The organism is Maribacter chungangensis (assembly GCF_042676845.1).
Lineage (GTDB): Bacteria > Bacteroidota > Bacteroidia > Flavobacteriales > Flavobacteriaceae > Maribacter > Maribacter chungangensis.
In genome coordinates, this window is record NZ_JBHTHY010000014.1 from 115,344 (window position 1) to 173,014 (window position 57,671).

Annotated in this window: 48 protein-coding genes (2 of these 48 cut by a window edge); 23 read left to right on the plus strand and 25 right to left on the minus strand. The window is 40.8% G+C overall.

Features of this window, described 5'->3' with window-relative positions; translation table 11 throughout:
- The 5 genes from ACFQZJ_RS14875 to ACFQZJ_RS14895 all read right to left on the minus strand — a co-directional run.
- On the minus strand, positions 1–971 hold the 5' portion of the coding sequence (locus tag ACFQZJ_RS14875) for an efflux RND transporter periplasmic adaptor subunit (RefSeq protein WP_379935650.1). The gene continues 160 nt to the left of window position 1, outside the view; the window shows 971 of its 1,131 coding nt (coding positions 1–971); the start codon lies at positions 969–971; its stop codon lies off the left edge, out of view.
- A 10-nt stretch (positions 972–981) separates the two neighbouring features.
- Complete coding sequence (locus ACFQZJ_RS14880; protein ID WP_379935651.1) at positions 982–1,446, minus strand: MarR family winged helix-turn-helix transcriptional regulator; 465 nt, start codon at positions 1,444–1,446, stop codon at positions 982–984.
- 148 nt (positions 1,447–1,594) lie between these two features.
- Positions 1,595–2,476 (minus strand): hypothetical protein, encoded by an 882-nt coding sequence (locus tag ACFQZJ_RS14885; RefSeq protein WP_379935652.1) that lies wholly within the window; start codon positions 2,474–2,476, stop codon positions 1,595–1,597.
- A gap of 197 nt (positions 2,477–2,673) precedes the next feature.
- Positions 2,674–3,549, minus strand: coding sequence for a leucine-rich repeat domain-containing protein (locus ACFQZJ_RS14890; RefSeq protein ID WP_379935653.1), 876 nt, complete (start codon positions 3,547–3,549; stop codon positions 2,674–2,676).
- Positions 3,550–3,718: 169 nt separating this feature from the next.
- A complete protein-coding gene (locus tag ACFQZJ_RS14895; protein ID WP_379935654.1) occupies positions 3,719–5,629 on the minus strand; it encodes an ABC-F family ATP-binding cassette domain-containing protein in 1,911 nt (636 codons plus the stop codon).
- Positions 5,630–5,804: 175 nt separating this feature from the next.
- Here ACFQZJ_RS14895 and ACFQZJ_RS14900 point away from each other — a divergent pair, with 175 nt between their 5' ends.
- Positions 5,805–6,194 (plus strand): DUF983 domain-containing protein, encoded by a 390-nt coding sequence (locus ACFQZJ_RS14900; RefSeq protein ID WP_379935655.1) that lies wholly within the window; start codon positions 5,805–5,807, stop codon positions 6,192–6,194.
- 3 nt (positions 6,195–6,197) lie between these two features.
- On the opposite strand, the gene ACFQZJ_RS14905 is transcribed toward ACFQZJ_RS14900, so the two are convergent.
- From ACFQZJ_RS14905 to ACFQZJ_RS14945, 9 genes are all read right to left on the minus strand, one after another.
- On the minus strand, positions 6,198–7,247 hold the full coding sequence (locus ACFQZJ_RS14905; RefSeq protein ID WP_379935656.1) for an NAD(P)/FAD-dependent oxidoreductase: 1,050 nt from the start codon (positions 7,245–7,247) through the stop codon (positions 6,198–6,200).
- Positions 7,248–7,445: 198 nt separating this feature from the next.
- Positions 7,446–8,333, minus strand: coding sequence for a type IX secretion system ring subunit PorN/GldN (porN, locus tag ACFQZJ_RS14910; RefSeq protein WP_379935657.1), 888 nt, complete (start codon positions 8,331–8,333; stop codon positions 7,446–7,448).
- A 61-nt stretch (positions 8,334–8,394) separates the two neighbouring features.
- Positions 8,395–9,954: a type IX secretion system motor protein PorM/GldM gene (porM, locus tag ACFQZJ_RS14915; protein WP_379935659.1), complete on the minus strand. Its 1,560-nt coding sequence runs from the start codon at positions 9,952–9,954 to the stop codon at positions 8,395–8,397.
- 57 nt (positions 9,955–10,011) lie between these two features.
- On the minus strand, positions 10,012–10,665 hold the full coding sequence (porL, locus tag ACFQZJ_RS14920) for a type IX secretion system motor protein PorL/GldL (protein WP_379935661.1): 654 nt from the start codon (positions 10,663–10,665) through the stop codon (positions 10,012–10,014).
- 82 nt (positions 10,666–10,747) lie between these two features.
- The gene (porK, locus tag ACFQZJ_RS14925) at positions 10,748–12,115 is read right to left on the minus strand and encodes a T9SS ring complex lipoprotein PorK/GldK (protein ID WP_379935662.1); all 1,368 of its coding nucleotides are present in this window, start codon (positions 12,113–12,115) and stop codon (positions 10,748–10,750) included.
- A gap of 124 nt (positions 12,116–12,239) precedes the next feature.
- Positions 12,240–13,397 (minus strand): formimidoylglutamase, encoded by a 1,158-nt coding sequence (locus tag ACFQZJ_RS14930; protein ID WP_379935663.1) that lies wholly within the window; start codon positions 13,395–13,397, stop codon positions 12,240–12,242.
- 195 nt (positions 13,398–13,592) lie between these two features.
- Complete coding sequence (topA, locus tag ACFQZJ_RS14935; protein ID WP_379935665.1) at positions 13,593–16,097, minus strand: type I DNA topoisomerase; 2,505 nt, start codon at positions 16,095–16,097, stop codon at positions 13,593–13,595.
- Between the two features lie 119 nt (positions 16,098–16,216).
- Positions 16,217–17,488, minus strand: coding sequence for an LVIVD repeat-containing protein (locus ACFQZJ_RS14940; RefSeq protein ID WP_379935667.1), 1,272 nt, complete (start codon positions 17,486–17,488; stop codon positions 16,217–16,219).
- A 140-nt stretch (positions 17,489–17,628) separates the two neighbouring features.
- Positions 17,629–18,357 carry a hypothetical protein gene (locus ACFQZJ_RS14945; RefSeq protein ID WP_379935668.1) on the minus strand — a complete coding sequence of 243 codons (729 nt, stop codon included), beginning with the start codon at positions 18,355–18,357 and terminating at the stop codon, positions 17,629–17,631.
- Positions 18,358–18,502: 145 nt separating this feature from the next.
- On the opposite strand from ACFQZJ_RS14945, the gene miaB reads away from it, so the two are divergent.
- The 9 genes from miaB to ACFQZJ_RS14990 all read left to right on the plus strand — a co-directional run bounded on the left by miaB (position 18,503) and on the right by ACFQZJ_RS14990 (position 29,653).
- Positions 18,503–19,948, plus strand: a complete 1,446-nt coding sequence (miaB, locus tag ACFQZJ_RS14950) for a tRNA (N6-isopentenyl adenosine(37)-C2)-methylthiotransferase MiaB (protein ID WP_379935670.1) — start codon at positions 18,503–18,505, stop codon at positions 19,946–19,948.
- Positions 19,949–19,985: 37 nt separating this feature from the next.
- On the plus strand, positions 19,986–21,254 hold the full coding sequence (locus ACFQZJ_RS14955; protein ID WP_379935672.1) for a sigma-54 interaction domain-containing protein: 1,269 nt from the start codon (positions 19,986–19,988) through the stop codon (positions 21,252–21,254).
- A 314-nt stretch (positions 21,255–21,568) separates the two neighbouring features.
- On the plus strand, positions 21,569–22,090 hold the full coding sequence (locus ACFQZJ_RS14960) for an LptE family protein (protein WP_379935674.1): 522 nt from the start codon (positions 21,569–21,571) through the stop codon (positions 22,088–22,090).
- A gap of 26 nt (positions 22,091–22,116) precedes the next feature.
- Positions 22,117–22,998 carry a hypothetical protein gene (locus ACFQZJ_RS14965; RefSeq protein WP_379935676.1) on the plus strand — a complete coding sequence of 294 codons (882 nt, stop codon included), beginning with the start codon at positions 22,117–22,119 and terminating at the stop codon, positions 22,996–22,998.
- Entirely contained in the window at positions 22,995–23,354 is a 360-nt protein-coding gene (gene secG / locus ACFQZJ_RS14970; RefSeq protein ID WP_379935678.1) for a preprotein translocase subunit SecG, read from the plus strand. Before ACFQZJ_RS14965 ends, secG begins: the two co-directional genes overlap by 4 nt.
- A gap of 140 nt (positions 23,355–23,494) precedes the next feature.
- A complete protein-coding gene (locus ACFQZJ_RS14975; protein ID WP_099572506.1) occupies positions 23,495–23,773 on the plus strand; it encodes a co-chaperone GroES in 279 nt (92 codons plus the stop codon).
- 107 nt (positions 23,774–23,880) lie between these two features.
- Positions 23,881–25,515, plus strand: coding sequence for a chaperonin GroEL (groL, locus tag ACFQZJ_RS14980; RefSeq protein ID WP_379935679.1), 1,635 nt, complete (start codon positions 23,881–23,883; stop codon positions 25,513–25,515).
- 270 nt (positions 25,516–25,785) lie between these two features.
- Positions 25,786–28,011 (plus strand): DUF4838 domain-containing protein, encoded by a 2,226-nt coding sequence (locus ACFQZJ_RS14985; protein ID WP_379935681.1) that lies wholly within the window; start codon positions 25,786–25,788, stop codon positions 28,009–28,011.
- A 295-nt stretch (positions 28,012–28,306) separates the two neighbouring features.
- Positions 28,307–29,653: a sensor histidine kinase gene (locus tag ACFQZJ_RS14990; RefSeq protein WP_379935683.1), complete on the plus strand. Its 1,347-nt coding sequence runs from the start codon at positions 28,307–28,309 to the stop codon at positions 29,651–29,653.
- 500 nt (positions 29,654–30,153) lie between these two features.
- Here the strand turns inward: ACFQZJ_RS14990 and ACFQZJ_RS14995 are convergent, their stop codons facing one another.
- The 7 genes from ACFQZJ_RS14995 to ACFQZJ_RS15025 all read right to left on the minus strand — a co-directional run bounded on the left by ACFQZJ_RS14995 (position 30,154) and on the right by ACFQZJ_RS15025 (position 36,930).
- Positions 30,154–30,513 carry a heavy-metal-associated domain-containing protein gene (locus ACFQZJ_RS14995; RefSeq protein ID WP_379935685.1) on the minus strand — a complete coding sequence of 120 codons (360 nt, stop codon included), beginning with the start codon at positions 30,511–30,513 and terminating at the stop codon, positions 30,154–30,156.
- 333 nt (positions 30,514–30,846) lie between these two features.
- Positions 30,847–33,084: a TonB-dependent receptor gene (locus tag ACFQZJ_RS15000; RefSeq protein WP_379935687.1), complete on the minus strand. Its 2,238-nt coding sequence runs from the start codon at positions 33,082–33,084 to the stop codon at positions 30,847–30,849.
- An 8-nt stretch (positions 33,085–33,092) separates the two neighbouring features.
- A complete protein-coding gene (locus tag ACFQZJ_RS15005; protein ID WP_379935689.1) occupies positions 33,093–33,812 on the minus strand; it encodes a heavy-metal-associated domain-containing protein in 720 nt (239 codons plus the stop codon).
- Positions 33,813–34,029: 217 nt separating this feature from the next.
- A complete protein-coding gene (locus tag ACFQZJ_RS15010) occupies positions 34,030–34,869 on the minus strand; it encodes an NHL repeat-containing protein (RefSeq protein ID WP_379935690.1) in 840 nt (279 codons plus the stop codon).
- Between the two features lie 75 nt (positions 34,870–34,944).
- Entirely contained in the window at positions 34,945–35,571 is a 627-nt protein-coding gene (locus ACFQZJ_RS15015; RefSeq protein ID WP_379935691.1) for a heavy-metal-associated domain-containing protein, read from the minus strand.
- Positions 35,572–35,638: 67 nt separating this feature from the next.
- Positions 35,639–36,409: a hypothetical protein gene (locus tag ACFQZJ_RS15020; RefSeq protein ID WP_379935692.1), complete on the minus strand. Its 771-nt coding sequence runs from the start codon at positions 36,407–36,409 to the stop codon at positions 35,639–35,641.
- Between the two features lie 110 nt (positions 36,410–36,519).
- Entirely contained in the window at positions 36,520–36,930 is a 411-nt protein-coding gene (locus ACFQZJ_RS15025; RefSeq protein WP_379935693.1) for an HYC_CC_PP family protein, read from the minus strand.
- A 123-nt stretch (positions 36,931–37,053) separates the two neighbouring features.
- Between ACFQZJ_RS15025 and ACFQZJ_RS15030 the strand changes: the two genes are divergently transcribed.
- The 6 genes from ACFQZJ_RS15030 to rodA all read left to right on the plus strand — a co-directional run bounded on the left by ACFQZJ_RS15030 (position 37,054) and on the right by rodA (position 44,827).
- On the plus strand, positions 37,054–37,509 hold the full coding sequence (locus tag ACFQZJ_RS15030) for a GAF domain-containing protein (RefSeq protein ID WP_379935694.1): 456 nt from the start codon (positions 37,054–37,056) through the stop codon (positions 37,507–37,509).
- A 169-nt stretch (positions 37,510–37,678) separates the two neighbouring features.
- Entirely contained in the window at positions 37,679–39,211 is a 1,533-nt protein-coding gene (purH, locus tag ACFQZJ_RS15035) for a bifunctional phosphoribosylaminoimidazolecarboxamide formyltransferase/IMP cyclohydrolase (protein ID WP_379935695.1), read from the plus strand.
- A gap of 56 nt (positions 39,212–39,267) precedes the next feature.
- On the plus strand, positions 39,268–40,296 hold the full coding sequence (locus ACFQZJ_RS15040; RefSeq protein WP_379935696.1) for a rod shape-determining protein: 1,029 nt from the start codon (positions 39,268–39,270) through the stop codon (positions 40,294–40,296).
- 69 nt (positions 40,297–40,365) lie between these two features.
- The gene (gene mreC / locus ACFQZJ_RS15045; RefSeq protein ID WP_379935697.1) at positions 40,366–41,181 is read left to right on the plus strand and encodes a rod shape-determining protein MreC; all 816 of its coding nucleotides are present in this window, start codon (positions 40,366–40,368) and stop codon (positions 41,179–41,181) included.
- A gap of 498 nt (positions 41,182–41,679) precedes the next feature.
- Positions 41,680–43,554 carry a penicillin-binding protein 2 gene (mrdA, locus tag ACFQZJ_RS15050; RefSeq protein ID WP_379935698.1) on the plus strand — a complete coding sequence of 625 codons (1,875 nt, stop codon included), beginning with the start codon at positions 41,680–41,682 and terminating at the stop codon, positions 43,552–43,554.
- Positions 43,544–44,827 carry a rod shape-determining protein RodA gene (gene rodA, locus ACFQZJ_RS15055; protein ID WP_379935699.1) on the plus strand — a complete coding sequence of 428 codons (1,284 nt, stop codon included), beginning with the start codon at positions 43,544–43,546 and terminating at the stop codon, positions 44,825–44,827. Before mrdA ends, rodA begins: the two co-directional genes overlap by 11 nt.
- On the opposite strand, the gene ACFQZJ_RS15060 is transcribed toward rodA, so the two are convergent.
- On the minus strand, positions 44,824–45,636 hold the full coding sequence (locus ACFQZJ_RS15060; RefSeq protein WP_379935700.1) for a DNA/RNA non-specific endonuclease: 813 nt from the start codon (positions 45,634–45,636) through the stop codon (positions 44,824–44,826). The two genes, rodA and ACFQZJ_RS15060, sit on opposite strands and share 4 nt — an antisense overlap.
- 86 nt (positions 45,637–45,722) lie before the next feature.
- Between ACFQZJ_RS15060 and msrB the strand changes: the two genes are divergently transcribed.
- Positions 45,723–46,172, plus strand: coding sequence for a peptide-methionine (R)-S-oxide reductase MsrB (gene msrB / locus ACFQZJ_RS15065; protein WP_379936121.1), 450 nt, complete (start codon positions 45,723–45,725; stop codon positions 46,170–46,172).
- A gap of 1 nt (position 46,173) precedes the next feature.
- On the plus strand, positions 46,174–46,716 hold the full coding sequence (msrA, locus tag ACFQZJ_RS15070; protein ID WP_379935701.1) for a peptide-methionine (S)-S-oxide reductase MsrA: 543 nt from the start codon (positions 46,174–46,176) through the stop codon (positions 46,714–46,716).
- 45 nt (positions 46,717–46,761) lie between these two features.
- Here the strand turns inward: msrA and ACFQZJ_RS15075 are convergent, their stop codons facing one another.
- On the minus strand, positions 46,762–48,954 hold the full coding sequence (locus tag ACFQZJ_RS15075; RefSeq protein WP_379935702.1) for a carboxy terminal-processing peptidase: 2,193 nt from the start codon (positions 48,952–48,954) through the stop codon (positions 46,762–46,764).
- Between the two features lie 184 nt (positions 48,955–49,138).
- On the opposite strand from ACFQZJ_RS15075, the gene surE reads away from it, so the two are divergent.
- The 5 genes from surE (at position 49,139) to ACFQZJ_RS15100 (ending at position 54,484) form a co-directional block, all read left to right on the plus strand.
- The gene (gene surE, locus ACFQZJ_RS15080) at positions 49,139–49,912 is read left to right on the plus strand and encodes a 5'/3'-nucleotidase SurE (RefSeq protein ID WP_379935703.1); all 774 of its coding nucleotides are present in this window, start codon (positions 49,139–49,141) and stop codon (positions 49,910–49,912) included.
- Positions 49,913–50,239: 327 nt separating this feature from the next.
- Positions 50,240–50,524 (plus strand): hypothetical protein, encoded by a 285-nt coding sequence (locus ACFQZJ_RS15085; RefSeq protein ID WP_379935704.1) that lies wholly within the window; start codon positions 50,240–50,242, stop codon positions 50,522–50,524.
- Positions 50,525–51,640: a lipid-A-disaccharide synthase gene (lpxB, locus tag ACFQZJ_RS15090; protein ID WP_379935705.1), complete on the plus strand. Its 1,116-nt coding sequence runs from the start codon at positions 50,525–50,527 to the stop codon at positions 51,638–51,640.
- 251 nt (positions 51,641–51,891) lie between these two features.
- A complete protein-coding gene (locus tag ACFQZJ_RS15095; RefSeq protein WP_379935706.1) occupies positions 51,892–52,458 on the plus strand; it encodes a C40 family peptidase in 567 nt (188 codons plus the stop codon).
- A gap of 1 nt (position 52,459) precedes the next feature.
- Complete coding sequence (locus ACFQZJ_RS15100; protein ID WP_379935707.1) at positions 52,460–54,484, plus strand: ComEC/Rec2 family competence protein; 2,025 nt, start codon at positions 52,460–52,462, stop codon at positions 54,482–54,484.
- On the opposite strand, the gene ACFQZJ_RS15105 is transcribed toward ACFQZJ_RS15100, so the two are convergent.
- Complete coding sequence (locus ACFQZJ_RS15105) at positions 54,481–56,010, minus strand: peptide MFS transporter (RefSeq protein ID WP_379935708.1); 1,530 nt, start codon at positions 56,008–56,010, stop codon at positions 54,481–54,483. The genes ACFQZJ_RS15100 and ACFQZJ_RS15105 overlap by 4 nt on opposite strands.
- 32 nt (positions 56,011–56,042) lie before the next feature.
- On the minus strand, positions 56,043–57,671 hold the 3' portion of the coding sequence (locus ACFQZJ_RS15110; RefSeq protein ID WP_379935709.1) for a S9 family peptidase. The gene runs 534 nt beyond the window's last position; 1,629 of the gene's 2,163 nt are visible here — the last part of the coding sequence; the start codon falls outside the window, past its right edge; the stop codon is at positions 56,043–56,045.

The following is a 57,671-nucleotide window of genomic DNA, read 5'->3' on the forward strand; positions in this document are numbered from 1 at the left end:
AAAACCGAATCGCGGACGACAAAAATTTGATCTCCTTCCAACAATAAATTCCGATCTATTTCAATAGCGTTCTCCTCCGTTTTTGCATCTAGGTTAGCCTCCAGATACATCCCTTCCTTTAAATTTTCATCACTTACTTCAATAAAGGCTTTTATGGTTTGGGTAGCTTGATCCACCCTGCCGTTGATACGCGCCACTTTTCCTTTGTATATTTTAGGGTCGTCCAAGGTAGTAAGTGCAACATTCTCCCCTACTTTTAACAAGTCCGAATAGGTCTTACTTACGGCAACTTCTAGTTCGTACACCCCTGGATTGATAAACTCACCCAGCTTTTGTCCGGCACGTACCAAGGAGCCCTCAGTGACCGAAGCCTCGGTTAGGACACCGGTAAAGGGTGCCGTTATCCTATATTTGGACAAGCGTTGCTCCAAATTTTTTACGTTGTAATAACTCGTAAGGATACCACGACCAGAGATAAAGAAACGCTCGTTCTCCGAAGGCATTTCGGGCAAGGCCGGTGTACTTTTCGCCATATCAAATCCATTAAGGTAAGCTTGCCATTTTGGAAATATTTCCGGGTAATCCAAACGAAGGTCCGGCATAATGGAAGTTAGTTCATTGTAAAGGTTGCTTTTGGCCGATTGAACCGATGCGGCATACTCGGATGCATCTATTCGTATGATCGTCTCGCCACTGTTATAGGTCTGCCCTTCTTTAAAAAGCTTGCTACCCCGATTAAAAACACCTTGTACCTCGGTAAAAAGCTCAACTTTTTGCTTGGCGTTAAGGTTACCATTGGCGGTGACGACTATAGGTACGGTGCCATTCTCCACAACTTCGGTAAAGACAGTTTTAACAACTTTACCGGCCTTGGGCCTAAAGCTCTTTTTACTGTCCACGATCCCTTTTGCCATAAAAAATGACCCTACAATAAGAAGGATACCTAAGACGGATAAAATAATATTTCTCATGCTTGGATAATTATTTGGATTCTTGTTTTGTTTTGAAATTTTGTTGGATCTTTTTAAGGTTCTCTATCATCATAGTTTTATGCTCCGCATTGATGCCGTGTTCCATTATATCGATTATACCTTGAATTACGGGTCTTGTCCTTTCGAATATGGCCGCTCCCTCCAAGGTGATAAAAACTTCGTTATTACGCTTATCTTCTTCACTCTGAACCCTTAGGATATAATTCTTGACTTCCATTTTAGAAAGCAACCGAGCTAGGGAAGATTTATCCCTAAACGTAAGACAAGCTAATTCATTCTGGTTGATCCCGTCCTGACCGTGCAAGGTCTTAAGAACGATCATCTGCTCCTTGGTAAGATCCAATCCATGCGCGTCAAAGGCCTCCTGTAGATGGTGGTCCACGACTTTTACCGTCCTTCCCAACCAAGGACCTATAGAAGTTTCAAAATCTATTTCAAAATCTGTTTTTAACACGCAGCGAAACTAGGAAAAAAAGCCATTGGTTGCAGCTGCAACCAATGTTAAACTAATCACAAATTATCCAAAACTTATAATCATATACAAACAAAAAAGGCTCCATAAGGAGCCCATAAATTATAAGAGTTTATGAATTTTATTCTAATTAATCCTCAACATCCTCAAACTTGGTATTTGCCATTCTTGTTTGGGACGGCATATCGCTTCCAAACTTGATATTCAAAAAACTATCATCACTATCAAAAATAGCAAGGCTTTCGGCCCGTAGGTTTAGTAACGCCCTAATAGAACCAAAATTATTCCCTTGAAGCTGTACTAGTTTAAGCTGGGATAAACTGGCCGTACTTTCCGGAAGATTTCCTTCAAATCTATTATAGGACAACACTAACTCTTTTAGGTTTCGCAACCTGCCAAGATCGGCAACGATGGTACCGCTTAGGGTATTGCCAAATAACTCCAAACTCTCCAACTCGGACAAGTCTTCGATCGCTTTGGGCAGTTCTCCTTTAAAATAATTACTGGACAAATTCAATATCCTTAGCTGTGATGCTTCGCCTATTCCCTCCGGAATAACACCTTCCAACCCATTGTTAAAAAGGGTAAGCTCCCTTAAATTTCTTGCTTTTTTGAAACTGGAGGGCAACAGTCCCGATAGGCTGTTCATTTCTAATTTTAACTTTTCAAGATAATGCAACTGCACCAACGAAATTGGGATGGGGCCCGTTAGTTTATTGAAGGCCAAATTAAGCACCCTTAAACGACTCAAATCTCCGAGCGAACTTGGAATGGTTCCTTCCAGACCATTATGGTGAAGATCAATTTCGACCACATGATTATTTTCAACTATAACACCGTGCCAAGTCGCTACCTTTTTGCTGAAATCCCATTTATGGATCCACTTATCCCCGTTTGTAGCTTTATATAACTCTTTTAATATTTGTTTTTCCTGTTTCGTAACCTGGGCATTCAGGGTGATAGTGGCAAAGAGAAGCAAGGTAATCGCAGTAGCCTTTAGAATAATGTTCATGGTCAAAATCGTTTAAAATATATATAAAATATTGTACTGCCCCATTTGCCTATCTTAATATATAGTTTTTTACACGCACTAAGATTCGCATAACCATAACGCATAAATATGATATTTATGATATTCTTTAGCACAAAAAAGGAGATGTTCTACACATCTCCCATTTTAACCAAACTAACTAATAAATGTAAACTACACTAATCCTCAATATCTTCAAACTTGGTGTCCACCATTCTAGATTTGCTAAAATTAACATCCTTGAACTGTATGTTCCTATCTTCCCGATCGTAATCGAAAACCAAGAATTGCCTTTCATCCAACATTTCCAAATTTTTAAAAGAAGAAAAGCTATTATTTTGAATCTGAAATACCTCCAAACTCGCCAACTGACCAAATTCCGCTGGTATTTCACCGTTTAAATCATTATTGGCCAATACCAATTCCTTTAGATTTTTCAAATTACCCATAGCTACCGGAATTGCTCCTTGTAAGGCATTTTCAAATAGCCCTAGTGTTTCCAACTTCTCCAAAGACCCCAAAGAACTTGGTATAATTCCTTTTAGGCTATTGCTGGATAGGTTTAAAATTTTCAAATTCGTAATTGCACCGATACTCTCCGGTATGCTACCGGTCAAAAAATTATTGAATGCAGAAATTTCCTCTAGACTGGCCATCTGCCCAATGTTCGAAGGAATTGTTCCTTTTATCCTATTCATTTCCAACTTCAGCACTTTCAACTTCGTAAGTTGTGTAAGTGTTTTGGGCAACTCACCCGTTATGGAATTGAACGCCAAATTCAAACTCGTTAAGTGCTCCAAGTTTCCGATTTCCTCTGGAAGCACGCCCATTAAATTGTTACGGAACAATTGTAAACCGACCACTTTGTTGTTTACGACTTGTACGCCGTGCCAATTGGCAACATCGGTTTTCAAATCCCATTTTTTTATCCAATGTTTTCCATTGGTACTATGATATAGTTCCACCAAGGCCTTTCTCTCCTTTTTGGAGACCTCGGCTTTGGTTACGTGGGCAATTAACAGCATCAGAAATAGTAAAGTGTATAGTTTTTTCATGCGTTATCGGTTTGTTAATATCAAAGATGTTCTAGATAAAAGTTAGGAATTATCCTACAAATTAATACTTATAACGTTTAAACATCAAACTTTATCGTTCAACGGAGCGCGTTTGTTGTAAAACCCCATAATTGTGTGGTGAAATAGTTCTATACTGTGGTAAGGAGCATCAGGCTTTGCTTTCTATCTCTGCAGAAATCCGCTCCCAATTCTCCATTAGTTGCTCTAGCTTGTTTTTTTTGGATTGATAGGTGTCAAAGAAATTTGGTTCGGCAATTGTACCATCATAATCCATCAACAAATTATGGTCTATGGCCTTTATGTCCTTTTCCAAGCTCATAATTTTACGCTCTAGGGTACTTAATTGATTATTCAGGCTTTTCAACTTCTTTTGATCCTGAAAAGAAGTGTTTTTCTTTTGCACCTTTTTTTCCTCTCGTTTTTCCTGCTTCTTTTCTATGGCCCTAAAATCATCGGCCTTTCGTTGCTCCAAATAGAACTCTATGTCCCCCAGATATTCACGAATAACTTTATTTTTGAACTCGTAGACTTTGTTGGTAAGTCCTTGTAAAAAATCACGGTCGTGGGATACCAGGATAAGTGTTCCTTCGAAATTTCTACACGCCTGCTTTAACACGTTTTTGGATTTTATATCCAAGTGATTGGTAGGCTCATCCATAACCAATACATTAAAAGGCTGCAATAACATTTTGGCAAGTGCCAAACGGTTACGCTCCCCTCCGGAAAGTACTTTTACGTACTTTTCTACCTCTTCTCCACGAAACAGAAAGGACCCTAAAATATCCCTTACCTTACTCCTATTGGATTCATTTGCGGCATCTATCATAGTATCCAAAACGGTTTTATTACCATCTAAATACTCTGCCTGGTTCTGTGCAAAATAACCTATTTGAACATTGTGTCCCAATTTCAAATGCCCTTCATGCTCTAACTCTCCTACTATTATTTTGGCAAGGGTAGATTTCCCTTGTCCGTTCTGGCCCACAAATGCGGTTTTACTGTTTCGCTCTATCAGTAGGTTTATGCTATTCAAAACCTCTTTCGTGCCATAGTTTTTGGAAAGTTCGGCTATCTCAACCACCACTTTTCCCGGGGTAATCGAAATAGGAAACCTAAGGTTCATTACACTGTTGTCATCTTCATCTACCTCAATGCGCTCAATTTTATCCAATTTCTTTATGAGCGACTGCGCCATTGAGGCTTTCGTAGATTTAGCCCTAAATTTTTCTATTAAACGTTCTGCCTGCTGTATTTCCTTCTCCTGATTTTTTTGAGCGCTCAGTTGCTGTTGCTTTATCTCGTTTCGCAACACCAGGTATTGTGTGTAAGGTTTGTTATAATCGTAAATACGACCCAATGAAATTTCTATAGTTCTGTTTGTAACGTTATCCAAGAACATTTTATCATGTGATACGATGACCACGGCTCCTGTATAGGTATTCAAGAACTGTTCAAACCAAATAATGGATTCTATATCCAAGTGGTTGGTAGGCTCATCCAATAACAATACATCGTTACTTTGTAACAATAATTTGGCCAGCTCTATTCGCATGCGCCAACCACCGGAAAAAGTTTCGGTCTTTTTATCAAAATCGGCCCTATCGAATCCAAGTCCCTGTAGAATTTTCTCGGTCTCGCCTTGATAATTATACCCTCCTAAAATTTCGTAATGATGACTTACATCGCTTAAATCGATCATCAATTGGTTATATGCTTCACTTTCATAATCGGTACGTTCGGCAAGTTGTTGGTTTATGTCATCTATCTTCCCTTCTAACTTCTTGATTTCCTCAAAAGCTTGATAGGCTTCATCCAAAACAGTTCTCCCTTGTACAAAATCTATATCCTGGCGCAAGAAACCTATTTTAATATCCTTTTCAACCGCAATAGTACCGGCATCCAAAGGCATATCTTTGGAAAGCAGTTTTAACAACGTAGACTTACCGGCACCGTTCTTACCTACAAGCCCTACCCTATTTCCTGCATTAAGGCGAAATGATATTTCTTCAAATAGATATTCCCCACCAAACGATACGGAAAGGTTGTGTATGTTAAGCATTTACTTTATTATTTTTAAGAGGTTAACAGGGCTTCTACCCCAACGGCATACTTATTTATGGTACAGACGTGCTATGTTACCATCAATTCGGATCAGCAATTCACAAATCAATTTTTACGATTATCATAACTTTAAATTGAGATGCAAACCTGTACCTTTGTACAAAGTTTTGCAAATGTTAAAAAAAGGAAACAAACTCTACAGTATTTTAACAGGAACTTGCCCCAGATGCAATGAAGAAAGCATGTATTTGGACAAAAACCCGTACCATTTGGGAAAAATCTACAAAATGAACGAACGTTGTAGCTCCTGTGGGTTAAAATATAAAATGGAACCTTCTTTCTTTTATGGTGCCATGTATGTTAGCTATGGTTTGGGAATAGCATTTGCCGTAGCGGCATTTGTTATAGCAAATCTGATTATTGGCACAGGATTGATCAACACCTTTATAGCCATCATAGGTACCCTAATTGTATTCATGCCCGTAATTATGAGGTTGTCCAGGAATATCTGGATCAACATGTTCGTTGCCTATGATTCCAATAAACCAAAACAAACTCTTTAAGTCTTACTTATAATCGCCAGCATATCTTTTGATATCGACCTCTGGGTGCAGCGCTGTACAATTTTCTATGGAGGCGAACAACTGTGCGGCAGCCCATGGAGCGATCATGATACCATGGGAACCATAACCATTTAGAACAAACAGCCTGTGGTGTTCTGGATGCTTACCTACTAAGGGTTTTCTATCTTTAACGGTTGGCCTTATCCCTGCCTGATGACCTACTACCTCGTAGGGGCAAGCCAACAACTCGTTTAGCTTTTTCATCAATTCCCGTTTTGTAGCTTCGGTAGGAAGGTTAGAAGAGGTATCTCGATCATAATTTGCGCCTACTTTATATAAATCATTGCCCAGCGGTATTACAAAGACAGAGGATTTTATAGCATTGTTCTCTTTTAGGGCAGCACATTTGATAATCAAATATTCCCCTTTGGAACCTTGCATGGGCAGGTAATTGAAGAATGGGTTCTTTAGCAATCCAAAACCTTCGGCAAAAACAATATAGTTTGCAGTAAGTGCACCGTAGGTTACGTGCGTACTACTTTGCTCTAATTTAGCATGGTCAAAACCATCCGAAACCAATATACCCTGTTCTTTCAAGAAAGCTGTGTAGCTTTTTAATGTCCGCTGCGTATCCAATAGACCTGCATACATTACCTCTCCAAAATCGTGGGGAGCTATCAAGACTTTATTGCTGTTGCGAACCAGTTTCTGCGACAAATACTTCTTTAGGTCTTTTTTGTCCGCTGCCTCGAACCACATATTCTGTTCCGCTACCGATACAAACCTTCGATAGACCGGCAAATCTGTAAGCAACTTTTTACCTAGGGTACGCTCTAATCCATGATAAAACGTGTTTGCCACCGGAATAAGTGTGTTGGCGTTCCAGGCCATTGTAAACCGTTTTAGAATAACAGGATTGGAGAGTCCGCCAGCGACCAAAGAAGCATTTTGCGAGCTATCGTTGAATACCGCAAAACGTTTATTTTGTTTTCTCAGGGTTTCGCAAAAAGCGGTTCCGGCAAGACCTAAACCTACCACTATATAATCTAACATGGTACAAAGGTAGCAATTTGAAGATTTTGGTAAAGTAGAAATGGCCCACTAAAAAACATCATAAAAAAAGCGCTCCGATTGCTTTCGGAGCGCTTTTGTATTATTGAATTGGAATGTTAAATAATCTTAGGATAGTTTGAACACGATCCGATATTCATCAAATCGGTTCTAATTACCTAATTAAATCTTGAATCGTTGTTAATAGGACCACATATCCTGTTCCCTATCGCGAATCACTTCCTTGATTCGCTTTGCTTCCAAGAGTTGAAAAAGTGCGTTATCCGCTATATAATCGCTAACCTTACGATCGCCATGCACGTTATCCTCTTTGTAGATTACGGCATTGAACCTTCTTGCGTTCAACAACATATCAAAAGAAATGGGTTGTGCGGAATTACGTTGGTTAAAGACCTTGGCATCGTGCAAAACTTGACGGGCATCCGGATACCAGATCCAAAACAGCTCTACCTTATCGGGGTTGTCAGTGTCCATAAAGTTTACATCGGGTGCAACTGGTGCTATACCCAATAAACGATACTTCAATTCTCCCTGGCGCTTATCAAAATACCACATGCCTTTTATACGGTACTCTTCTATTTGCGCGGCAGTTATCTCCTTTGTGGTAATAAACTCGGCAGAAACCGCTTCCCCGGCATTTACCTGTTCATACCCATAATCCAAGGTGTCCGTTTTCTGCAATGCGGCAGACAAATCACCAAAATTTCTCTTTTCAGTGAAATAAGAATCGGCATACGCATCCAACTTCCCACTCTTAACGGCCTTCATCAATACGTGGTACAAAGACCTCCTATCGGAACCTATGTCAATGGTATCTGTTGGATAATACAGAGGAAAGTTTACCCTTTCATCCAAATCTATGGTTTCCCATAAGGTCTTGGACCAAAGAATGTCCCTATCGTCTACATAGCCATATTTCAAAGGAGCATCGTTATCCACCTCTTTCTGGGCTTGTGTCCGCACCCCTACTTCCTGTGGCTTTTTGGCGTTCAAGATATTAGCTTGTGCCATCATGGATGCCGGTAACACTACCAAAGCGCCCATTAAAAAAACATTTTTCCAATTCATGTTTGTTTTACTTTAAAATAACCGGGTAACGAAAAGCGCTACCCGGTATCATTTATTCTTACTAGTTTGCTATCTCCACGACTACAGGAGATACTTTTTTAAGTCTGTAACTCTTATTATTGGTGATGTACGCGTTGATATCGAATATCTGTACCACATCTCCCCTTTTGGCTCTTTTTAGTGCCGATTTGGCCCTAGAATCCAACTTATTACCTTTTACGCTAATCGTAGGCTGACCAGGAACCTTAAAGCTAAACCCGCTTACCGCTAATCTCAAATCAAAATCGAAGTCATCTAAAATAGCGCTGATGGTTGCTATCTCCAAGTTCTTTCTTGGAAGCTTAATGCTACCCGCTTGCTTGCTTACCGTTCCTTCAGGTCTTGGAATATCCTTAATTCTAAATTCGGATTTAGAGGATATTGCTTGACCATCTGGCAATGTTCCAGAAGCGGTAATCGTAACCGATCTTCCTTTACCTGGGTTCATTACATACTTGCTACCACTTACCGGCTTAAGACCTGGGGCAGAGGCGCGCACCTTGTTATTAGGTATACCTGGGATAGAGATAGACATTGGGTTGGCCACACCACGGTAGACAACGTTCATCTTATCCGCAGCGATCAACGCAGCGTTAGGCTTGGAAATAGTTGCAAAGGAATTCTTTACGGGTACTTCTATCTCTGCACCGTCTTGTTGAAAGTACAAAGTCCCAGCTATCTCATGGTCACCGGCAGCACCGGAACCAATTAGCATTTTTACACCACCGGCTTCGATCTTGTAATCTTTACCTTCGGTCAATTTTCTACCGTCCAAGGTCAGTTCCGCTCTTACAGGGGTAGAAGAATTATCGGTCTTGCTAATAATAATTTTACCATCATAACTTTCACCTGAGTAAAAAGCGGACTTGCTTGCGAAAAGCGAAGTTGCAAAATTCTTAAGTGAAACCTGATCCGTAAGCTCACCTTCCAACATAGATTTAAGCGCATCCTCCTCGGTAGACTTAATGTCTGCCTGCAATGCGGTCAATTTTGTTAGAGAAGCGATCAATGGGAAATCCTTGTAGTGATAATCTATCCAATCTACTTTGGCTCCGTCCCTGTTTTCTACCTTACCGTTTTCATCACCTACTTCAAAGCGAGCTTCTACTGTAGCCTTTAAATTTGCAGGTACCAATTTGGAGATTTCGGTACGATAGTCCGTAATGCGTTTCATGAATTCCTGTCCACCTTCCGTCAAATTATCTCCTTGAAAAAAGTGTTGGTTCAAATAATCCGCTTTGTCCATTACTTGGTAATCCGTAGGATCTTCAACCCCTTTTAACATTCCGCTTTTTAGGGTTTCCAAATAATCAAAATATTCCTGTGAAAGCACCTTTATCTGATTTGCTTTCTGGTATACTTCTCCGTACTTAACCTTATCCTCGGACGCTTTTGTTTCCAAACTCGCTAAGAATTGATTATTACTTTCTGTGGTTTTAGCGTTAGAAGTCTCCATTTTTACATTCATTAACCCGAATGCTGCGAGAACCTCTTTACTCATATTTAATGCTAGCATACAAATGAAAACCAAATACATTAGGTTTATCATTTTTTGCCTTGGTGATTCTTTTCCTCCTGCCATGTTTCTATAATTAGATTTTAATTAATACTTGAATTTGGGGTATTGGTAAAATCCAATTTAGTTTTTGCTCATTGCAGATAACATGCCACCATAAACACCGTTCAATGAAGAAAGGTTGCTGGACAATGATGCCATCTGGTCCTTTAATGCACTTGCATTCTGTACCACTTGTTCGTTTACACTAGCTTGTTTACTAGCACTCTCTAGTTGTACTTTATAAAGACTGTTCAAAGATTCCATTTGAGAAGCTGCCTGTACCATTTCATCAGAGTACTTTTTGGTAGATTCCATTGCATCTACTGTTGGAGCAATTCCTTTTGCCGCACCTTCAAAATTCTTGATACTAGAACCTAGGCTCTCCATAAGATTTGCATCGACGCCGGCTTCTTTTAACATGTCGTCTAATTTTTTGGACAAGGAAGTCTCAGCTTCCTTTACCTCTGCGGCCTCGCTTTTCTTAGCACCTGTAGATGCCCCACCGTTTAATTCCGGATAGACCAAAGACCAATCCAATTCATCTTCTATTGGTTCAAATGCGCTTATAGCAAAAATAAGTGCCTCTGTAATAAGACCGATAGCTAATAATAATCCACCTGTAAGCGGTCCAAACTCCCAGTGTAAAATTTTAAATAATGCACCAATAATTACGATCGATGCCCCAAGCCCGTAGGCCATTGCGAATAATTTTTTTGTTGCTTTTGACTGTGCCATGATTTAATTTAATTTAAAGGTTTAATAAAGATTTGGTTAAAAATTTGATTTGAAATTAATTATCGTAAAATATATTTTTTATTTATTGAGTAGAGTCCTCTTCGCCCATATAGTCCTGGACGGTTCTAAAACCTATATAGCTTCGAACGGAATCTGCATATTCATAATCCCTGGTACTCACCTGTAAAAAGTAAGCTACATCTTTCCAAGATCCGCCACGGATCACTTTTCTTGTATTGGACTGGTCACCGCCATTAGGGTTCATTGTTGATACGTAATCGTAGGCACTTGGGTCGTAACTGGAGTTTGTCCACTCCGCAACATTGCCCGCCATGTTATATAGATTAAAGTCGTTTGGCTCGTACGATTTTGCTTCTACCGTATATAACGCCGCATCAGCTGCATAATCACCTCGTTGCGGTTTAAAGTTTGCCATAAAGCAACCGGTATCGCTAATTACGTAAGGTCCGCCCCAAGGGTATGTACCACCCTCAATACCTCCTCTTGCCGCATATTCCCATTCGGCTTCCGTAGGCAGTCTAAATTTATTTACGAATTGCTTGTTGCGACTCTTCTGATCATCGTTCTTAAACTTTGTTCTCCAGTTACAGAATGCTTTGGCCTGTTCCCAAGAGATGCCCACCACCGGATATTCACTGTATGCATCGTGCCAAAAATAATCGTTGTGCATTGGCTCGTTGTACGAATATTCAAAATCCCGTATCCAGACTGTGGTGTCAGGGTAAATTTCCAACTCCTCTGTACGAATAAAATCCTTTCTACTACCCTTGCCTTTATTGGCGGCCCTTGCAGCAGCTTCGATATCCATCCAACTATACTTATATTTTAATTTGGTAACATCGATACTACGTTGACCATTGTAGGACTCCTCTTCGGACAAATAAATAGAATCTACCATGATTTCTGTATAATACTCATCTGGATAGTCATTTACATCCCAGATCAGGTCTACATCCTTGTTCAAGGCCCTACCCTCGTATCCGGTTTCTCCCATGCCGGAATAATTATCCAACATGTATTTTTCGTATGCGGAAGACTTGGTAGTATCCGCATCTTTGAAAGCGTATTCGCCAATTCCACCATCATCCGGGCCTAGTCCCAGGTCATCTGCAAGTATGGCCAATTTAGTTCTGGCAATGGAATCTTTTACCCATTCCACAAATTGACGGTATTCACTATTGGTTATCTCCGTATCGTCCATGTAAAAAGAACGGACAGTAACTGTTTTTGTAGGAGCGTTCAAGACTTTTGCCTGGTCTTCTTCACTCTTACCCATGATAAAAGAACCTCTCGGAATAAGTTCCATACCATACGGCTTTTCCGGATACCATTTTTTTCCTTGGACTCCGACTAGCTCCCCTTTTGTCTTGGACCCACAACTCGTGAGCAAAAAAACAAACGCTATAGATGATAACAATAGCTTCTTCATACTTTAGGTTAAATTTCGATTATGGTTACAAACTGCGAACTACGTTCATTTATTCTAACTTCTAAAACTACGTTTTGAATAAATTATTGTATAAATGCGGTTTATCCCTTAAAATTATTTTCAATTAATTAAAGCCTTTCTTATACGCTTTAAACCACCTTTCCGGAATGTTTTGATTGCAAGCATCTAAATAATCCTTCTCTGTGCATGGTAATAACGCAGGTGTATTTGCTTTAGTATGTGAAGTAAAAATTGATGGCACCTCTACCCACCATCGCTGGGTCAAAAGACTTTTGTAGAAAACGAGGTCCTCAGCGTCCGAGGGAACGGTATACTTGGTAAAATCGTCTGTCTTTGAATAAGGGGATTCTATAATTCTATAATTGACACCTTCTATAAAGTACCATATAATTTGTGCAATTAATTGGTGGGACTGCACATTGTTCTCCATTTCGTACACACCAAAAACAGAAACTTTATCACTAATTCCTGCATATCTGGCTATGGCGCAAATTTCGCGACCCGTAAATCCGTTAGGAGAAAAATTTGCGGATGAAGAAATTTCACTGGCTTTAATGGCCCGCGCATCCAGACTTACCATGTGTGCGTTTCTCAACGCTGGTTCGGCCAAGGATAGGTCATTGGCTATCTCTCCAAGTCTGTACGCATCAAAAAACAAACGCTCCATTAAATCTACCTCTTCTTGGGCATTGAAATAACTCTGGTAGCCAATATTGGAAAAGTTGAACAGATTATTGGGTTTGTCCGTAATAATCTTACTCATATAGGAATGGGAGGAAATAAGCTCGTCATCTATACCAAAGTCGAACCGACTGTCAATAGCCACAAGGTTTATCATGTCCTTGATACCGTCAAATGCTCTATACGCAGGATAGGTGATGTCCTGTGTAGCACCAAGGACTATAGGGATTATATTTTCCTCCAACAATCCTGCTACGATTTCCTTGACCACAAAATAGGTATCCTCTACCGATTCACCTTCCTCTATGTCACCTAGGTCAACAATGGTAGCGTTCCAGTTACCCAATAGCAGCTTATAAAACTCCAATCGGATAGCGGAGACATCTAATTTTTCCAGTTTTTTCTCGAACGCATTTCTAGATTCTTTTACGCCCAAGATAGCTACCGTAGCATTGGCCAATACGGGGAGACCATCATTAACCGTGTGTATGTAAGTATTTTTACCTATGGCCTGTACGGGCAATAATTCGCAATGTGCTAATACTTTATCTTCTACCGGAACTAAAAAATCAAATGCCATTATTGGGTTAAAGGGTTTAGGGTTTGAAGCCTGCCCGAAAGAGGGTTCAAGGTTTAAGGTTCAAGGTTCAAGGTTCAAGGTTCAAGGTTCAAGGTTCAAGAAAGTAATCCTAAGTCATAAACAAATAAATTTATACACTTTTCACAAAATACTATTTACCAATAACGGTCCACTACTTGTTTAACACTATCGCCTCTACTTCTTTTTCGCTTTCGCTTTCGTTTTTGGCTTGGCTTTCGCTTTTTTCTTAGGGGTCTTTTTTTCAATAAGCTCCGAGGCTTGCTTTAAGGTCATCTTAGTCGCATCGACCGATTTTGCCAACTCTACCTTGATTTTACCTTTGATAATATTATGGCGCCCCCATCTTGCTTTTTCTATTCGGATACCTTCTTCCTCCCAATTCTGAACTACCTTATCTATTTCCTTTTGTTTCTTTACCTCGATGAGTTCTACGATATCCTCTTGTGAGAGATTATCAAAATCGTATTTCTTGTTCACATTAATGAACATACCGTCCCATTTGATAAAGGGTCCAAACCTGCCTGTACCTTTTTGCACCGCTTTTCCTTCATATTCGGCAATAGGCGCATCTGCCTTTTCTTTCGCCACAATCAGTTCTACGGCACGGTCCATATCTATTTCCATAGGGTCGTCCTCTTTTTCCATAGAGATAAACTTCTTGCCAAACTTTACATAGGGCCCGAATCTACCTACATTGGCCTCTACTTCTTCCCCTTCATAAACACCAAGCTTTCTTGGCAATTTAAAAAGGTCCATAGCCTGCTCGTAGGTTATGGTGTTAAGCGACTGATCTGGCAGCAAACTGGCAAACGTGGGTTTTTCTTCATCGTCTACCGTACCCACTTGCACCATAGGACCAAACCTACCCAAACGAACGGATACTTGCTTTCCACTTTTGGGGTCTTTACCTAAAATTCGCTCACCGCTGGCACGATCGGCATTTTCTTCAACATCCAAAACATTGGGATGAAAATCCTTATAAAAGTTTTTCATCATTTTCTTCCAGTCCTCGTCGCCCGAAGCAATCTCATCAAAATCCTGTTCTACCTTTGCCGTAAAATTATAATCCAAAATAGTTGCAAAATTGGCAACCAAAAAGTCGGTTACGATCATACCTATATCGGTTGGTACCATTTTACCTTTTTCGGAACCTACCATTTCCGTAAGTCCTTTTTCCTTTATACTTCCCTCTTCCAATAGCAATTGCGTATATTTTCTTTCAGAACCTTCTACGGTTCCTTTTTCTACATAACCTCTATTTAAAATGGTACTTATCGTTGGGGCGTAGGTAGATGGTCTTCCAATACCGAGCTCTTCCAATTTTTTCACCAAGGTCGCCTCCGTAAAGCGGTAAGGCGGTCTAGAAAAACGTTCGGTGGCCGTTATGTAATTGTTCTGTAAAGTTTCTCCCAGCTTCATGGCAGGCAACATTCCTTCTTGCTCATCGGCAAGGTCTTCGTCGTCTACACCCTCTAAATACACTTTAAGGAAACCGTCAAAGGTGATAACCTCCCCGTTAGCCGTAAATTCTACATCGTGCTTGTCTGCTTGTATTTTTACGTTGGTCCGTTCCAATTGGGCATCGCTCATTTGGGATGCGATGGTTCTTTTCCATATTAAATCGTACAATTTGGACTGGTCCCTTTCCAAAGATGGGGACTGGTTGCCCATTTCAGTAGGCCTAATGGCCTCATGTGCTTCTTGTGCGCCCTTCGATTTTCCTACAAAACTTCTTATTTTACTATACTTTTCTCCATAATTCTTAACAACGGCCTCTTTGGCTGAATTTACAGCCTCGTTAGATAGGTTAACGCTATCCGTTCTCATGTATGTAATCAAACCCGCTTCGTACAAACGTTGTGCGACTTGCATGGTCCTACCTACCGAAAAATAAAGTTTTCTAGATGCCTCTTGTTGTAAGGTCGATGTTGTAAACGGGGCGGATGGCGATTTTTTTGCTGGTTTTTTATCCAGTTTACCTACTGTAAAAGCTGCTCCAATATTCTTTTCCAAAAAGGAATTGGCTTCTTCTTTTGTGCCGAAACTTTTGCCTACTTTGGCCGTGAACACATTTCCTGAAGCCGTCTTGAACTCAGCGGATATCTTAAACGAACCTTCCGGAGTAAACGCATCGATATCACGTTCCCGTTCTACGATGAGGCGTACGGCAACAGATTGTACGCGGCCGGCAGATAGGCCCGGTTTTATCTTTTTCCATAAGACAGGAGACAATTGATACCCTACCAGACGATCAAGTACACGCCTTGCCTGTTGTGCGTTTACCAGATTATAATTTATCTCCCTTGGGTTTTCTATCGCTTTTTGAATGGCACTTTTCGTAACCGAGTTAAATACGATACGTTTTGTTTTGTCCTTATCCAGATCCAACTCTTCTGCCAGGTGCCAGGAAATGGCCTCTCCCTCCCGATCTTCATCACTGGCCAACCATATCGTATCGGCCTTTTTGGCTAAATCCCGTAATTTTTTCACCAAGGCCTGTTTGTCCTTGTCAACTATATACTTGGGCTTAAAATCATTGTCAACATCTACCCCTAGTTCTTTGGACGGTAAATCTGCAATATGTCCAAAACTGGACTCTACCTTATAATCCTTTCCCAAAAACTTTTCGATGGTCTTTGCTTTCGCGGGAGACTCGACAATTACTAAATTCTTAGCCATGCATTCTGTATTAGTGAACGACAAAAGTAGTTGAATTTTTTAATTTCCTACAGGCATCGCTCTTTATCAATAAAAAAACACCCCTAAATGTAGCGGTGTTTTACAGAATTTTGGCGCTATCAATTTAAATCGAACGTACTCAATAATCGGATATCACCACTAAGATACTCATACTGTCTCAAGGTTCCCTCGCCGATCATCAACAGCGAATTTTTCAAAGGAATTACATCATACGCCTCTATATTTTCAAAATGATTTACCTGTACTAGATTGGGCGTATTGCTTTTATCGAATACCTTAAGGCCATCGCTTCCATCACATACAAACAACAGATCATCCTTTATTCCAAGTCCGTTTGGTCCAAACATAGGGTAGATAACTTTAAGTTCGGGATTTTGCAGATTAGAGACGTCTACAACGTAAAGCCCACTTTCCGTATTACCGCAGAAATTACCGCCTTTTAGGGTAACATAGGCATAATTGCCGGCTACAACTACAGGGTCGCATGCCGTGCCGTGCCTAAATTCGGATATGAATTTTGGTTTTGCAGGATTTTTTATGTCATATATATACATGCCCTGTCTGCCGCCTATGAACAAAACCTCCCCTTGGTTGAATATAGTCTCTATATCCCAGGCCACTTGCACATCTTCCAACACTTTTGGCTCCTCTAGATCAGAGATGTCAAAAATAATAATGTTGCTATAATCTACGACATACAGGTATTCGCCCACAATTTTAAAACGTGCCATTGATCCTCCTTGCCCTACCGAAGGCTGTGAAGCCACACCATCGCTACTTGTATTAAAAAGCGCATCACCAAATTCCATATTACGGAACTGTGCTTCATACTCGGAAACGGGCCTCATCTCTCTTTTTACCTCCCAACCAACAACGATATCCCTGTTATGGTCTATTTTAGAATAGTCATAAATATCTGCCTGTGGGAAGTCCAGATTTGCAAGCCAGACATCATTATTATAAATGGCGTTTTCCATACGGCTCATAAGCTGGATATTATTTATATCCGAAATATCAAAAATAACCAGGTCGCCATAACTATCGGCAAACAGCTTATCGTCCTTGACCGAAATATCATAATTACCCTCCAATTTTATAAAGGCAATACTTTTGGGTGCCGCTGGGTTTTGGTTGTCGACAACATGAAATCCGAGGTCTACGTCGTTTATAAAGATGTAGTCTTTATAGGCGTATATTTTTCCTGAATTAACAATGGGTACTGGCTCGGCAATGGCTATTGCCTCTGCCTTAAAGGTTATGGCATCCATTAAGACAGGTCGTGCTACAAGATACTCTTCATAAGGACCATCGTCATCACAAGAAAAACAGGTGAGCATGAATAGTACAAGTAAAAAAAGATTACGTTTCATTTTTTTTCATTTATTGGGTTGTTACCTTATAGATGAGAAAAAAGTAGTTGAGTTGCGTTAGAATTAAAAATAATTCGTCTTGATACATTAAGCCTGAATATTTATTACAAGCCTACCACTTAGTTAAAATAAAAAACAGTTTACGGCCCCTCCTCAAAACCAACTCCATCTTTATACATGAAGTAGACCGGAACCTTAGAGAGCATAGCGGTAAACAAAATTCCAACACAACAGAGGACAATACCTAATTCTGCCATAATTCCCAAAACTACTATCAATCCAAAAATGACCAACCAATTTCTATTCCCCAAAGAAAAACTTGCTTTTACGATTTCTAGTGCGGACAGTTCTTCATTAAACGCCAAAAAAGCCGGGAGCAAAGACATGGGTACAATCAAGTAAAAAATTCCGAGTCCGCAGGCCAACATTCCCAGTATCGAAAGTCCGAGCATTAGCAAAGCCAAGTTGAACACCTTTCCTAACCGCCCTTGTTTAAAGAAATAGAAATAATCGTCATTTGAAAGATCGTTCCTGTCTTTCTGCTTACAAATCTTAAGAAAAGCAGCGTTCAGAGCAAGGCCAAATGTCATTACCCCAACCAAAAACACAGGCATTAAGATCACCATACCTACAATTACCATAACAGGGGGGTCCTCCTGCCGCAGCAGTTCGGGATCGGTTATACCGGCAGCGATCATAGGAATATAAATCATGATATAAAATGGCAGTATGGTTACAAAAGTGAGCAAGAGTGTTATAAAACCTTGCACCCAAACTTTTTTGAACAGTTCTAGGGATGCACTAAAAATAAGGCCAAATTCCAAAGGAGGCCGTTCCAGTATTTTTTGGTTAAGGGTTTCTAGATTCATTGGTTCCGGTTTTTAGTTATCTGATAGTCAATATGAAAAATGAAAGCTTAAAATTACGCTAAATTATACTGCCAACTTGTCATATTTTTGAATATATTGGTATCTTTGCGCTCCCGATATGTATAAGTATACCTTGGGTTACACTATGGAGAAAACTATTGACGAATCAAAACAGGGCACTTCTCTGGTGCTTGACACCAAGACCAAAAATTCACGTAAGCTATATATTGAAAGTTATGGTTGCGCGATGAATTTTGCAGATAGCGAGGTGGTCGCGTCCATTTTATCGGAAGATGGGTTTAGTACTACACAAGAATTGAACGAGGCTGACTTGGTATTGGTAAACACTTGTTCTATTCGCGATAAAGCGGAACAGACCATACGTAAACGCCTAACAGAATACAATAAAGTAAAAAAGACCAGGCCCCATCTAAAAGTAGGCGTGCTGGGCTGTATGGCCGAGCGCTTAAAGGACAAACTGCTGGACGAGGAAAAAATAGTGGATATGGTAGTTGGCCCAGATGCGTACAAAGACCTGCCTAACCTTATAAAAGAGGTAGATTCCGGTAGGGATGCAGTAAATGTAATCCTATCCAAAGACGAGACCTATGGCGATATTTCCCCCGTTCGTTTAAATACCAATGGGGTTACCGCCTTTGTTTCGATAACCCGGGGCTGTGACAATATGTGCACCTTTTGCGTGGTGCCTTTTACGAGAGGCAGGGAACGTAGCAGAGACCCGCAGTCCATACTAGAAGAGGTAAACGAATTATGGGCAAACGGATTTAAGGAAATTACCCTATTGGGCCAAAACGTAGATAGTTATCTGTGGTATGGTGGCGGACTCAAAAAAGATTTTGAAAAGGCAAGCGATATGCAAAAGGCAACCGCTGTAGATTTTTCCGACCTATTGGAAAAAGTAGCCTTGGCCCAACCAAAAATGCGCATCCGGTTTTCCACGTCAAATCCGCAGGATATGACGCTGGATGTCATACGTACCATGGCAAAATATAAAAATATCTGCAACCACATTCATTTACCTGTACAGAGCGGAAGCAACCGCATACTCAAGGCCATGAACCGCCTACACACGATCGAGGAATATTTTGAGCTCATAGATAATATCAGGAAGATTATCCCAAACTGCGCTATCTCGCAAGATATCATTGCCGGTTTCCCTACCGAAACCGAAGAAGACCACCAAGATACCCTAAGGGCCTTGAACTATGTTAAATATGACTTTGGATATATGTACATGTACTCCGAAAGACCGGGCACCATGGCAGGTAGAAAAATGGAGGACGATGTACCCGATGCCACAAAAAAGAGAAGACTATCGGAAATTATCGCCCTGCAAAGAAGTCATTGCAAAATTAGAACAGAAGCACATTTAGGTACCGTACAAGAGGTATTGATCGAAGGGCCTTCAAAAAAATCGCCGCATGAATGGATGGGAAGGAACGAACAAAGTACCGTAGTTGTATTCCCCAAGGAACAGTACCAAGTAGGCGATTTCGTAAACGTACAGATGAACTCTTGTACCTCGGCCACCTTGATCGGAAAAGCAGTAGGGTATTCTGAAAACAATTAAGCGCAGCGCAATAAAATAGTGACAAGACTACTGAAGCATGGAAGCCATACAAAGCATAAAACAAAGGTTTGAAATTATAGGGCAAGACCCCAAACTAAACAGGGCACTGGAAAAAGCGATTCAAGTTGCGCCAACGGATATCTCTGTGCTAGTTACGGGCGAAAGTGGTGTTGGCAAGGAAGCTATTCCAAAAATCATCCATTCCCTCTCCCATAGAAAGCATGCAAAATACATTGCGGTAAACTGTGGCGCCATACCGGAAGGAACTATAGACAGCGAACTTTTTGGCCACGAGAAAGGGGCGTTTACAGGCGCTACCCAAACAAGAAGCGGATATTTTGAAGTTGCGGACGGCGGCACCATTTTCTTGGACGAAGTTGGTGAACTCCCATTGACCACCCAAGTTAGACTATTACGCGTATTGGAAAATGGGGAATTTTTAAAGGTTGGGTCGTCCCAGGTGCAAAAAACCGATGTACGTATTGTGGCTGCGACAAACGTAAATATGTTCGAGGCAATTAAAAAGGAAAAATTTAGGGAAGACCTGTACTATAGATTAAGTACGGTAGAAATTCAGATTCCACCACTGCGCGAACGCAAGGACGACATTCATTTGCTATTTCGAAAATTTGCATCGGACTTCAGTCAAAAATACAAGATGCCGGCCATTCGGTTAGACGATACCGCGGTAACTCTTTTATTAAAATACAGGTGGCCGGGAAACATACGTCAGCTTAGAAACATTGCAGAACAGATTTCCGTTTTGGAGGAAAAAAGAGCGATTTCCGCAACAACACTGCATAGTTATCTACCCAGCGACCCCGGAAGCAATTTACCTGCTGTTATAAAAAACTCAAAATCTGAAAGTGATTTTAGTAGTGAACGGGAAATTCTTTATAAGGTGCTGTTCGATATGAAGGGAGACCTCAACGACCTTAAAAAGTTGACGATGGAACTATTAAAGAACAATGATTCCCAAAAAGTACAGGACGAAAACGAGAACCTGATCCGAAAAATTTATGGTAAAGACCATGAAGATATAGAAACACAGGATACGGAGGATATGGAGGTGCTCCAACTGCCGGAATCAAAACCAGAACAAAGCTACCACCCAACACCACAGGAGGATAAATATCATTTTGCCGAAGAAATACAAGAAGAAGAGACCTTATCTTTACACGAGAAAGAAATTGAACTCATAAAGAAATCCCTGGAACGAAATAGAGGAAAGCGGAAAGCAGCAGCAGCGGAACTGGGAATTTCCGAAAGAACGTTGTATCGGAAGATAAAACAGTATGATCTTTAAATGTTGGATGTTAGATGTTAGATGTTAGATGTTAGATGTTAGAAAAAACTGAAAATGAAGACAAATTCAACTAAAACCAATGGTTACTATTTACTAATTACCAACTACTTTAAACTACCCACTGCGGTGCATGAAGAGACAAGAGAAGCTATTTAAAATGAGACAAATAGAAAAAAAACGATTACTTTTAGCTAATTACTTTTTACGCTCAACTCTAAACTGTTAGCCGCTACTGACTACTTTTTTCACTACCCTCTACCCACTAAAAACCACTAACTACCAACTAATACAGCTGTTAGATAAAAAAAAGAAATATGAAGAACATTCCAATACGAATCGGTTTTTTATTTTTGATTTTATGCCTAAACGGTTGTGGCGTGTATAATTTTACCGGAGGAAGTGTAGGAACGGCCACTACGTTTCAGGTGAACTACTTTCAAAATTACGCTACCCAGAGCCCAGGGTCAATTTTTGAACCGGGCATGGACAGGGATTTTACCTTGGCCTTGCAGGATAGAATTTTAAACCAGACCAGTTTGGATTTGGTAAACAATGGAGATGCAGATCTGCTATATGAGGGGGAGATTACCGAATACCGAATTTCACCGATGTCGGCCACTGCACAACAGACCGCTGCACAAAACCGCTTATCCGTTAGGGTAAAAGTGAGGTTTTACAATAGAACCAAAGAGGATGCGGATTTTGACCAAAGCTTCTCTTTTTTCTTCGATTACCCTGCAAATACCCAGCTTGCGGCCATTAAGAGCACAGCTCACGAAGAAATTTTTGAACGTTTGACACAGGATATTTTTAATGCTTCGCTGGCAGACTGGTAGCCCATAACAGAGAAGGTCTTAAACAAATGAAAGTAACAGATTTTACATATCTCTTAACCCATCCTTCAAAAGTCGCAGATCCCGTGCGGACAAACCAGTTGGAAGATATTCTTAAAGAGTATCCTTATTTTCAAGCTGCGCGAGCCTTGCATTTAAAAGGTTTAAAAAATCTACACAGTTACAAATACAACAAAGCACTTAAAACAACTGCCGCCTACACCACCGATCGTGATGTGTTGTTCGATTTTATAACGACAAAAGACTTTTTGGAATATACGCCGCGGACCGTAACACCGGCCGTAAAAGAAACCGTTCCGAAACAAAAAGCACCCCTTGCAGAAAAAAAGCCCATAATAGAGCCTTCCGAGGATAAACCTTTGCCACAGGACCAAAAAGATGCGGAACAAATTTTGAATCCGGAATTGTTTACCTCCAAACCTCCAAGAAGCGAAGCTTCTGCCACATTAGCAATGGGAGAACCACTTGAGTTTAACAAAAAAGAAAAGTTTTCTTTTACCGAGTGGCTTCAACTAACGACTAAAAAATCGATGGGCCAAGAAGAGGGCACCTTGGAACAGGAAGAAATACAGGACACAGACTTAAAAGAACAGCGACCAAGTCAAAAACAAAAATTCGACAGAATAGATAAATTTATTGCTCAAAACCCAAAAATAGTTCCCAAAACCAATATTCCCGTACCGGAAAACCTCGCTAGCTCGGGAGTTTTTGACAAAAAAGAGCTGATGACAGAAACCTTGGCAAGGGTATATCTAGAACAGAAAAAGTATAAAAAAGCGATTCAAGCTTACAAAATTTTAAGTTTGAAATATCCGGAAAAAAGTGGTTTCTTTGCAGACCGTTTAAAAATGGTAGAGAAAATTCAATTAGAAAATAGAGATTTACAATGAGTACATTTTCAATATTCTTGATACTTATTATCATAGTTTGCTTTTTACTTGTATTGGTGGTTATGGTACAGAACCCAAAAGGAGGTGGACTATCTTCGTCATTTGGCGGAGGCGGAAGCCAAGTAGTTGGTGGTGTTAAAAAGACAGGGGACTTTTTGGATAGAAGCACCTGGACATTGGCGGGTATACTTGTGCTGCTAATTCTAGCATCCAATATAGCCCTAAAAGGAAATTTTGGCGATGTAGAGTCCAAATTATTACAGGGAGATGATATAGAGACAACGGTTCCAGAAACCTTACCAGAGGAAATAACACCGGAGATAACACCCGAGGCAGCTCCAACGGATAGCTTATAAATAGAAAATTTCAGAATAATAAAAAATGCCAGCTTAATGACAAGCTGGCATTTTTGTTTTACAATATGTCAGTTTTTAGCTAATGGCATAATTTCTGCCACTTAACGGAAAACGATAAATCAACATAAATTATATCAATTATGGCTAAAGTTAACATTAAACCATTGGCAGATAGAGTTCTTATAGAGCCTATGGCAGCTGAAACCAAAACCGCTTCTGGAATCTACATTCCCGATACCGCAAAGGAAAAACCTCAAAAAGGTAAAGTTGTTGCTGTTGGGCCTGGAACCAAGGATGAAAAAGTAACTGTTAAAGTTGGCGATACCGTTCTTTACGGAAAATATGCCGGCACCGAATTAAAACTAGAGGGCACCGACTATTTAATGATGCGCGAAAGTGATATCCTAGCAATCATATAAATAGATTACTTGTCATTTCCATTTTAATGGAAATCCCAAATAACAACTAGTTAAGTATAAACAGATTTCCATACGTACGGAAACAAAAAATAAAATCATAATTCATTATGGCAAAAGAAATTAAATTTGATATCGATGCAAGAGACGGCCTAAAAAGAGGTGTCGATGCATTGGCGAACGCAGTAAAAGTAACATTAGGCCCTAAGGGACGTAATGTAATCATCAGCAAATCATTTGGAGCACCGCAAGTAACAAAAGATGGTGTAACCGTAGCAAAAGAAATAGAGCTTGCGGACGCATTGGAAAACATGGGTGCACAAATGGTTAAGGAAGTCGCTTCCAAAACCAATGATTTGGCAGGTGACGGTACCACTACCGCAACAGTACTTGCACAAGCTATCGTTAAAGAAGGTCTTAAGAACGTAGCCGCCGGTGCAAATCCAATGGATCTGAAAAGAGGTATCGATAAAGCTGTTGAGGCTATTGTTGCCGATTTGGCAAAACAGTCCAAAAAGGTTGGTGACTCTTCCGAGAAAATAAAGCAGGTTGCTTCTATCTCTGCCAACAACGATGACACTATTGGAGACCTTATTGCACAAGCGTTCGGCAAAGTTGGTAAAGAAGGTGTAATAACCGTTGAAGAAGCCAAAGGAACCGATACCTATGTAGACGTTGTTGAAGGAATGCAGTTCGACAGGGGTTACCTTTCTCCATACTTTGTAACAGATTCCGAAAAAATGGTCTGTGAATTGGAGAGTCCGTATATCTTGTTATTCGACAAGAAGATTTCTTCCATGAAGGATCTGCTTCCTGTATTGGAGCCGGTTGCACAATCCGGAAAACCATTATTGATCATCGCAGAAGATGTTGACGGTGAAGCGTTGGCCACTTTGGTAGTAAACAAATTACGAGGTTCCCTTAAAATCGCAGCGGTTAAAGCACCAGGATTCGGCGACCGTAGAAAAGCCATGTTAGAGGATATCGCTATCCTAACCGGTGGTACCGTTATTTCCGAAGAAAGAGGTTTCTCCTTGGACAATACGACCATTGACATGTTAGGTACTTGTGAAAAAGTACAGATAGACAAGGACAATACGACTGTAGTTAACGGTGGTGGTGTTGGCAAGGATATCAAAACGAGGGTAAACCAGATAAAATCTCAAATAGAGACTACTACCTCCGATTACGATAAGGAAAAACTACAGGAGCGTTTGGCCAAATTGGCCGGTGGTGTTGCCGTACTTTATGTAGGTGCCGCATCCGAAGTAGAGATGAAGGAGAAAAAAGACCGTGTAGATGACGCCTTACATGCTACCAGAGCCGCTGTTGAAGAAGGTATAGTTGCCGGTGGTGGCGTAGCATTGGTGCGGGCAAAAACGGTACTTAGCAAAGTTGCTACTGAAAACGAGGATGAAGCAACAGGATTACAAATCGTTGCAAGAGCTATCGAGTCTCCATTACGGACAATTGTTTCCAACGCCGGTGGCGAAGGTTCTGTCGTAATCGCTAAAATCCTTGAAGGAAAAGGCGACTACGGTTACGATGCTAAATCCGAAAAATATGTTGAAATGTTCAAAGCAGGAATCATTGACCCTAAGAAAGTGACGCGTGTGGCATTGGAAAATGCAGCTTCGGTTTCTGGAATGATCTTGACTACGGAATGTGCCTTGACCGATATCAAAGAAGATGCTCCAGCTATGCCGCCAATGGGCGGAGGTGGTGGAATGCCTGGCATGATGTAATGGCAAGCCGCCACAGGCTTAATTGTAGCCTGTTTGTGGATGGCATATATAACTATTTAATTAAAAACCCGTTTTTGGAACTTCCAAAAGCGGGTTTTTTGTTGGCCCAAATTAGATTATGAAAATACAATTAGTAAAACCTGTTGTCCATGGGCTTTCAAACGCTATATGTCTATTCCATTTTTTTAATAACTTCCCTTTAACTAATTTTTGGCCGTATTTTTACATACGCTGTTGTGAGGTGATTGACTCCATAAAATTCCATGTCCTATGAACTATCGCGCGCTCCTTCTGGTAATTACAGTTAGCCTATTCTCTTGTTCCCCTAATGACCTTGTAATAACCAAAAACGGGGCATCAAGCTATGAAATCGTTCATTTGGGAACTGCAACGGAGGGCGAATACAAGGCGGCAACGACCTTGCAGGAGTATATTTCTAAAATAAGCGGTGCGGAATTACCGTTAATGGATGAAAGTTCACAAACCACGGATACCCCTAAAATTTATGTCGGAAACATTAACGAAGATGACTTAGAACCCCAAGAAATCAGTCTAAAAACAGAAAACAAGAACATCTATATTTCAGGCGGATCGGACGAAGCTATTTCCAACGCCGTATTCGTTTTTCTTGAAGACTATCTTGGTTGTAAGTGGTATGCGCCCAATGCGGAATCTATACCAAGCTCAACCACCATTACCTTACCTACAATCGACTATAGTTATACGCCCGATATCCTTACCCGTACAGTACATTCTAGACTTTTCTATGAAAACGAGGTATTTGCAAAACAACATAAAGTAACTACCGAGGCCTTCCCACATTACGCGCCAGAAGCGAAAGTACACACCTTTCACCGTTTTATGCCAGAGGAGGTATTCTACGAGTCACATCCGGAATATTATGCTTTACGAGGTGATAAAAGACTGCCCACACAATTATGTTTGACAAACCCTACGGTATTGGAAATCGTTACCGACTCCGTTTCTGCACTATTCAAAAGAAATCCGGAAGCATCCGTGGTATCCGTAAGTCAAGACGATAACCAGCAATACTGCCAATGTGAAAGCTGTAACGCCATAGATACCGCAGAAGGGAGTCCGGCCGGAACAATGATACATTTTGTCAACAAAGTGGCCGCAGCTTTTCCGGAAAAGACCATATCTACCCTTGCATACCAACACACACGAAAACCACCTAAAACAGCACCTTCGGAAAACGTATTGATTACCCTTTGCAGTATTGAATGTGACCGAAGCGCGAGTATCGCGGAAAAATGCACCGATTTTTCGGAGGACCTATCCGGATGGAGCACCCTTACCGATAACATTAGAATTTGGGATTACACCACACAGTTCACTAACTTTTTGGCACCCTTTCCAAATATACATACCCTACGGCCCAACATTCAATTGTTCCGGAACAACAATGCCAAATGGGTCTTTGAACAACATAGCCACCACCCTAGTGAACTTTTTGAACTCCGGTCCTACCTTACCGCCAAATTACTCTGGAATCCCGATCAAGATCTTGATGCCCTGGTAACGGAATTCACCAACGGGTATTATGAGGAAGCAGGACCTTTTATAAAGCAATATGTAGACCTTATACATTCAAAAATTAAAGAAGACGAGGATTTTTTCCTGTTTTTATACGGAGATCCTTCGGAAGCTTTTTCTTCGTATTTGAGTCCGGAACTTCTCCAAGAATATACACAACTATTCAATGATGCCGAAAAAGCGATAGTCGACAAACCCGAACTTATAAATCGCGTAAAACTAGCCCGCATGGGAATCGATTTCGCCGTTTTAGAAGCCAGTAGAAAAAACCTGACACCAGACTATAGGCTTACCAGCACAAATGAAAACGGAACACAAATAACAAATCCAAAAGTGGCACTTTTGTTGGATAATTTTACGAATACGGCCAAGGAAAACAACATCACCCTAATGAACGAAATGGGATTTAAGGTAAGTGAATACGGGGCCAACTATATATCGGCTTTAGAAATAGCAAAACGAAACAATAAGGCCAAGGGAAAAAATGTGGTTTCCCTTACCGCACCTAAAAAATATGCGGAGGAAAATCCCATGGTACTTACCGATGGCGCATTGGGCGGCAGTAGTTTTTATGCCAACTGGCTAGGCTATGAAGGAAATGATTTGGAAGTAGTGGTAGATCTTGGAGAAACTCAGACTATAAACACCATATCCATGGCCTTTTTACAAGTAACCAACCACGTGGTATTCTTTCCTAGCAGTGTCCAATATTTTGGTTCTTCGGATAATAAGAGATTTACTGCTTTAGGAACCATTACCAATCCTAAGCCGTTATCCAAAACCAGTAAGATGAACGATATCCATTATTACGACCTAAAAATGCAACCACAAAAATATAGATACATCAAAGTAACTGCAAAAAACACGGCAACTCCGTATTGGCATCATGCCGCCGGATTGCCTTCTTGGATTTTTTCGGATGAGATTATCATAGATTGATTTTTCATACCTCGATTTAAAGAATTGGTTGGTGTGCCGTAAAGCATTGATGCTTTTTTTACCCCAGTTGACCCGTAACCAAAACGATATAAAGACTAGAACAATCGCGCTAAAAACAGCATTCCTTAACAAGTTTTGTGTAATCAATTGAAGTCATAGCACTTAGTTGGGCGAAATGACTTTAGAACCAAACATATAAACATCAATTGAAAGCATGATGTATTCTTTTAAACCATAACCAAAGAAATACACTAATCCGGTTACAAAGACGTTTTATATCCGTAGGATAAAACGTATGAAAGAACAAAAGAACAAAAGGGCCGATAGAAAAACAACACCCTTAAAAAACGATACGGAAGACCATATTGCGCAGCTGGAGAAAGATGCCATTATAAAAAGGCAGTTACGCTTTCAGGAGCTATTGATCAATATTTCTACCAAGTATATCAACTCAGATTTAGTGGATATCGATAAACTGGTAAACGATTCCTTGCAACAGATCGGAACCTTTGTTGAATCGGATAGGAGCTATATTTTTGCGTATGATTTCGAAAAGAACACCACATCCAATACATACGAATGGTGTGCAGAAGGGATTACCCCGGAAATACAGAATCTACAGAATGTACCTACGGAGTTTATACCCCAGTGGTTAAAGGCCCATAGAAGCGGTGACCCTTTTTATGTAGAAGATGTGAGCCTTTTACCGCTCGATGGGGAACATGGCTTACGTGCAATCCTAGAGCCCCAAGGCATTAAAAGCTTGATTACTATACCGAAAATCAAGAACAACGAACTCATTGGTTTTATAGGTTTTGATTCGGTCAGAAAGCTAAATAAGTATACAGAAAACGAAAAAGAAATTCTTTTTGTGTACGCCAATATGCTTGTTAACGTCATTCAAAGAAAGGAAAACGAAGAACGAATAAAAGAACAAGAGCGAAAAAAAGAAGAACTACTATTAAGCCTGTCCAAGCGAAACGAGGAGCTTAACGAATATGCCCACGTAGTTTCACATGATCTTAAGTCGCCTCTTACAAATGTGCACACCCTTATACATTGGTATATGGAGGAGCGCAAAGATAACCTGACCGAGGAAGACTTGAAATCCTTGAACCTTGTATTGTTAAACGTAGAGAAGATGGACTTCTTGATCAAGGGGATATTAGATTATTCTACCATAGATAAGTTAGAAGAGGAAAACCAGAACATAGATTTTAACCTAATGCTCGCAGAGCTTTTGCAAACAATACTGGTTCCCGACCATATAAAAATTGTTGTGCAAGACCCATTGCCAAGTATTTGTGGCAACAATTGGCGATTTAAACAACTTTTTCAGAATTTGATCGTGAACGCAATAGCCTATAACGACAAAGAGAGCGGTCTTGTAGAAATAGGGTATACCGATAAACAAGAGCATTACGAATTCTACATAAAGGATAATGGCAAAGGAATTAAAGAGTCCTATTTCGAGCGTATTTTTAAGGTATTTAACAAATTGGAAAATACAAGTTCTTCTAGCGGAATTGGTCTCTCTATCGCAAGAAAAATAGTTCATTATTACAAAGGGGAAATATGGTTGGAAAGCGAAGAAGGCATAGGTACCACCTTCTACTTTACCCTTTTAAAAAAGCGTGGCTAGTCCCTAGATAATACCAATTTAAGTTTTGAATGTCGTATTGAAAATTTGAATTATTTTTTTCTCAGTTTAGGAATGAAATCTAAGCATAGCATTAGCTATGGTTCTATTTTATGACGACAAATGAGTAAAAAAGAAACTTGTTTTATGCGACATCTAGAAGTTAAATTGGTATAATTATCCGGTACGCCGCGCTTGATAAGCGTCTGCCAAGATTTATTGAAATCATTGACAAAATAGGTATCTACCATTCTTAAAATTAAAATACAGACATAAAAATAGGTATGATCTACAACTTGCTTTAAATAAATACTGGGGAATACAGCCCATATCCTCAAACAACATTGAAAAAGCTAACGATTAACCCAATTATGCACCGACTTGACTATTTGTGTCATGTTGAGTAGGTGAAATCTATTTTTTAGCCAACAAAAAAGCCGCACTTAAACTTTCAAGACGGCTTTGTTAAAAATTATCAGGTCTTTATCGCCTGTATTCATTCCCTAATTATGCTTCCCACTATCATCCGTATTATCTTCCCGATATTTACAACAAGGGTGTATCCCGGAATACACCTCTTCCGTTGCCTTGAGTTCCTTGGTATCGTGACCTACGGCCACAATTGCAGTCTTTACTTTCATAGGGTCTGTTTTTCGTTCATCGATTATCAAGGACAACTCCTTGGAAGGAATATCCCAAAGCGCATACTTAACCCCCTTTACACCTAAGGCCGCCTTTTCTATGCGGGTCTTGCACATATCGCATTTTCCGTTGACCTCCATGGTCATTTTTTTATTTTTTTCTTGGGCGAAGGTAGCCGTTGTCATCACCGCCATTACCAGTGTTACTATTATTTTTTTCATGTTATTTCTATTTTTGTTTTTAATAAACTATACTTTATTTTCTTACACTCTTCAGCTGCCAGAAAGCGCTTCGACTAAGCCAAGTCTAACATCTAACCCCGCTTTCATCACTTTTAGGAAACTTCAGCGAAATTCATCACGAAGCAACTCCTCCGTCTTCCTCCCGAAAAAGGTCGGAATCCACCTCCTCTCAACTGAGAAGAGGAGCCGTTCTTATTCTATTTAAATCCCTATTAATTTATACAAACGTTATACTGTCAACATCTATTATAGTACTTCTATCAAACACGTAAGCATTAAATTAATAAACTTCCCCTTTGGTGGCTAAGGGCTTTAGGGTACTTTAAACCGAAATCCCACATAAAACATCCGACCCATTATGGGCGCATACACAATACTCGTATCAAAATTCTCGCCAAAAGGGTTGTCCAAGCCCAAAATAGGGTTCGGCTGTCTAAAATTACTTAAATTTTCTCCACCTAGGTATACTTCAACCCTAGGGGAGAAGACTTTTGTGACTTGAGCGTTCATAACACTGTAACCCTCGGCAAATTCGCCCAACCTAAATTGCGGTGGATTGGCATCGGTATTGGGCAAACGTTGCCTTCCTTGTGTATGCAAGGTATAATCAAACTTCCATAGCGATCCGTTTTCCTTGGGTTTGGTCTCATAACCTAAATTTACGAAAAACCGGTTCTGGGCCTGTAAGGGTTTTTGTAATCTACCGCTCCTATAGTCGGTTGAAACATCATAATATTTATAGGCCATTCGAAGTTCCAGGTTATGCAGGATTTCGTGGTTGACCTCTACCTGAAAACTATTGGCATAGCTTTCTCCATCGAGATTATAAAACGATATAGCGCGAGGATTTTCCCAATCTACCACGATCTGGTTCCTAAAATCGGTCCTGTAATAGTCCAGTGTAAGGTTCCCTTTTCGGTTCAGAAACGTAAAACCCTGTAAAAAGCTCACCCCGTAATTCCATGCATCCTCGGCATCAAGACCATAGATACTTCCTTCGGTGTCCAGTAATTGTATTTGACGCGAGGATGCGAACAGCTGTTGGTTCTCGGCAAAAATATTGGCCGCTCGCCTGCCCCTGCCAAAAGAACCTCTTAAACTTCCCAGTTCCCAAGGCGTGTAGCGCACGTGTAAACGTGGGGTAACAAAGGTGCCCAAACGGTTGTGCGTATCTATCCTAAGGCCGGCCGTAAGGCTTATCTTTTCCAAGTTTTCGTAGGCATACTCGAAAAAAGCTCCTGCGGAGACATCATCCCTTCCAAAATCGGTCGTGTTCACCAGTTCCTCATAATTATCGTAGGCGAAGGTCAATCCTGTCGTAAACTTGTTGCGGGTATCTCCAATAATAGAATTGAACAACAAATTGGAATACACACTATTGTGATTGATATCATATCGATTAAAACCAAAATAAGATTCTTGTTGATGGCTGCTGTACGAAGCCTGGAAGCCTAGACTTTGAAACGGTAGCCCGGGAAACACGTAGCCTAGTTTTAAAGACGTATCAAAACGACGGGTATCTATTTCGCTGCCCCATGCGTTCGTGGTAAATTTATCGGTGTCAGGGTCAAAATCGACCTCCCCTACTTGTTTTTCATCGTTCAGGTAACGGATATTAAAAAAACTGACCCACCCCGTTTCCGGATTCTGGTATTGCCAACGGTTCATGATATTTATTTGATTGGCCAAGGGCGCATCCAAGAATCCGTCTTCGTTGCCGTCCTCTTTCTGCCTCCTTGTGTTCCCGTGTATATAGAGTCCTGTACTCCACTTGTCCGACAGTTTGTGGTTAATATGCGTATTCAGCTCCAAACGACCGTTTTGATTGGCATATCCGTTCACGAAAAAAGGTAGGTCCGTCATAGGCTTTACCAACTCGGTATTTATCTGTCCGGAAATACTTTCGTACCCGTTCACCACACTGCCCGCTCCTTTGGTAATCTGAATACTTTCTACCCAAGTACCCGGGGTAAAGGTGAGGCCATAAGCCTGTGATGCACCGCGTACCATAGGAATGTTCTCTTGGGTTATGAGCAGGTAGGGACTGGTAAGCCCCAACATCTGAATCTGTTTGGTACCCGTAAGCGCATCGGAAAAATTAACATCGATGGCAGGGTTGGTCTCAAAACTTTCGGAAAGGTTACAACAGGCGGCTTTTAACAACTCTTCACTATTAATGGTCACCACGTTCTGCGCACTAAAAAAAGTTTTTTGTACGGCTTCTCGTTCTTGTTGTACCACTACTTCGTCCAATTCGTTGGAAGGACTCAAAAAATGTGTAATACTCTGGGGTTCCCTTATCGTTAATGTATCACTTTTAAACCCCACATAACTAATGATCAATTTGTCATATTCTTTGAAATAGGGAATGCTAAAAAAACCCTCATCATTGGTTATGGTACCGGTTTGGGAATCCATCCAATACACGTTGGCACCGGACAGGGCCATTTCCTTGTTTCCGTTTCGCTCAAGTACCACGCCCTCCACTACGGTTTGTGAAAAACCCAAGAGCGGTAGCAAAAGCCATAGAAGTATACTATAATTCTTCATATTTTCTTTTAAATTGTTTGAAACAACATGGCAAAGGCCATGACCAACATAATGGCATTTTCTATAAACGTGGCCTCTGTCATGGGCAGTTTTAAGGCCGTTCCCAAACAGGCACAACGGATGCTTTTTTTATCCAACAGACTCTTGGTTACGCCAACGGTCGTGATACCTAAAATTATAATCGTGATCACCAAGGCTACTGGTACTTGAATACGCATTAAAAACAACAATCCCAGTGCTAATTCGATAAACGGATATACCCAAGCATAGGCAGGAAGGACTTTCGCTAGTGGGTCGTACATGCGAAAGCTATCCGGAAAGCCTTTTAAATCGAGTAACTTAAAAAAGCTGAATACGATGTAAAACAGCCCCATAAAATCCAACATGGCCTCGGAGGTACTCCAATCCTTATAATTCAACAAAAAGGCTGCGGCAAACAAGTAGGCGAATATCAGCAGTAAAGGTTTTAACTGCTGTAGTTTTGATTGCTCTTCCTCTTTGGCCATCATTTCCATAACATGATTACCCTTTTCGGAAATACTATATTTTTCGGGCAGGGCCGATTTAAAGGTATTCAAACCAATATGTGCATTCATTTGAATCACCGCCTCGGATGTTTCAAGATCTATGGCCACATCTTCCACCCCATCTATGGCGGATAATTTTTTCTTGACCGATGCAACGCAGCCATTGCAAGTCATTCCGGTTACTGTGTAGGTATGTTTCATTAGTATTTTCTTAATTAAACGTCATTTGATAAATGAATGTGCGCCTGATGTTAAACTAAAACCTCGTTATTGATTTTTAATAGTGTCAATACAGGTCTAGTCTAGAAACCATTAGTTCGCAAATGGACTTCGACTGCCCAGCGTGCAATTGAAGCCGGCGCTCAGCCTCACATTTTAGCCCTGATACAAATATCCTTGCTATTGTTCATTAGTAGTTTTATTCGACCTCAGAACGCGGCACCTCATCAAAATTAAACACATTGATCTTTCCGTTCCTGTAGTTGATCACGTAAAGCTGGCTATTGAACAGCATTAGATCGGTAGCCTTTTCTATGTTTTGAGAAATTTCCTGTAGCAGTTTTCCTTCATGGTCAAAAATCAGCACGCGGTCATTTTCAAAATCGGTCACAAATACTTCTTGCTCCGATACAAAAATTCCCGTTGCAGCGTTCATTTTTTGATCCTGACCCATCATTTTCACAAAGCCCCCTTTTTTATCAAAGGCTTGAATTCGGTTATTGTACGCATCGGCCACCCAAATCAGGGAATCGGTGATTTGCACATCCGTAGGATAATAAAATTCGCCTTGCTTCTTTCCTTCCTTACCAAAGGAAATCCATTCGTCTCCATCTGAATATAAAATCCTATTGTTGTAAAAATCGGCAATCGCTTTTTCATTCTTAAAGACCGACACACCTGCGGGGGCATCCAGACTATCTTTCAATGCCAGAACTCCCAACACTCCGTTTTTTAGAGTGGCAATGTTATCTTCTCCATATTGGGGAATATAAAGGGATTCCCCATCCGCATCTATATGCATAGGCCGTTCCAGGGAATCTACCTTTTGCTCAATCTTACCGTTGGCATCTATTTGAACCAAACGGTTATTATCGCCATCGGAAAGCCATAATTTACCATCCAATGCGACAATTCCAATGGGGTAAACCCCTTCTAATTGAATGGTTTTCACAAAGACCCATTCTTTTGGAACCGCCTCTTTTTGTTTGCAAGAAGCGACAACCAATACTCCTAATAGTACTAAATATATGTATTTCATTATGTATTTTTTTGGCCTTAGGACGCAATCAAAAACAAGGTAAACATCCTTGATTGCGCCTATCCCTATTGCTATTTATCTGCTTATTCTATCGTAATGACAGCATCCGGGCAACTGATCGTATGTTCCTGTATCCGCCTTGTGGTTTTTAGTATCGTGCCCCGCTTTTGCAATGGCCATTTCTATTTCCGACAGGGTCGTTTGGGCCGCATCAAAAGAGACCTTCATCATTTTGGTGTCCTTGTCCCAGGATATTTCCGAAACTCCGGAGACACTTTTGCCAGCTTTTAGGATACGTGCCTCGCACATCCCACAATTGCCGGCAACCATGAGATTTTTGGTAACGGTACCTTCGGTTTTTTCGGAAACCAATTGCGCTTCCGATTCCTCTATCGTACCGTCCGCTCGTTCTATTTTGGCCGTAATAGGCGTATAGCCCGCCTTCTCTACCTGCTCTTGGACCGCTACCAGTGTTAGTTCTTTTTCCGCGGGATAGGCAAAACTAAAATCGCCCGTCTCAATATCTATTTTTACATTCTTAATACCCTTGAACTCCTTGAACTTTTTCTCCAATCCGTAAGCACAGAAAGGACATCCGAGTCCGTCTACCTGTACCATAAATTTGTCCATTGCTTTCTGGGCGTTTGCCCCAAACACGGTCATCATCCCAATGACCAATGTTATTACTATCGTTTTTTTCATGTTTGTATGTTTTACTATTTTAAATTCATAAACTTTATAGGGTAATTATACCCTTTGGCGGTGCCGACTAAAATGTAAATCGACCTCCAAAAAATAAGCTGTACCGTAAATTTCTGCCAGCCTCAAAATCACTTACCAGAGGGACTTGGACCGCTAGTTCAAAGGTGGCTGCCTTTCTTGCATACTGTATGCCTTGCGCATAGAGCAACTGGTACCAATCGCGCTCTACCAACCAAGAGCTGGTATATTCAAAAAAGAGGTTTATTTGTTTGTTGGGGTACTGCGGTTTCAGGAGCGGAAGTCCAAATCCCAACTTATATCGAAATTCGTCCATAGTACCATCGGGCATTGCATTATAGCCCAGCTCATTGGAAATACCGTATTTAAGGGTTTCGTAACCGGCAACCAAACCATAGTAACCGGCATACTTGCCCATACTTAGATCCATAAGGTCCAATTCCTCTCCAGTAGGCAAGCTCTGCACCGTTTTGGCCGCTACCCTAAAGGTCTTACCGGTAGCATCCTTTCTAAAAAACTGGTATTTCCCAATGATTTTGATATCGGCCAGGGAACTGCCGTTTGCTCCATTATCGATGTTGTAATCCAAATAAGGAATATCCACTCCGACAGAAGAATTGGACGAAGGCAGGTAGCGCATCATCAGCGGCACATAGGAAAAGGTTCCACGCTCCGTATGCCGTATTTCCGTTAGCGACCTAGCGGTAAAACTACCCGCACCGAGCATAATCGGTTTATCGGCCATAATAGGCGGCCCTTGTGCCACGGAAAAGTTTCCGAATGCCATGGCTAGGACTGCTAGCCAAACTATATGTTTCATAAAGTTTTAATTTGATGTTTCCCAAAGTATTGGGTAATTAATTTAGTGCTCCCGCAAGGATAAAACCTAGCGGAGCGTATACCAAAAATATCCTCTAGCGAGGAGCTACATCAAATTAAAAATGTTTCGTCAAGCAACTGTATGTCCTTGACTATATGTGGGGGTGGGTAGTATTCGTTTATACTTGTACGCTGTTCCAAAGCGGTAAACAACGTAACATAGGCATGCGTAAATGCAACTAAAAAGATTTGCTGATCTAGGCTAATGTCGTTAAAGGAAATCTTTAAATCGTCCTGACCTTGCAGGGTAAGCACCTCATCGCCACAGCACGGGTTCTCCAAGGTGTCATCGCCCATGGCCTGCATGGCGGCATACATACCACAATCATCGGCCTTGGCAAAAAGCGCTACATCCATCACACGCCCCATACAGGTATGCTTTTCAATGGTCCAAGAGACCGTTGAAAGTAATAGCAAAGCGGCCATTACCAAGGATAGTATTTTATGTACTGCTTTTTTCACATTGCAAAGGTAGCATTTTTGAATTGCCTACATATCGGGTTAACGAATATTTAAGGGATTTGGTATTGTCAGTTCTAGAATTAAAATCGACTTTTGAAGTATATTTTTTAAAATAGACCAAGTATGTTAGAGCTCCTAAGATCAAAAATAACGGCAATCACTACCTCGGCAAAAGAAACCGATGCCAAACTGCAAGAAATTTGCGACTTGCTAAAAGAAAGCGTTGCCCATTACGATTGGGTAGGGTTCTATTTTAGGAACGGGACGAAGGAAGAACTAAAATTAGGGCCCTACGCCGGTGCACCTACAGATCATACCATCATCCCCTTTGGAAAAGGTATTTGCGGACAGGTAGCGGTAAGCAATAAAAATTTTGTGGTGCCCGATGTTCAGGCACAGGACAATTACATTGCCTGTAGCATTACCGTAAAATCGGAAATTGTGGTGCCCTTGTTCGTAAAAGGGAAAAATATTGGCCAAATCGATATCGACTCCAATACACCGGACCCATTTACCGAGAAAGACGAGCGATTTTTGGAATTTGTGAACGAAGAAGTCGCTAAATTCATTGAAGCATAGGTAAACTAGTATTCCTTCCGGTGCCGTGATTAGACCTGTCCGGTTTTAAAAACCCGACAGGTCTCGTTATAAGTGTAAAACTTTCCCGTTTTGTTGATAACCTAAACCAAAAAACCACATTAAAAAAATTACTTTTGTGGCCATATACTATTAACCACAAGCACTATTCATGAACACCGTAAAAAAAGCGACGTCAGCCTTAATTTCCGTATTCCACAAAGACGGATTGGAACCTATTGTTAGAAAATTCCAAGAACTTGGTATTACCATCTATTCCACCGGTGGTACCGAAAAATTTATAAAAGACCTTGGGATAGATGTGGTACCGGTAGAGGACGTAACTAGCTACCCCTCCATTCTGGGCGGACGCGTTAAAACATTGCACCCTAAGGTTTTTGGTGGTATTCTTAACCGTCAGGACAATGAAAGTGATGTTGCCCAATTGGCCGAATTTGACATTCCCCAGCTGGATATCGTTATTGTTGATCTGTATCCCTTTGAAAAAACGGTAGCCAGCGGAGCTTCGGAGCAAGATATTATCGAAAAGATTGATATTGGCGGAATTTCATTGATACGTGCCGCCGCCAAAAATTTTAAGGACGTAATATGTGTGTCCTCAATGGAGGACTATTCAGAATTTTTAGAGGTAATATCCAAGGACAACGGAAACACGACATTGGAAGACCGTAAGCGTTTCGCGGCAAAATCCTTTAACGTTTCCTCCCATTACGACACGGCCATTTTCAACTATTTTAACCAAAACCATGATATTCACGCGTTAAAAATTAGCGAGACTACCGGCAAAGTGCTGCGCTACGGGGAAAACCCACATCAAAAAGGATTTTTCTTTGGAGATTTTGACGCCATGTTCTCCAAACTACACGGTAAAGAACTCTCCTATAATAATTTATTGGATGTCGATGCCGCGGTGAATTTAATGGGGGAATTTAAAAACGATGCGCCAACCTTTGCCATTTTAAAACACAACAATGCGTGTGGATTGGCTCAGCGAGAGAGCCTTCACCAAGCGTATGTTGATGCCTTGGCCGGTGATCCCGTTTCCGCATTTGGCGGTGTATTGATCAGCAATAAAGAAATTGATAAGGCCACGGCCCAAGAAATACACCAACTATTTTGCGAAGTGGTCATTGCTCCCGGGTATACAGCGGATGCCCTTGAAATCCTTAAAGGGAAGAAAAACAGAATTATCCTGATCCAGAACGAAACCGAAATGCCTAAAATGCAGGTGCGTACCTGTTTAAACGGGATATTGCTGCAAGATAAAGACCATAAGACCGATGCCATTGCCGATCTAAGCTATGCAACGGATACCAAACCGTCCGAGCAAGAGCTAGAAGACTTGATTTTCGCATCCAAATTATGTAAGCACACCAAGTCCAACACCATTGTTTTGGCGAAGAACAAGCAATTGTGCGCAAGTGGTACCGGGCAAACCTCGCGTGTAGATGCCCTAAACCAAGCCATACACAAGGCACAATCCTTTAAATTTGACCTCAAAGGTGCCGTAATGGCCAGTGACGCCTTCTTCCCGTTCCCGGATTGTGTAGAGATTGCGGACAAGGCAGGTATCACCAGTGTGATTCAACCTGGAGGTTCTATTAAGGACCAATTGAGTGTAGATTATTGCAATGCGAACGGAATTTCGATGGTGATGACAGGTACACGTCATTTTAAGCATTAATTTTACTACTTTTGTCGATGAAATGCATCATTTTATCCATAACCAAACTATAATCTATGGGATTTTTTGACTTCTTGACCGAGGAAATTGCTATTGACCTAGGTACGGCAAACACCCTTATCATACATAACGACAAGGTAGTTGTAGACAGTCCATCTATCGTAGCAAGGGACCGTATTAGTGGCAAAATCATCGCTGTTGGCAAAGAAGCCAATATGATGCAGGGTAAAACCCACGAAAACATAAAGACGATCAGACCTTTAAAAGACGGCGTAATAGCAGACTTTGATGCCTCTGAAAAGATGATCAATATGTTTATCAAGAACATTCCGGCGTTAAAGAAGAAGTGGTTTCCACCAGCGTTACGAATGGTCATCTGCATACCTTCGGGAATTACCGAGGTAGAAATGCGTGCGGTAAAGGAATCTGCGGAACGCGTAAACGGCAAGGAGGTTTATCTAATACACGAACCTATGGCGGCAGCTATCGGTATAGGGCTTGATATTATGCAACCCAAAGGAAACATGATCGTAGATATAGGTGGTGGTACTACCGAAATTGCAGTCATTGCCTTAGGTGGCATCGTATGCGACAAATCCGTTAAGATTGCGGGTGATGTGTTCACCAACGACATTATTTACTACATGCGCACCCAACACAACCTGTACGTTGGCGAAACAACTGCAGAGGCAATTAAAATAGAAATTGGTTCCGCAACGGAAGACCTACAATCCCCTCCGGATGAAAAGTCTGTTCAAGGACGTGATTTATTAACAGGAAAGCCAAAGCAGGTTCAGATTTCCTACAGAGAAATTGCGAAAGCATTGGATAAATCCATTTTACGAGTAGAAGATGCGGTAATGGAAACACTATCCCAAACTCCTCCAGAGTTAGCCGCAGACATTTACAATACAGGTATTTATTTAGCCGGTGGAGGCTCCATGCTACGTGGCTTGGACAGAAGATTATCACAAAAAACCGATCTTCCGGTCTACATTGCAGAAGACCCGTTGCGCGCCGTAGTTAGAGGAACCGGGATAGCACTCAAAAATCTGGAACGCTATAAGAGCATCCTTATAAAATAATTTCAAGTCGGCCAGAATACCTTATTAAAAGGAGCAAGAAAAATAAGCATTTTGAAAATTTAGTGGTGAATGCAGCAGATTATAAATTTTCTGATCCGATATAAAACGTTTTTACTTTATGTCTTTCTTTTGCTCATTACCTTCGCATTTACATTTCAATCGCATACGTACCATCAATCTAAATTTTTAAATTCTGCCAATTATATATCGGGAAGTATTTACGAACTATCGTTCAAGACCACTTCCTATTTTGACCTTAGAGAAGAAAACGAACGTTTATTAAGGGAAAACGAAACGCTCAGACACCAGCTCTACAACCAAGAAACAACCCTCGCCCCAAAACTGGATAGCAGCATTACCTACAGCGTAATTACGGGGCAAGTCGTCAAAAATAGTTTTTCGAATCAGCGCAACTACATCACCATTAACAGGGGAGAAAGGGACAGCATTGTCCAAGACATGGGAGTAATCACGGATAAAGGCATCTTGGGAATCGTTGAGAACACGTCTAAAGGTTTCGCATCTGTCCAGAGCATCCTAAACGACAAATCCAAGATCAACGCAAAAATCAAGAATTCCAACCATTTTGGATCTTTGGTTTGGGATACAAAGAGCTACACCACGGTACAACTTACAGACATACCCAGATTAGCACCTTTAAAAATTGGTGATACCATTCTCACCGGGGCAAGCAGCAGTATTTTTCCCGAAAATATTCCAATTGGCACTATTTCAAGGTTTGATCTTGACAGTTCCAAAAGTTTTTACTTTATAGATGTAAAACTCTTCAACGATATGACAAACGTGAAAAACGTTTATATCATTAAAAATCTAAACCGTGAAGAAATAGAACGATTAGAGTTAGAAACCAAAACGGATGATTAGCAGCTCCTTCTTAACCAACCTATTAAGATTCTCACTATTAGTATTAGTGCAGACACTTATCTTCAATAGGCTAAACTTTTTTGGTTTTATCAATCCCTTCATATATATCCTATTTATCTACTGGTATCCAATAAAAGAGAATAGAACTACATTTTTAATCGCCAGCTTTTTGCTGGGATTTTGTATCGATATCTTTTCGGATACTTTAGCCCTAAACGCAGCGGCCGCTGTTACCATAGGCTATTTTAGACCTGTTCTTATGCGCTTTGTATTTGGCGTAAACTATGAATTTCAAAGTTTTAAGTTAAACAATAGCACCAAGGCACAACAAATCACTTTTTTAGCGTTATTAATTGTAATACACCATATTACATACTTTACTCTAGAAATTTTCAGCTTTGCGAATAGCTTATTAATTTTACAAAAAACACTGACTACAGGACTGGCTACACTAATTTTATGCCTTTTGTTTATCTCTTTGTTCAGCACTAAAAAAGAATGAGAAAGCTGCTTCTATCTTCTTTGATCGTCCTAATCGGAATTACATTTCTGACCAGACTATCGTACCTCCAAATCTTTAGCTTTTCACCAAATCAAGTATTGGAAGACCCCGCAATAAAAACAATTTATGACTATCCGGAACGCGGTTATATTTATGACCGAAATGGAGAATTACTGGTAGGGAACGATCCGGCCTATGATGTGATGGTCATCCCCAGGGAAGTAAAAGCTTTGGATACCTTGGAGTTTTGTTCCTTATTGGGTATAGACAAGGAAAAATTTAAAAAAACCTTACGAAAGGCTTATGTTTATTCCCCAAGATTACCATCGGTTTTGGTTCCCCAACTATCCAAACAAGATTATGCCACGCTCCAAGAGAAAATGCGCAAATACAAGGGTTTTTACATTCAAAAACGTTCTTTGCGCTATTATGATACTCCAAGTGCCGCCAATGTACTTGGATATATTAGTGAAGTAAACGAAGGCGATCTGGCCAAGAACAAATATTATTCACAGGGAGAACTTAAAGGCAGGACGGGAGTTGAACGGTATTATGAAGATCTTTTAAGAGGAACTAAAGGCGTACAATACATTCAAAAAGATAGGTTTAACAGGGATATTGGCCCGTATAAGGATGGTGCCCTAGATACCTTACCGGAACAGGGAAAACAAATAAGTGTTACGTTGGACAAAACCCTGCAAGAATACGGGGAAATTCTTATGAACGGTAAATGGGGCGGGATCGTAGCTATAGAACCCGCAACGGGAGAGATACTTTCTATGATTTCCGGACCTACCTACGATCCCTCACTGCTTGTTGGCCGTAAACGATCAAAAAATTATACAAAACTATACAATGATACCATAGCAAACCCAACTTGGGACAGATCTATACATGCACAACAACCTCCAGGCTCCCCGTTTAAAGTTTTAAATGCCCTTATTGCCCTTGAGGAAGGTGTTATGGACCCATCTACGACAGTGCGGTGCTATAACGGCTTTTACGTAGGAAAGAAAAAAAGAGGATGCCATTGTGGCGGCGGTTCCAGAACTATGGTAGATGGCATATACAGATCTTGCAACGCATATTTTGCGGCCGCTTTTCGTAACATTTTTGACAAATACGATACTACGGACGAAAGTATGGACATGTGGGAAAAACACATGAAAAGCTTTGGCCTTGGAGATTACTTGGGTTACGACTTACCTTTTGGACAAAAAGGAAGAATCCCCAACAAGGAGTATTATGACAAATGGTATGGTGATAACCGATGGAGCTCTTCTTATATCATTTCAAATGCTATAGGACAGGGAGAAGTTTTAGCGACACCGGTTCAACTGGCAAATATGACGGCGGCCATAGCCAACAGAGGGTTTTATTTTACGCCCCATATCCTAAAAAAAATAGAGGGAAACCCCATTAAGAATCCAAAATTTACACAACCAAAAAGAACCACTATTTCCAAAGAACACTTTGAACCTATAATAGAAGGCATGACCAAAGTATATACGGGACAAGGTGGCACTGCAAGATTTCTACAAGTTCCAGGAATTTCCATTGCCGGAAAAACAGGTACCGCAGAGAACTTTACCAAAATTGATGGTGTTCGTACGCAACTTACGGACCACTCGGTGTTCGTTGCCTTTGCGCCGGTAGAAGACCCCAAAATCGCTATTGCGGTATATATCGAAAATGGTTATTATGGCGGAAGGTATGCAGGTCATATAGCATCACTGATGATAGAAAAATATTTAAGAGGTAAGATTTCTAGAAAAGATTTGGAAAAAAAGATGCTAGACAAAACCTTAGAACATGAATATGCAAAGCCGTACAGTGGAAAGGAGTTCAAGATAAACGAGTATGTCTGGTAGAAGTATCCTAAAGCGCATAGATTGGATAAGCGTTCTTATTTACCTGGCATTGGTACTCATTGGTTGGAGCAATATTTACTCCAGCACGTTTACCGAAAGCCAAACATCCCTTTTCGATTTTGGCACCTTACACGGTAAACAATTTGTCTTCATCATTGTGAGCCTGGTAGCCATTGTACTTGTAATGGCACTGGAAGTAAATTTTTATGAGCGCTTCTCAAGTATTTTTTACTTATTATCAATATTATCTCTTTTAGGCCTATTTGTTTTTGGTAAGACTATTGCGGGCGCCACTTCATGGTACAACTTAGGGTTTATGAATTTTCAACCCTCCGAACTTGCCAAGATAGCGACCGCCCTGGCCTTGGCCAAATACCTCAGCGATATTCAAACGGACATCAAACGCAGAAAAGACCAGCTGTATGCCATTCTCATTATTTTAATCCCTGCACTTTTAATCATTCCACAACCGGACCCCGGAAGTGCCTTAGTGTTTTTTGCTTTAATTTTTGTGGTTTTTAGGGAGGGGCTACCGTTGTTTTATTTGGGAATAGGGTTTGCAATGATTCTGATTTTTGTTACCACTCTAATGTTCGGCACCATTTGGATAACCATTGCACTTGCATTACTAATTATACTTGTGTACACGCTAAAAAGAAAGAACTTTAAGATTCCGGTAATTCCGTTATCCCTAATTTCACTCGCCGTTATCCTCTTCTCCCTTTCCGTAAATTTCGTATTTAACAATGTGTTCGAACAACGGCACCGAGACCGTTTTAGCCTATGGCTACGTTTAGAAAAAGACCCGAATAAGTTAGAAGAAATTAGGAAAACGATTGGATACAACACCTATCAATCCGAAAAAGCAATTGAATCCGGCGGGTTTTTCGGAAAGGGATTTCTTGAAGGCACACGTACCAAAGGCGATTTTGTACCGGAACAACATACAGATTATATCTTTAGCACCGTGGGAGAAGAATGGGGCTTTATTGGCACCGGAACCGTAATAATATTGTTCTCGGTTTTATTCCTAAGGCTCATTTCCTTGGCAGAACGACAAAAAAACGCTTTTGCCCGCATGTACGGTTACGGGGTTATTTCTGTTTTATTCGTGCATTATTTTATAAACATAGGCATGGTCATAGGTGTGTTGCCAACAATAGGAATTCCGCTGCCTTTTTTTAGCTATGGCGGCTCTGGTTTGTTATTCTTTACCGTATTGCTGTTCATTTTTCTTAAAATGGACACCAATAGGCTCAAGGAGAGTTTTTAAAATTTCCAATGTTCTAATCTAACCTTTGTTTCAAACCTGTTTTGATGTTCTTTTTCAAGTTGATAAAAGAAATCCAACCCCGTTAATTCTTCTATACGGTCTATGGGAACCACAAAATCCTGTAAAGGTTTATTCTGTTCAAAGCCTTCCATCAAGAATCCTAGAACTTCTATATCATCGCTGTTTTTCCTTGCAATAATTTTATAATAATATTTAGGCACGGCAACATCCTCATCACCAATTTCATCCAATCCATTGGTTAATACACCTCCGGTAAAGACGAAAAGTGTGTTATACCGTTTGGCCCATTTCCTAGTCTGTATCTCTAACCTGTTCCAAAGACCTGCGTTGAACTCCCTGTCCTGCGGACTTATATTGCTCGTATAAAAAGTTTCATTATAGGCCTGTAAGCTAAATCTGCGATCTCCGGCAGGCACCAGATGGCCGCGATCATAACCGGAACCTTTATAATTGCGCCAATCCGCGGATTTTGTGGTTACAAATGGATCCTCAATGAAATAAGGTCGCTTGCGATCATCATAGGTTAAGTGTTCCTTCCGCAATACGTAAGCTACCCACTCCGCCTGCTCATAAGCTTCGTTATATGAAAGGGAAAAATGGGAATGATGCACAATTTCCCCTGTAGTGGAATTAGGAAACAAAATAGTTGGGAACGCAGTGTCTGCCGAGGTCCTTTTACTACTAGAATACGTATCCGGCGTATAAAAGTTTTCAAAAAGCCAAAAGCCTACCATGCAAAGACCAATCAAAATAGCATAAATCAATCTATTTTTGGAGTATGTGCGCATTGGCCAAATTTAGCTTAATTTTGTAAGACTTCTAGTGACAGGACGACCAATAGGAACGCTTAAAAATTAAAAACGAAAAAGCTATGATGATTACTTGGAAAGATGTGATTCATTTTTCGGTAAAAGGAAGCCCGGAACCGGACATAAGAGTAGAAAAGACCGAAAACGAATGGAAGAATATACTAACCCCTGAGCAATTTCGGATTACAAGAAAAAAAGGAACCGAAGCACCCCACTCCGGAGCTTTGTGCAGCATCCACGATGCGGGAAAATATGAATGCATTTGTTGTAGCACTCCCCTATTTGATTCTACCATTAAATTCGAATCTGGAACAGGATGGCCCAGTTTTACCCAACCCATAAAAGAAAATGCCATAAAATACCATAAGGATAGTTCTTTTGGCATGGTACGGGTAGAGGTTCTTTGCAATACCTGTGACGCGCACCTGGGGCATGTATTCCCAGACGGGCCGGAGCCAAGCGGTTTACGCTATTGTATTAATTCAGAGTCCATGAAAATAGCCAAAGAGGCGTAGCATGGGCGTACCTACCAATGAAATTGCAACTCTCGGGGGCGGTTGTTTTTGGTGTACGGAAGCTATCTTTCAAGAAGTTAAAGGAGTATCAAAGGTACTATCTGGCTACACCGGAGGCACCGTTCCGGGAAGACCAACTTACAGGGAAATCTGCTCTGGTTTAACCGGTCATGCAGAGGTTGTTAAAATCACTTATGATCCTGCTGTAATTTCCTTCGCAGAACTCCTTTTGATTTTCATGACCACGCACGACCCAACCACCTTAAACCGGAAAGGGGCGGATGTGGGTACGCAATACCGTTCGGTCATCTACTGTCGTAATAAAGAGCAAGAATATATTGCCAAGGCTGTGGTAAAGGAAATAAGCGCCTACTACAAAGACCCCGTTGTTACAGAAATAAGTCCCATAGGCACGTTCTATGAATCCGGGCAAGACCATCAAGATTATTATAAAAACAATCCAGAACAAGCGTACTGCAAGGTAGTGATACATCCAAAATTGAAGGCTTTACGAAAGCTACATGCCAATAAGATAAGAAACTAAAAAGCCACGCAAAGGAGTGGCTTTTTTATACAAATGTATTGCAGTTTAATTTTTAACCCTACTGGCCAATTTCATATTCCTAAGGTTGTTCATTTTTAAATCCTCCAGAACGTTCACTGCTTCCTCTACGTACACATCCTTGGCCAAGTTCTTGTGCCAGCGGTCTCTTTTTTCGCGTAATACGGAATCTTGTACAAACAATTCTTGCTCGTACCGTAAGGATTCAAAAGTTAACTTTGAATCATAATCGGACAGCTTTTTAAAGAAATTGGACTGTTCCTTGTCCTTTTCCTGCTCTTCCTTATAGACTTTATAATTTAGCGAAATTTCAGTTTCATCCTGTTCCGACTTCAGCCATTTTGCATTTTCCTCGATCAATTTAATCTGGGGATTGGCCGCCATTCGCTTGTTGCTATTTTCAATAGTTTTCTCATAATCTATATAACCATCCCATAAGGTGTATTCGGCCGGGGAAATTTTATCCCATATTAAAGGGTTGGACTGGTCTTTTTCTCCTAAATCTATGTAACTATACTTGTCCGGTACAACGACATCACTTTTTACGCCTTCCAACTGCGTAGAGCCACCGTTTATCCTATAGAATTTTTGGGTCGTTAATTTGATGGCTCCCAAATCCCCATGTTCGTTACTGCGCACAATATTGGATAACGGAATTACATTTTGTACGGTACCTTTTCCAAAAGTTTGCTTGCTACCGATAACAATTCCCCTTTTATAATCCTGCATTGCTGCCGCCAATATTTCAGAAGCCGATGCGGACAACTCGTTAACTAAAATAACCAAAGGACCGTCCCATTGTACACGTTCATCATTATCATCGTACACATCCTTTTTTTCTCCACCCGATCGCACTTGAACCACGGGGCCATCTTTTATGAAAAGACCAGCCATTTCAACAACTGTCTTTAACGAACCGCCTCCATTATCGCGCAAATCCAGGATAAGACCTTGTGCACCTTCTTGCTTTAATCGTTCCACTTCCTTGGCAACGTCGGTCGCTGCATTTCTTTCACTATAATCTTCAAAATCTACATAAAATTTGGGCAAATTAATGATTCCGAATTTTTCATCGCCCTTGATAATCCTTGCCGATTTTGCATAGGACTCCTCTAGCTCAACTACATCCCTTGTTAAGGACACGACTTCCAAAGACCCGTCTACTTTCCGTACCGTAAGATCAACAATAGTACCCTGCGCGCCCTTTATTAATTTGATGGCATCGTCTAAGCGCATACCCACAATATTGATGGGCTCTTCCCCATTTTGGCCTACCTTGATTATCTCATCACCAACTTCCAGGCTTCCATCTCTCCAAACGGGCCCACCGGAAATGACCTCCACTATCTTGGCTCCCTCAGGCTTTTTCTGCAAGCGAGCGCCTATACCCTCGAATTTACCGGACATACCCATATCAAAACGTTCCTTCTCCTCAGGTGCAAAGTAGAAGGTATGCGGATCAAATTCGTCTACAATGGTGTTTATGTATTGTACGAACCAATCTTTGCGCTGTAGATCGTCTACAAAATCAAAAAACTCATCCAAGGTCTTCTCCGTAGATTCCCGGGCCTCTTTTTCAGCCTCTTCTGGTGTATGTGCACTATGGTCATGATCGTCTTCGATGTTTACCCCATCAATTAATTCAACGGTTTGTCCTTGTTCATGTTTTTTAACCGCGGTCACTTCTTTTTGCATGTGGGTCATTTTGGAATCATACGTTCCCAACGTGGCATACTTTAACTGCATTCTCCAACGTTCCCGAAGCTCTTTCTTATTTGCAACAAATGGTTCCTCATCATATTTAATACTTAAAGTTTCATCCTTATTATAATCAAAGGGAGATTTAAGAACTTCTTTATAAATTGACTTTGCATCCTCCATTCGTTCCATCAACCTAGCATAGACAGCATTAAAAAAAGTAATGTCGGTATTTTTTATCTGGTCGTCTATCTGAAATTTGTACTGTTCAAATTCCGCAATATCCGAAGCAAGAAAATAGCGCTTTGTAGGATCTATTACATCAATAAAATCCTCGAATACACTAACCGAAAAATCATCATCTATCTGCTTTGGTTCATAATGCCCTTTTTCTAAAACGTAGGTAATAAGGTCCAATAACAATTTGTCCTTATCATCATTTTCAAAAGATTTATTGGTAAAACTACAGGAAGCCACAGCCAATAGCAGCAATCCAGAAATGTAGACTAAATTTCTTCTCATAAAACTTTTTTTTGTTTTCCTTTTCAAAATCATCGAGGTTTAAATACTTCTTTTTCTATGCCATAAAGCTCTAAGATAAAGAAAAAACCATGCCAAGGTAACAAGATGACTTTAATTTTTTGTTAAACAGTACACTCGTACAATCCTGTATAAAAACGTATTTTTACCCTGTAAAGTATATGGCATGAAAAAACCCTTGATCCTGGTTACCAACGATGACGGCATTACAGCTCCCGGACTACGGACATTAGTGCGGTTAATGAAGACATTGGGCGATGTAATCGTAGTGGCACCGGACAGTCCACAATCGGGAATGGGGCATGCAATTACCCTTGACAGTACGCTCTATTCAAAAAAGATGGCGACCGACACGGAGGAGACCGGAAATGAAGAATACAGCTGTAGCGGAACACCGGCGGATTGTGTAAAGCTGGCACTACAAGAACTACTGGACAGAAAACCGGACATCTGTGTAAGTGGTATAAACCACGGATCCAATTCCTCGATAAACGTAATTTATTCCGGCACCATGAGCGCTGCTATAGAGGCAGGAATCGAAGGAATACCCGCCATAGGTTTTTCGCTTTGCGACTATAATTGGGATGCCGATTTTTCGCATTCGGACAGCTTCATTACCCAAATCGTAACGGAGGCCTTAGCTAACGGCATACCCAAGGGGGTAGTGCTAAACGTAAATATTCCCAAACTTGAAAAAAAACAGCTGAAAGGAATAAAGATCTGTAGACAGGCAAGAGCAAACTGGAAGGAAAAATTTGATAAGCGCACCAGTCCAATGGGCAAGGATTACTATTGGCTAACAGGAAAATTTGAATTATTGGACAAAGGAGAAGATACCGATGAATGGGCTTTGGCAAACGGATATATTTCCGTAGTACCCACACAGTTTGACCTAACCGCCCACCATGTTATCCAAGAATTGAATTCTTGGGGGTTATAACGGTTGATATGGGGTAGTTTTGGGTTTCTCGCATCAAAGTAATTGGGTTAACGAACTAAAATTACAGGTTTCGTCCCTGCCACCAAGCGGACAGGTTTGCGAGGAACGAAAGGAAATTTGAAGTGATGAAACAAGGGTAATGCGACGTGGCCATCTGTTTGAACACTGTTTAGAGGATAGTTTTTAGACAACAGACAGGTCCAAAGCCCGCTGCAAGAGGGTACAAGTTTTGCGTTTTGATGCTATATGGGTTAAGAACCAAGCATGGATCGTAACCCATTTTAGCCTTATTGATCGTATTTGATTTTTGAATTTGTATTTAATATTATGAACAGGAAAAAAGAAGTTATTATTGGGTTTTTAGTAGGGATTATAGCCAATACCATTGGGACCTTGCTCTATATTCTTTTGTTTTCGGAACTCAGTATTGCCGAAACCTATAAAGCCGCCGTGGCACAAGATCATATTGGCAGTCTATTGGCCTTGGGCGCGCTACTGAACTTGGCAGCCTTCTTTGGTTTTTTAAAACTGAAACGGAACCATCGTGCTAGAGGGGTTTTGATCGCTACCATGCTTACGGCCTTCATTATTCTATACTATAAAGTATTTTAAATGAAGTACTATATTATCGCTGGCGAAGCTTCTGGAGACCTTCACGGGTCCAATCTGATCAAAGGGCTGAAACACATAGACACAGAAGCACATATTCGCTGTTGGGGAGGGGATTTAATGCGAGATGCCGGGGGAGAGTTGGCCAAACACTACAAGGAAATGGCCTTTATGGGATTCTTGGAGGTACTTATGAACCTTAGCGCTATTTTTAAAAATATTGCTTTTTGCAAGTCGGACATTAGCAAGTTTCAACCGGACATCATTGTCTTTATCGATTACTCCGGATTTAACCTCCGCATTGCTAAATGGGCCAAAGAAAAGGGGTTTAAAACAAATTACTACATATCCCCACAAATATGGGCCTCCAGAGAGGGGAGGATAGCCAAAATAAAACGGGATGTAGATGCCATGTACGTTATCCTGCCTTTTGAAGAAGACTTCTATAAAAAACATAATTACCCAGTTAACTTCGTGGGACATCCCTTGATCGACGCCATATCCAAGAGGACGGAAGTAAATGAGCAGTTATTTAGGGAGACACATAAAATAGCCCCCGATAAACCCATAATAGCCTTACTTCCAGGTAGCCGAAAACAAGAAGTACAGCAGATGTTGTCCGTGATGCTCTCGCTGACCTCTGATTTTGCGGACCATGAATTTGTTATTGCCGGAGCACCAAGTTTGGACAACTCATTCTACGCACCCTTCCTATTGGACAAAAACGTAAAATTTGTACAGAACAAAACCTATGACCTGCTTTCCATTTCAGATGCCGCTTTGGTTACCAGTGGCACCGCTACGCTAGAAACCGCACTGTTCAAAGTACCGCAAGTAGTATGTTATAAGGCCAACTGGATATCCTATCAAATTGCGAAACACATTATTACGTTGCAATATATTTCCTTGGTTAATTTAATAATGGAAAAAGAGGTCGTAAAAGAACTCATACAAAACGATTTTACCACCCCTAAACTAAAAACGGAATTGGAGGCAATCCTATCCGGCGAAGCAAGAACCGAACAATTGACCCACTATGATCAATTGATAAAAAAATTGGGCGGCCCGGGCGCAAGTGCCAAGGCAGCCGAGTACATATACCAAAATAGTAGGACGTAAAATCCTAAATCAACCTTTACAAACTATGTATTTACGAGCACCATTGACCTTAACCGAAATAGTAGACCAAAAAGAAAACTACTATGGTATAAAACAACTCTTATTTTAGGAATAATTAAAACAAAATAGAATACGGACCTATACCACAACATATCCATTTACCTTTATACACAGATTTTTGGCGTATGTCCAAACATCGTATAAAATAATTCTATAACTTTAAAGTTCAAGTAATAAGACCCTTGAAAACAATGCAAAGACTACCCTTTCTTTTTCTATTTTTAATATTGGCCAGCTGTGGAAGCAGCAAAAAAACAAGCTTATCTAGCACCGAACGAAAAATTTCAGTGGCAGCTGCAGACAAAGAAAGGAGAGGAATTACCGAAAAACCCGAACCTGTATTGGAAAAAGCCCGCTCCACCACTAGGAGTGCCACAAAAGCCGATAACGTAATCAATACTGCGCTTACCTTCTCCGGGGTACGCTATAAATTTGGCGGTACTACAAGAAAAGGAATGGATTGTTCCGGACTACTGTATATTTCCTTTAGAGAACACGATGTGCAACTTCCCAGAACCTCCATCCACATGGCAGAAGAAGGAAAAAAAATAAGGATAAAAGATGTTGAAAAAGGCGACTTGCTCTTCTTTAAAACTAAAAAACGTGCCAAACGAATAAACCATGTAGGAATGGTGGTAAAAGTAGAAGGAGACGAAATTAAATTCATACATGCCTCCACCTCTCGCGGGGTAACCATTTCATCCCTTAGGGAGGGTTTTTGGAACAGTGCTTTTGTAAAAGCCACTAGAATATTGTAAGATGAAACTGCTAGCGTTCGTTCCCATCAAACTAACGCTACTGTTTATTATAGGAATCTTACTGGGACATTATTTTCCTTTTAACAGTTATTTTGCCCTTGTACTCACCCTTGTATGTTTCATTGGTTTGGGGTTTATATTCCAATTTGAACAGCATACCAAGTCCGTTTGGTTTGGAATTTTGGCAAGCCTTACCACAATAGCATTGGGCGCTTTTATTATCATAAAGGCACAACCACAACAACGCAACAACCATTATAGCAAGCTTACTATAGACCAAGAATCCGTTTGGCATTTAAAAATCACCGAAGTTCTAAAGCCCACTACTTTTTCGGAACGCTATATAGCAGAAGTCAAAAGTGTCGATGGTTCTTTTGCCACCGGAAAACTTTTGATCAACAAATTCCTTGAGGATAGTCTAACGAAGGTATCCGTAGATGATGAACTGTACACCATAAACCAACCCAATAACATTAAGCCACCACTAAACCCGCATCAGTTCAGCTATAAAGCATACTTGAAAAAACTAGGCATCCACCACCAAATGGGATTGTCGCCCAATAGCTACCATAAAAGCGAAAACCCGTCCAGCACCCTATTCGGAATCGCTGCGAACGCTAGAAACCATATAATAGAAAAATTAAAAGCTTCCAATTTTGGAGAAGATGAACTGGGGGTAATACAAGCGTTGCTTTTAGGTCAACGTTCCGATATTTCCAAAGAAACCTATGACAATTATAAAAACGCAGGTGCTGTTCATATTCTGGCCCTTTCAGGGTTGCATATTGGTATACTCCTATTGGTGCTCCGGTTTTTATTACGACCTATGGAACGGTTGCCAGAAGGCAAGAAAATCAGTTTACTACTAACCGTACTATTGTTGTGGGGTTTCGCCTATTTGGCCGGATTGTCGGCTTCCATTGTTCGTGCCTGTACCATGTTCAGCTTTGTGGCGTATGCCCTATACCTGAATAGACCCAGTAATACATTTAATATTTTGGCGCTTTCAATGTTCTTTATTCTCTTGTTCATCAACCCCAACCTATTGTTTCAAGTTGGGTTCCAAATGAGTTATGCAGCCGTATTGGCAATCGTCTGGATCTATCCCTTGTTACAAAAATTATGGTTTCCCAAATGGAAACCCGTGCGTTATATCTGGCAGCTTTTTTCGGTTAGTGTTGCCGCGCAGTTGGGCGTTTTGCCAATTAGTCTCTTTTATTTTCACCAATTTCCGGGACTGTTCTTTATCTCGAACCTCCTTATAATTCCTGTTTTAGGTTTTATTCTGGGGACAGGAATCTTAGTGATCTTCCTAGCCCTTATAGACCAATTGCCCTACCCTCTTGCTTGGGGTTTTAACGAACTGATTACCTACATGAACGCTACCGTTGCCTGGGTAGCAAAGCGGGAAGATTTTATTTTTAAACACATTTCTTTCGATGGCATCCAGTTGCTACTGACCTATTTTCTAATAGCCGCGCTAGGTCTGCTATTGTCTCAAGTGAACTTTAGGCGAACGGCGTTCTTCCTTGTTAGTGTACTATGCCTGCAAGCGTATACGATGTATCTAGCGTACACATCAAGTCAAAAATCGGAAGTATTGCTACTACATCAAACCAAAAACACCATTATTTTAGACCGAAACGGGCCCGATGTAAAGGTTCATACATTGGACAGTTTGGCTGCACAAAACCCAATTAAAGCTATTAAAATTGGCGAACGCTTTAGCAGCATAAATTATGACGGGGTAGGAAACAGTTACGTTGTTCAAGGCAAACCCTTGTTAATTTTGGATAGTTTAGGTATAAATCCCAAAAACAACAAAAAACCCATAGTTCTACTCACCCACTCCCCTAAAATAAACCTGGATCGTTTCATCAGCGCAACAAGTCCAATCCAGATTATTGCAGATGGTAGCAATTATACCAGTTATATAAGACGATGGAAAGCAACATGTGTGAAACATAACATCCCTTTTCACTATACCGGTGAAAAAGGATTCTATGTTTTTGACGGTGCGGATTAATGCACTTTACCCATTAATTTTTTAATCAAAGGGGATGTAATTAAAACAATAACACCGGCTACTATGGCATACTTTGCAATCAATGCAAATCCATCCGTATAAACGGCTAGCGTTTCAAAACCGCCTACGTTTTTATCCGTGCTCTCTATCGCCAATTGTTTTCCGATAAACCCAACGACCTGAAAAGCAAATGAGGATGACAAAAACCAGACCCCCATCATAAAGGCCACTATACGTTTTGGCGATAAATCCGTGATTTTCGAAAGCCCTACGGGAGACATGAACAACTCCCCTACGGACAACAGCAGATACATTATCAACAAGTAGGCAAAGGGTACCAAACCATTAGCATCGGCACTGTTGGCACTGATGGCAAGCACGTAAAAACTAAGTCCGGCGAAAAGCAATCCAAATCCGAATTTATAGGGCGTTCTAGGGTTTAGCTTCTTTTTGCTAAGGTACGTCCACATTAGGGAGATAGGAATCGCCAAAATAATAATGAACATGGAATTTAGGGAATTGGTCTGTGCGGCGGACATGAAGGTAAGATCAACGTTCCTGGCCGCAAATAAGGTAATCACACTACCGGACAACTCATGAAAACCCCAAAAAATGGTCATGAAAAAGGTGATAAGTACGGCAACGAACAATTTTTTGCGTTCTTCTAGGGTGGCCTTGATCATAATATTTGCCAAATATGCCAAAATTGATATCCCGATAATTTTAAAAATAATATTGACAATATTCTGATCTCCAAGAAAAGTACCTTCCATTCCCAAAGATTTATAGGAAGAAAGCAAATACGCAATAATTGGGGCGGAAAGCACTGTTGATATAGGAACGAGTATGCCTTGCTGTACACCCCACACTTTTTTCTTCATCACTGTTTCATTTGGCGGGAGGCCCCTGTCCCCGAAAACATTCTTTTTTATACCGCTCCAAAAAAACAAAAGCCCTACTACCATACCAACTCCGGCCAGACCAAAACCATAATGCCATCCATATTCATAGGCCAACCATCCGCATAAAAGTGGTGCCGCCCACCCCCCTATATTGATTCCCATGTAAAAAATGGTAAAACCTGAATCCTTTTTAGGATCTCCTTCGGGATAAAGTGTACCCACAAAGGTTGAAATATTTGGTTTAAAAAATCCGTTACCGACTATAATAAGGGACAAGGCCAGGAAAAAGGCCACATTATGCTCTATCGCCAGCACAAAATGACCAATGGACATTAGGATTCCTCCCAAAAAAATCGAATTCCGCATACCTAATATTTTATCCGAAATCTGTCCGCCAATTACCGTAGAGGCATAGACCAAAGAACCGTAAGAAGCGTAAACCGCAGCGGTAGCAAAATCACGTTCTACCAGGGCTTCAAAAATAACATCGACCATGTAAAGGGTCAATAAAGCACGCATACCATAGAAACTAAAACGTTCCCATAGTTCCGCAAAAAACAAGTAAAACAATCCTACCGGATGTCCGAATAGTTCCTTTTGATCTGCCTGCTTAATATCCGTCATAGTGCTATATTTTTAGTTGATATTTGGTTGTTTTATAGTTTGGTCGTTACAAAATCGGTCATTTTATTGTACAGGTGTATTCGCGTATTTCCACCGTAGATACCGTGATTTTTATCCGGATAAATGGCCCAGTCAAATTGTTTGTTGGCCTGTACCAAGGCTTCTATCATACGCATCGTATTCTGAACATGCACATTATCATCGCCAGAACCATGGACCAACAGGTAATCGCCCTTGAGCAACTGTGGATAATTAAACGGGGAGTTATCATCATAACCGCTGGGGTTCTCTTTTGGAGTACGCATAAACCGCTCTGTGTAGATAGTATCATAAAACCTCCAAGAGGTTACCGGTGCCACGGCAATCGCCATTTCAAAAGTATCGTTCCCTTTTAAAAGACAGTTGGTAGACATGTGCCCACCAAAACTCCAGCCCCAAATTCCTGTTCTATCCTTATCTATGTACGGCAATTCGCTTAGCTTTTTAGCAGCGTCGATTTGGTCTTCGGTCTCATATTTTACCAAATTCAAATAGGTCGATTTTTTGAAATCACTTCCTTTATATCCCGTACCCCTGCCATCTACACAAGCTACGATATATCCTTTGGAAACCAAGGATTGATGCCAGTAGTCGTTTCCGCCCATCCAGCTATTGGATACATTCTGGGAGCCTGGGCCGCTATATTGGTACATGAACAGCGGATACTTTTTTGAAGCGTCGAAGTCCGCAGGTTTGATCATATACATATTCAAATCGTTACCGTTGATCGTAATCGTAGAAAACTCTTTTGGGCTCATTTCATAGCCTTCCAATTTTTTCGTCAAGGCCGTATTGTCCAAAATGTCGGTTATTTTTTTTCCTGTAAGAGACCTGTGCAGCGTATACACAGGAGGTGTTGTTGCACTGGAATAATTATTGATGAAATAGGTAAAATCTGTACTAAATGATGCCGAATTGTGACCTTCGACCACTGCTAAGGCCTTCTTTTTCTTTCCGTTGCTCTCCACACTATAAACACCGCGATTTATAGTACCGTTTTCGGTAGACTGGTAATAGATTTTATCCTCGTTCTGGTCGTAGCCATAATACTTGGTTACCTCCCAGTTGCCCTGGGTTACTTGGTTCATTAAAGTACCATCCTGGTTATACAGGTAAATATGGTTCCAACCATCTTTTTCGCTCGTCCATATAAAGCTATCATCGGCCAAAAAAGTAAGGTTATCATGAATATCCACATAAGCCTTATCCTTTTCTTCCATCAACAGGGAAACCGTTCCCGTTTTTACGTTTACCACGTGAAACCTTAGATGATTTTGATGCCGGTTCATGGTTTGTACGCTCAAGGAATTTCTGTCGTTCATCCATTTTATTCTGGGGATGTAATAGGCATCGCCTAGATCTATGTTGGATACCTCACCGCTTTTTACGTCGTAGGAATGCAAACTCACTAGGGCATTGTCCTCACCGGCCTTTGGGTACTTGAAAACATGCTGACTTGGGTATTTCTCCGTGCCATAAACGTCCATAGAAAATTCGGGAACATTGGTCTCATCGAACCTTAGGAAAGCAATCGTCGTACCATCAGAATTCCACTCAAAAGCCCTAACGAAGGAAAATTCCTCTTCGTAAACCCAATCCGTTACCCCATTTATAATCTTGTT

What these genes read in the sequence shown, in the direction of transcription:
- porK (WP_379935662.1), bottom strand. Translation starts at nt 12,115, where the DNA reads ATGAAGAAGCTATTGTTATCATCTATAGCGTTTGTTTTTTTGCTCACG.
- surE (WP_379935703.1), top strand. Translation starts at nt 49,139, where the DNA reads ATGAAAAAACCCTTGATCCTGGTTACCAACGATGACGGCATTACAGCT.
- ACFQZJ_RS15040 (WP_379935696.1), top strand. Translation starts at nt 39,268, where the DNA reads ATGGGATTTTTTGACTTCTTGACCGAGGAAATTGCTATTGACCTAGGT.
- ACFQZJ_RS14930 (WP_379935663.1), bottom strand. Translation starts at nt 13,397, where the DNA reads ATGGCATTTGATTTTTTAGTTCCGGTAGAAGATAAAGTATTAGCACAT.
- ACFQZJ_RS14890 (WP_379935653.1), bottom strand. Translation starts at nt 3,549, where the DNA reads ATGAAAAAACTATACACTTTACTATTTCTGATGCTGTTAATTGCCCAC.
- msrB (WP_379936121.1), top strand. Translation starts at nt 45,723, where the DNA reads ATGATTACTTGGAAAGATGTGATTCATTTTTCGGTAAAAGGAAGCCCG.
- ACFQZJ_RS14960 (WP_379935674.1), top strand. Translation starts at nt 21,569, where the DNA reads ATGAAGAACATTCCAATACGAATCGGTTTTTTATTTTTGATTTTATGC.
- ACFQZJ_RS15030 (WP_379935694.1), top strand. Translation starts at nt 37,054, where the DNA reads ATGTTAGAGCTCCTAAGATCAAAAATAACGGCAATCACTACCTCGGCA.
- lpxB (WP_379935705.1), top strand. Translation starts at nt 50,525, where the DNA reads ATGAAGTACTATATTATCGCTGGCGAAGCTTCTGGAGACCTTCACGGG.
- ACFQZJ_RS15015 (WP_379935691.1), bottom strand. Translation starts at nt 35,571, where the DNA reads ATGAAAAAAACGATAGTAATAACATTGGTCATTGGGATGATGACCGTG.
- ACFQZJ_RS14955 (WP_379935672.1), top strand. Translation starts at nt 19,986, where the DNA reads ATGGAAGCCATACAAAGCATAAAACAAAGGTTTGAAATTATAGGGCAA.
- secG (WP_379935678.1), top strand. Translation starts at nt 22,995, where the DNA reads ATGAGTACATTTTCAATATTCTTGATACTTATTATCATAGTTTGCTTT.
- msrA (WP_379935701.1), top strand. Translation starts at nt 46,174, where the DNA reads ATGGGCGTACCTACCAATGAAATTGCAACTCTCGGGGGCGGTTGTTTT.
- ACFQZJ_RS15075 (WP_379935702.1), bottom strand. Translation starts at nt 48,954, where the DNA reads ATGAGAAGAAATTTAGTCTACATTTCTGGATTGCTGCTATTGGCTGTG.
- ACFQZJ_RS14975 (WP_099572506.1), top strand. Translation starts at nt 23,495, where the DNA reads ATGGCTAAAGTTAACATTAAACCATTGGCAGATAGAGTTCTTATAGAG.
- ACFQZJ_RS15010 (WP_379935690.1), bottom strand. Translation starts at nt 34,869, where the DNA reads ATGAAATACATATATTTAGTACTATTAGGAGTATTGGTTGTCGCTTCT.
- ACFQZJ_RS14990 (WP_379935683.1), top strand. Translation starts at nt 28,307, where the DNA reads ATGAAAGAACAAAAGAACAAAAGGGCCGATAGAAAAACAACACCCTTA.
- porN (WP_379935657.1), bottom strand. Translation starts at nt 8,333, where the DNA reads ATGAATTGGAAAAATGTTTTTTTAATGGGCGCTTTGGTAGTGTTACCG.
- topA (WP_379935665.1), bottom strand. Translation starts at nt 16,097, where the DNA reads ATGGCTAAGAATTTAGTAATTGTCGAGTCTCCCGCGAAAGCAAAGACC.
- ACFQZJ_RS14905 (WP_379935656.1), bottom strand. Translation starts at nt 7,247, where the DNA reads ATGTTAGATTATATAGTGGTAGGTTTAGGTCTTGCCGGAACCGCTTTT.
- porM (WP_379935659.1), bottom strand. Translation starts at nt 9,954, where the DNA reads ATGGCAGGAGGAAAAGAATCACCAAGGCAAAAAATGATAAACCTAATG.
- ACFQZJ_RS14895 (WP_379935654.1), bottom strand. Translation starts at nt 5,629, where the DNA reads ATGCTTAACATACACAACCTTTCCGTATCGTTTGGTGGGGAATATCTA.
- ACFQZJ_RS15105 (WP_379935708.1), bottom strand. Translation starts at nt 56,010, where the DNA reads ATGACGGATATTAAGCAGGCAGATCAAAAGGAACTATTCGGACATCCG.
- groL (WP_379935679.1), top strand. Translation starts at nt 23,881, where the DNA reads ATGGCAAAAGAAATTAAATTTGATATCGATGCAAGAGACGGCCTAAAA.
- mrdA (WP_379935698.1), top strand. Translation starts at nt 41,680, where the DNA reads ATGAGAAAGCTGCTTCTATCTTCTTTGATCGTCCTAATCGGAATTACA.
- ACFQZJ_RS15100 (WP_379935707.1), top strand. Translation starts at nt 52,460, where the DNA reads ATGAAACTGCTAGCGTTCGTTCCCATCAAACTAACGCTACTGTTTATT.
- ACFQZJ_RS14965 (WP_379935676.1), top strand. Translation starts at nt 22,117, where the DNA reads ATGAAAGTAACAGATTTTACATATCTCTTAACCCATCCTTCAAAAGTC.
- ACFQZJ_RS15005 (WP_379935689.1), bottom strand. Translation starts at nt 33,812, where the DNA reads ATGAAACATACCTACACAGTAACCGGAATGACTTGCAATGGCTGCGTT.
- ACFQZJ_RS14940 (WP_379935667.1), bottom strand. Translation starts at nt 17,488, where the DNA reads ATGAAACGTAATCTTTTTTTACTTGTACTATTCATGCTCACCTGTTTT.
- ACFQZJ_RS14985 (WP_379935681.1), top strand. Translation starts at nt 25,786, where the DNA reads ATGAACTATCGCGCGCTCCTTCTGGTAATTACAGTTAGCCTATTCTCT.
- ACFQZJ_RS14995 (WP_379935685.1), bottom strand. Translation starts at nt 30,513, where the DNA reads ATGAAAAAAATAATAGTAACACTGGTAATGGCGGTGATGACAACGGCT.
- ACFQZJ_RS15095 (WP_379935706.1), top strand. Translation starts at nt 51,892, where the DNA reads ATGCAAAGACTACCCTTTCTTTTTCTATTTTTAATATTGGCCAGCTGT.
- miaB (WP_379935670.1), top strand. Translation starts at nt 18,503, where the DNA reads ATGGAGAAAACTATTGACGAATCAAAACAGGGCACTTCTCTGGTGCTT.
- ACFQZJ_RS14945 (WP_379935668.1), bottom strand. Translation starts at nt 18,357, where the DNA reads ATGAATCTAGAAACCCTTAACCAAAAAATACTGGAACGGCCTCCTTTG.
- mreC (WP_379935697.1), top strand. Translation starts at nt 40,366, where the DNA reads ATGCAGCAGATTATAAATTTTCTGATCCGATATAAAACGTTTTTACTT.
- purH (WP_379935695.1), top strand. Translation starts at nt 37,679, where the DNA reads ATGAACACCGTAAAAAAAGCGACGTCAGCCTTAATTTCCGTATTCCAC.
- ACFQZJ_RS15085 (WP_379935704.1), top strand. Translation starts at nt 50,240, where the DNA reads ATGAACAGGAAAAAAGAAGTTATTATTGGGTTTTTAGTAGGGATTATA.
- rodA (WP_379935699.1), top strand. Translation starts at nt 43,544, where the DNA reads ATGTCTGGTAGAAGTATCCTAAAGCGCATAGATTGGATAAGCGTTCTT.
- ACFQZJ_RS15000 (WP_379935687.1), bottom strand. Translation starts at nt 33,084, where the DNA reads ATGAAGAATTATAGTATACTTCTATGGCTTTTGCTACCGCTCTTGGGT.
- ACFQZJ_RS15060 (WP_379935700.1), bottom strand. Translation starts at nt 45,636, where the DNA reads ATGCGCACATACTCCAAAAATAGATTGATTTATGCTATTTTGATTGGT.
- ACFQZJ_RS14885 (WP_379935652.1), bottom strand. Translation starts at nt 2,476, where the DNA reads ATGAACATTATTCTAAAGGCTACTGCGATTACCTTGCTTCTCTTTGCC.
- ACFQZJ_RS15020 (WP_379935692.1), bottom strand. Translation starts at nt 36,409, where the DNA reads ATGAAACATATAGTTTGGCTAGCAGTCCTAGCCATGGCATTCGGAAAC.
- ACFQZJ_RS14900 (WP_379935655.1), top strand. Translation starts at nt 5,805, where the DNA reads ATGTTAAAAAAAGGAAACAAACTCTACAGTATTTTAACAGGAACTTGC.
- porL (WP_379935661.1), bottom strand. Translation starts at nt 10,665, where the DNA reads ATGGCACAGTCAAAAGCAACAAAAAAATTATTCGCAATGGCCTACGGG.